We start from the raw sequence: 56,446 nt of genomic DNA, 5'->3' as shown, positions 1-56,446 counted from the left end.
TGAAGACGCTGCGGCGCGTCGGCGGAATGCCGATGCCGGCGAGGCGCGTCTGCGTATCGCGCGCGCTCAGGTAAGCGAGGAAGTCCTGCGCGAGCTTCGCGTGCGGCGCGTCCTTCGGAATGCCCATCTGCCAGATGCCGAGCATCGGCGCCGGGCCTGCGGTCTGCCCCGGCGGCGGCTGCAGCGCGATCTGCCCGACCACGCGCGACTGCTTCGGATCGTCGAGCGCCGGCACCCACGCCGGCCATACCTCGATCGACTGCGCGGCCGTGCCGCGCTGCAATGCATCGCGCACTTCGGCCGCGCCGTACACGTCGACGTCCTTCGGCGCAAACGCCTTCAGCGCGAGGAACGTCTTCAGTGCAGCCTGCGCTTCGCGCGAATCGATCGTCACGTTGCCGGCATGGTCGAACACGTCGCCGCCGTACGCCCACAGGATCGGCAGGAACCCCGTGACGACCGGGTTGCCTTTCGTGCCGCGGAACACGACGCCCGACACGCTCTTGTCCGCGCCACCGACGGTCTGTGCGATCTTCAGCACGTCGTCCCAGTTGCGCGGCGGCTGCAGCTTGTACTTCGCGAGCAGATCCTTGCGGTACGCGAACATCTCGACGTTGCCGACGATCGGCAGCGCGTACAGCGCACCGGCCGCATTGCGGCCGAGCGCGACGGCGGACGGCACGAGATCGGCGTCCGCAAGCGACGCGGGCAGCGGCTTCAGCCAGCCGTTGCCGATGAATTCGGGCGCCCACGTGTCGTCCATCATCACGAGGTCGTAGGCGCCCGTGCCTTCGCGCATCGACAGCTTGAGCTTCTGGTACAGGTTCGCGTTCGGCAGCTTGAGCAGTTCGATCTCGGTGCCCGGATGCAGCTTGTTGAAGCCGGCGACGGCGTCGGTCAGCCCTTTGCCGTAGATGTCGTCGCGGCCCGCGATGACGAGATCGGCGGCCACGGCGTGCATGGCGGCGAAGGACAGCGCAAGGGCGACGGACAGCGCGCGCAGGCGGCTCGGCAAGGTCATGAGGTCTCTCTCGTTCGGCGTGGTGGCGGGACGGCCAGGCGTTGCACACGTGTGCAACGCGGGGGACGCGGCTGGCTGCCTGATGCGAACGCCATTGTTCACGCCGATCGTTAAGAATTTATGGCACGCGTCGAATGCCGGTGCGCGGCATTTGCCGTCGTACCGCTCGCGCCGGCCGTATCGATCGTGCCGTGACGCGACGACGGCCCGGAGGTCAGCCAGGCACGCCATGCGCGCCCGGCCGGCCACCTCATGCCCGCAGCAGCAGCCGTCAGAAGTTCACGCGAATCCCGGCCAGCACCGCCAGTTGCCGGCTCGAATTGCTGTTCGCGAGCACCGGAATCTGCGCATAGTTCGCCGCGTTGCCGTTCGCGTCGGTGCCGAGCCCCGTGCCGCTCGCGATTTGCCCGATCGCGACCGCATACAACGCCGTGCGCTTCGACAGGCTGTAGTTCGTGCCGAGGTTGATCTGGTGGAACCGCGTCGTACCGCGCCCGTCCGTATGCGCGGCGTTGAAGATGTACGCGACGCCGCCTTGCAGCGCCGGCGTGAACATGTACGTGACGTTCAGCTCGCCGACGTCGAACGTGAACGCCTGCGTGCGCGGCTGCGCGGCGGTCGAGAAATAGCGGCTGTCGCCCAGGCGCGTATGCGTGTAGGTCAGCGCGACCGTCGCCGCGCCGAACGTGAGCGATCCACCCGCGCCGAACGCGCGCATCGAGCCGGCATCCTGCAGCAGGCAATACATCGCGCCCGGGTTGCCGCACGCGAAATCGCCGATATAGCCGCTCGCGCCGCCGAGCGCCGCGTCGAGCGGCTGATGCAGGTCGAGATAGCCGACCGAGAACGCCACCGGCGCACGGGTGTACGTCGCGGCCACCGCATAGCCGCGCTTCGCGGAAAAATCGCCGGCCTGCCCACCGAAGCTGAACGTGCCGCCGAACGTGAGCCCGTTGAAATCGGCGCTGGTGAATTTCACCGCGTTGTTGAAGTTGAATGCGGCATTCAGGTTGTCGAAGTCGCCGAGATGCGAGCCGTACGGCGTCGCCCAGTTGTTGCTCGACACGTACGCGCCGAGCATGTCGGTGTACGAGTCGTATTGCCGGCCGAGGCCGAGCGTGCCGATCCCGTCCTGGCGCAGCCCGACCCATGCCTGCCGGCTGAATGCGGTGCCGCCCTGCAGCGCCTGCCCGCTCGCCGACAGGAACTGCTGCTCGAGCGTAAATACCGCATCGAGGCCGCCGCCGAGCGGCTCGGCGCCCTGGAAGCCGAAGCGGGACGGCACGAGGTTGCCGCCGCCCATCTGCCACGCATGGCCGCCGCCCGTGCTGCCGTCGGCGCGCGTGAACTGCTGGTTGGTCGAATAGATGATGCCGGTGTCCACGGTGCCGTACAGCGTCACGCTCCCCGAGGTCTGCGCGTGCGCGTGCACGCAACCCAGCATGACCGCGGCCGCGGCCAGTCGTCGTCCGTTCTTCATGTCCCGCCCCTCCATGTTCATCGATTTGCACTGCGAACCGATGGTGTTGTCGATATGGGTGGCAGGACTTTATCCAGCGAAAATTCCGGACCCCTATCCCAAATCAGCAAACGGTGACGAGGACGGGCGACGCACGACGGCGCCGTCGCGGCAGGAGGACGTCACTCGGGCCGCAAGGTTTGCGACGGCAACTCGCCGAACAGGTCGCGATACTCGCGCGCGAAATAGCCGAGATGCGTGAAGCCCCAGCTCGCGGCGGCTTCGCCGACGCCGAGCTGCTGCACCGGCGTCGTGCGCAGCAGGCGACGCACCGCGTTCAGCCGGATCGTGCGCAGGTAGCCGACCGGCGTGACGTCCGCCACGCGCTGAAAGCTCGTTTGCAGCGTGCGGCGGCTGCAGCGCAGCGCGCGGCACAGTTCGAGCACGGTGACGGGTTCTTCGGGCCGCTCGCGCAGATGCTTCTCGCAGCGGCTCACGATATCGCTGTAGGTGGCGTGCGTGATGTCGCGGCGCTCGACGCCGATGCCCTGTTCGAGTGCATCGAGAAACATGCCGAGCATCGCGTCGCGAAACATCTTGCGGGTGGCCGCATATTCGAGGCAGCCCGGGTTGCGCTGGGCATCGTCGATCAGCGCCGACAGCCGCATGCCGAGCGCGACGCCCTGCGCATCGGACAGCCGCGTCACGTGCCGCAGCCTGCGCGCAGCAGCCGCACCGAATTCGGCTTCGCACAGCTCGTCGACCATGTCGGACGCCGCGCTGATCCCGACGAGCCCCATCCCTTCCGGCGTGTGGAATTCGAAATCCTCGCCGGCGCGCAGCGCGAGCAGCGCATAGCCGTCGACCGGCTGCCCCTGGAACGTACCCGCGAGCGGCACGGACAGCGGCACCGCGAGCGACGTGCGCCCGAGCGGCGCGAGCCCCGTTTGCGCGACACGCCGGTTGGTCGTCTCGCGGAAGAAGTGGAAATCGTCGTACAGCACCTGCGTGACGGTGCCCTTGAAGCGGCCCGGCGTCATCTGACGATAGACCTGATGCCAGCCCGCGATCGCGAGCCCGTGATCGTGCACGTCTTCGTGTGAGCGTGACTGGAACAGCATCGGCGTCTCCGGTAAAACCCTGGGGTGCTGGACGCGGCCGCCGGGTTCGCGCGGCACGCATCGCCATAGCTTACCCTCGCAAAATCCTGCGTAGTACGGTTTCGAACGCGAGACAGGCCGCCGATAGCGCCGCGGCCTGCTCGTCGATCAGCCTGACATAGCGGCGAAACGACGGCATCCGGTTCACGACCTCGCTGCCGCCGAACGGCACGATCGCGAGCGTCCAGCGGCCGTCGCGCGCGTCGATCGCGCAGTCGGTCAGGTGCAGCGGCCGCAGCGCGTCGGCCAGCGCCGGCTCGGCGATCAATGCGGCCAGCGTGTCGACGAAGCGCGGGTCGCATCCGGGCGCGGGCGCCGCCTCGATGCCGGTTCGACGCAGCCAGCCGGTCTGCCGCACGCGCGCGCTGCCCCGCGCGGCCGGGCCGTCGGCGGCCGCCGTCACCTTCACGCCGACCGTATGCATCAGGAACTGGCGCTCGACGCGCTCGTCGATGCTCACGCGCACGCCGTTCGACAGCCGCGCCGTGACACCACCGCCGGTATCGCGCACGGCCCGCAGATCGGCGAGCACGCGCGCGGCGATCGCGCCGGGGCGGTGACCGGGCGGCGGCGCATCGGGCGCCGCGCGCCACCGGGCAAGCACGGCCTTCACGGCGCGACGTGCTCGTTGCGCAGCACGTCCTCGACCGGCACCGGCTTGAACGGATGCCGGCGCTGCACGACGAGCGTCCAGAACAGCGCGTACAGCGCGGTGAGCCCCAGCATCGCGCCGAACGGCACGTAGATGTCGCGCGGGTTCATCCCGGGCGGCGTGATGTACCAGATCGCAAGCACGATACCGACGCTCGACACGATCTGCGGCAGCGGGAACAGCGGCGAACGGTACGGCCGCGGCAGGTCCGGGCGGCGGATACGCAGCATCACGACCGATGCGGTGACGAGCAGGTACGCGGTGCCCCACGCGCAGGTCGCGGCAAGCACGAGATGCAGGATGCTGTCGAGATTGCCGTTGATCAGCCACGCATGGAAGATCGGCACGACCGCCGACGCGACGATGCCGACTACCGGCGTCTTGAAACGCGGATGCAGGTACGCGAAGCAGCGCGGCAGCGCGCCGTCGATCGCCATCCCGTACAGAATGCGCGGCAGCCCGGCCATCAGCGTGTTGATCGTCGCGGCGCCCGCGCACAGGAACGCGATGCCGAACCACACGCGGCCGAATGGCCCGAGCACCTGCAGCGCGAAAGCGGGAATCGCGCCCGGCGTGTCGAGCAGGTGTGTGAGGCCGTCGGGGCTCACCGGCACGTTCGCGACCTGGCGGCGGATCGCCGCGCCGTACAGGAACATGCAGATCGCGACGCCGACGAGGCCGAGCGCCATCGCGCGCGGGATCGTGCGGCCCGGCGCCTTCATTTCCGGCGCGAGCGGCGTGACGAACTCGCAGCCGACGAACATGAACATCGCCATCCCGACCAGCGACAGCACGGCCGGGATCGACGTGCCGACGGCCGAGCCGCCGAACCAGCCGTCGAGATGCACGGCCGGCGCGGCCGCAAGCCCGAGGATCCCGAAGATCATCAGCGACAGCCACATGCCGGCCGTCAGCACGATCTCGAGCTTGCTGAATACCTTGATGCCGACGATGTTGGTGATCGCGAACGTGACCACGAGGCCGACGCCGACGAGCCATGAACTGTTGTGCTTCTCGAACGCGGCGTTCAGCGACTCGAAGTTCACGAGCGCCATGATGCCGCTCAGGATCGTCTCCGCCGTGCCGGCGAACACGTGCACGAGGAAATACGCGGAAATCGTGCCGGTGATCGCCCAGAAGCGGCCCAGCCCGCACGACAGGTAATCGTAAACCGAGCCGGCCGTCGGCAGCATCGCGGCGGCTTCGGAGAACGTGGTCGCCTGCGCCTGCATCATCACGAACGCAACGATCATCGCGACCGCGAACGCCCAGCCGCCCATCCCGAAGCCCGACGTCGCGGTGAGGATCACCGGGCTCGCCATGATGAGGCCGACGGCGCTCGCCAGCGCGGTCGGGAAACCGACCGCACCGGCCTTCAATGCGGCGCCGCCGCCCGCTTCAGCCGGCAAGCCGGCGGACGTATCGCCCGCGGCGCCGGTCATTCCCGACCATCCCGACATCGTTGTCTCCTTCGTTGGTTGGCCCGAGCCGGCGCTTCATCGGCGGCCGGGGCCGGATGCTCTGCGGTCGGCCCCGGGCGGTGCTTCAGCCCGACGAGACCCGGGGCCCTTGTCGATCACGGCGTGATCCGATGTCGAAAAAATACGCAGGCAAAATAATCCGGTCATAGCGCAAATCGGCAAACCCGCGATGGCGTTTACCCTCCGCCGCGGGTTTGCCTTCATGCGGTCACGCCGTCATGCGAACGGTACGGCCTCGAAGCCGGCCGCGAGCGCATCGACGATCCGGTCGAGCTGTTCGCGCTGGATCACGAGCGGCGGCGACAGGATGATCTTCGTGCCGACCGGACGCACCAGCACGCCGTTTTCGCGCGCGACTTCCGCGACCGCGTTCGCATAGCCCGACAACGGATCGATCGGCTCGCGCGTGTCCTTGTTCGCGACGAGATCGAGTGCGAGCATCAGCCCCTTGCCGCGCGCTTCGCCAACCGCCGCGAAGCGCTCCGCGAACGGCTGCAGCGCTTCGAGCAGGTACGCGCCCTGCTTCGCCGCGTTCGCCGGCAGGTCTTCCTTCACGACGATGTCGAGGCTCGCGATCGCGGCCGCGCATGCAACCGGGTGGCCGGCGTACGTGTAACCGTGCATGATCGCCCCGCCGAAATCGGCATTCGCGGCGAACGCATCCTCGATCCGCGCGTTCACGACCGTCGCGCCGAGCGGCACGTAGCCCGACGAAATCCCCTTCGCGAGACACATGATGTCCGGGCGCACCCCCCAGCCGCGGCTGCCGAACAGGCTGCCGCTGCGGCCGAAGCCCGTCACGACTTCGTCGGCGATCAGCAGCACGCCGTAGCGGTCGCACACCTCGCGCACCAGCGGCCAGTAATTGGCCGGCGGCACGATCACGCCGCCCGCACCCTGGATCGGCTCCGCGATGAACGCGGCGACGGTGTCCGGGCTCTGGAACTGGATCTCGCGCTCGAGCATTTCCGCGCAGATCCGGCCGAGTTCGTCCGGGTCCTGCGTGAACGGGTTGCGGTACGGCCACGGCGTCTCGACGTGGAAGCAGCCGGGCAGGTTCGGTTCGTAGTTGCGGCGGAACACCGTGTTGCCGTTCACCGACGCGCCGCCGAAATGCGTGCCGTGATAGCCCTGCTTCAGCGAGATGAACTTCGTGCGATCGGCCTGGCCGCGCACCTTCCAGTACTGGCGGGCGATCTTCAGCGCGGTCTCGATCGAATCGGAGCCGCCCGAGCTGTACAGCACGCGGCGCATCCCTTCCGGTTCGAGCATGTCGATCAGCTTCTTCGACAGCTCCTCGGCGCGCGGATGCGAAATACCGTCGAACAGCTGGAAGTATTCGAGCTCGTCGAGCTGACGCACGATCGCGTCCTTCACTTCCTGGCGGTTGTGGCCGACGTTCACGTTCCACAGGCCCGCGACGCCGTCGACGAGCTTGCGCCCCTCCTCGTCGAACACGTAGCAGCCGTCGCCGCGCACGATGCGGATCGGCTTGCGCTGTTTCATTTCGTTCGGGTGCAGCATCGGGTGCCAGAACTTCGCTTCGTTGTAGCTCATTGCAGTCTCCATGGTCGGATCGGTTGAATCGGTTCGTTCGGATTCGTTCGGGTTCGAGCGCCGCGCGTCAGTGCGCGATGCAGACGGATTTGGTTTCGGTGAAGCCTTCGATCGCGTACTGGCCGAATTCGCGGCCGATGCCCGATTGCTTGTAGCCGCCGAACGGCATCGACGGATCGAGCGGGATATGGCAGTTCACCCACACGGTGCCGGCCTCGATCTGCGGCACCAGGTTCATCACGCGTTTCAGGTCGTTGCTCCAGATGCTCGCGGCGAGGCCGTACGGCGACGCGTTCGCGAGGCGCACCGCGTCGGCCGCGTCGTCGAACGGCACGACGACGATCACCGGGCCGAATACCTCGTCGCGCACGATCGCGCTGTCCGGATGCGGATCGGCAATCACGGCCGGCTTCACGTAATAGCCGGGCAGATCGTCGGCCGGCGTGCCTCCCGCGAGGAACGTGAGGCCCGCGCGGCGCGCGCCTTCGATGTGCTCGACGACCTTGTCGCGATGGTGCGCGGAGACCAGCGGGTTGATCTGCGCGGTGGTGTCGAGGCCCGCGCCGAGCTTCATCGACCGCGCGACGCCCGCGAGGCCCTCCGCGAGCGGCGCGAACTTGCTGCGATGCACGTAGATGCGCGACGCGGCCGCGCATACCTGCCCCTGGTTGAAGAACGCGCCGGCGGCCACGCCGTCGAGCGCCTGCGCGACGTCGACGTCGTCGAGCATCACGATCGGGTTCTTGCCGCCGAGTTCGAGCGAGAAGCGCGTCATGTTCTGCACGGCCGCCGCGCCGACCAGCTTGCCGGTCGCGGTCGACCCCGTGAACGAGATCTTCGCGATCGACGGATGGCTCGCGAGCGCCGCACCGCAGACGCGTCCACCCGTGACCACGTTGAACACACCGGGCGGCACGCCGGCGTCGAGCGCGAGTTCGGCCAGGCGCAGCGCGGTGAGCGGCGTTTCCGGCGACGGCTTCAGCACGATCGTGCAGCCGGCCGCGAGCGCGGGAATCAGCTTCCACACCGCGATCATCAGCGGGAAATTCCACGGCACGATCGCGGCGACCACGCCCACGGGCTCCTTGCGCGTATAGGCCGTATAGCGTGCGCCGGGCGGGAACGGGATCGACACGTCGAGCGTCTGGCCGGTGATCTTGGTCGCCCAGCCGGCCATGTAGCGCACGTATTCGACGCTCGCGCCGACCTCGATCGCGCGCGACACGTGAATCGACTTGCCCTGGTTCAGCGTTTCGAGCTGCGCGAGCGTTTCGGCGTCGGCTTCGATCAGGTCTGCGAGTTTCAGCAGGATGCGTTCGCGGTCGGCCGGCCGCAGCCCGCTCCACACACGCGCGTCGAATGCGTGTTTCGCGCTGGCGACCGCGCGGTCGACGTCGTGTGCGTCCGCATCGGCGACGGTCGCGAGCCGCTCGCCCGTGGCCGGGTCGTACACGTCGAGCCGCGCGGCCGCGTGCGCGGGCTGCATTGCACCGTCGATGAAGAGGCCGAAATCGCGCGCGACGAAAGTGCGCACGGTGTCGCTGACGGCGACGAAGTTCGTGTTGCTCATGGGCGTCTCGTTGATGGTCGTGGCTGGGTCGCGTGCCGGTGCGGCACGCGGGCGTCGAACCACTGTATCGACGGGGAATCGCGCCCGGTGAGCGCAAATTGGCAGCGCGTGGGACGCCGGGAGGGGCGGGTTCGACCCCTGCGGCGACGCACGGGCGGAGCGAAGCCGTAACCCGGCTCGATATCGCCGCGGGCAGGGGCTGCCCGCGCGCGGAACGATTACAGGAACAGCGCCCCGACCAACTCGGTGCGGTTCGATACGCCGAGCTTGCGGTACATGCGCATCAGGTGTGTCTTGATCGTCGGTTGGCCGAGCGCGAGATCGCGTGCGATCTCCTTGTTCGAGCGGCCGTCGCGCACGAGCCGCGCGATCTGCTCCTCGCGGTAGGTCAGGCGTTCTTCGCAGCCGATCCGGTGGATGCCGCGCCGCGCCCGCAGCAGCGGACTCAACGCGGCTTCGGCGACCGGCTGCAGCCGCGCGAGCGCGTCGATCTCGCCCGGTGCGAACCGTCCGGCGGTGCCGTTGCCGTTCGCGCCGCCGATCCCGAAACGCAGCAACGAGAACGCACCTACCGTCCGGCCCGCGTCGCGCAGCCAGATCTCGACGACGTCGGCCACGTCGTGGCGCCGCAGGAAACGGGTCCAGTACGCGGATGCATCGCGCCGCTCGTCGGGCAGTTGGGACGCGAGCGTGACGACCGCGCGTTCGCCCGCCGCGCAGCGCGACGGATGGAGCGGATCGAGCATCCGGTAGCGGGCGACGTAGGTGCGATGCATCGATTCCGGCATCCCGAACAGCTCGAAATCGGCCGGCTCGCCGCTCCGGTCGAGCCGGTAGAACACGATCGCCGACGGGCTCGCGAATGCGTCGAACGCATCCACGCACGCGCGCAGCGCGCGTTGCCAGTCGGCGCGGGCGTGGTCGGCGGAAACGGACAAGATGGGCATGGGAAATCGGCCGGCAGGCGAACGCATCGAATCTCGACGGTCGGGCCAGCCTACCGGCGCCGAAAAGCGCCGGTGAGCACAAATCGGCAAATCGTCCCGGCCCGGCCGCGGCGGCCGGTTCAACCGGGACGATATCGGCGCGCGACGGTGCGCGCGCGCCGTTTCAGCGTGCGTTCGCGGCGAACGTGTCGCAGGCGCTCACCTCGCCCGACTCCATCCCGCGCCGCAGCCAGTACACGCGCTGCTCGCTGGTGCCGTGCGTGAAGCTTTCGGGCACGACGTAGCCCTGCCCTTGCTGCTGCAGCCGGTCGTCGCCGATCGCCGCGGCGGCCTTCAGCCCCTGCTCGAAATCGCCCGGCTCCATCAGCCGCTGGTTCGCGCGCTGCGCGTTGTTCGCCCACACGCCGGCAAAGCAGTCGGCCTGCAGCTCCATGCGCACCGACAGCGCATTCGCGCGCGCCTGGCTCGACCGCCGGCGCGCGGCGTCGACCTTGTCGGCGATGCCGAGCAGGTTCTGCACGTGATGGCCGACTTCGTGCGCGATCACATAGGCCTGCGCGAAATCGCCGCCCGCGCCGAAACGCTTGCGCAGCTCGTCGTAGAAACCGAGATCGATATACACGTTGCGGTCGCCCGGGCAGTAGAACGGCCCCATCGCGGTCTGGCCGGTGCCGCACGCGGTCGGCGTCGAGTTCGTGAACATCACGAGCTTCGGCGGTTCGTACTGCGCGTGCAGTTGCGTGTTGAACACGCCCGTCCACGTGCGTTCGATATTGCCGAGCACCTTGCGCGTGAACACCGCGCCGGGATCGTTGGCCGGTGCGCCCTGGTGCTGGGTCGGCGCGGGCTGCGCCTGCTGCTGGCGGCCCTGCAGCGCCGACGCGCCTTCGAGCACGACGCGCGGGTCGATGCCGAAGAAATACGATGCGGCGAGCGCAACCACGATCGTGCCGATGCCGATCGTCGCGCGCCCGCCGCCGAACCCGCCGGCGCCGCGTCGATCCTCGACGTTGACGCTTTCTCTTTCGTCGTCCAGCCTCATTGCCGGCCCCTCCCTGTTCTTTTGTCGATGGTCCGGCCGCGCCAGCGCGCAACCGGGCGATACGCCGTGGCGGCACGAGCCGTCGGCGGACGCGATACCTGTGCCGCGGACGCCCGCTCGCGCCGATTCCGCCTGCCGCCCGATTCGTACGACGGAACCGGCCGGCCGACGCGCCGCGCGCCACTGCGCGCGCACGCCCGCGCTATTTTGCCGGGCTTTCGCGGCTTATCGCAAAAATGTGGAGGATAGAGCGATTCGGCGGCGAACATCGTCAGCCTTTGCAAAATGCGCGACGGCCGCCGCGCCCGGCCGTCCGGACAGCCCGCATTCATCCTTTCGGCGGATACCGGGGCGCGCCCGCGCCGCATAAAGTGGCCGGACCGCCCCTTTTCCGGAGAACAACATGACGCAACCGCCCGCCCGCACGATCGCGATCACCGGCGCAGGCACCGGCATCGGCGCCGCGTGCGCGCGCCGCTTCGCCCATCGCGGCGACCGCGTCGTGCTGATCGGGCGCCGCCAGGCCCCCCTCGACGCGCTGGCTGCCGAAACGGGCGGCCTCGCGCTCGCGGGCGACGCCGCCGGCACCGCCGACTGGGCCGGCTTCCTGCCGCGCATCGCCGAGCGCTTCGGCCGCGTCGATGCGCTCGTCGCATGCGCAGGCGGCCACGGTGTCGGCCGTGCGGACGAAACCGACGACGCGCAGTGGCGCGACGCGATGCGCGCGAACCTCGACACCGCATTCGTCAGCGCGCGCGCGTGCCTGCCCGACCTGATCGCGCAGCGCGGCAATATCGTGCTGGTCGCGTCGATCGCGGCGCTCGCGGCCGGGCCGGGCGTATGCGGCTACACGGTCGGCAAGCACGCGCTGCTCGGGCTGGCGCGATCGCTCGCACGCGACTACGGCCCGCACGGCGTGCGGGCGAACGCCGTCTGCCCCGGTTGGGTCCGCACGCCGATGGCCGATGCGGAAATGGCACCGCTGATGGCCGCGCACGGCGATTCGCTCGACGAGGCGTACGCCCGCGTCAGCGCCGACGTGCCGCTGCGGCGCGCGGCCGAACCCGACGAGATCGCGGCCGTCTGCGCATTCCTGGCGTCGCCGGACGCATCGTTCGTGACCGGCGCGACGCTCGTCGCGGACGGGGGCGCGACGAGCGTCGACGTGCCGACGCTCGCGTTCGACCGGCTTTGACGCCACCGGAAGGCGTCGCACGCGCCGGCCCGCGCCCGAATCCATTAACATCGTCCGGATCCGCCGCCTGGCGCGGCACCGCCTCACCGTTCGGAATGCGATGAACATCCGGTTTCTGGAAACCTTCGTCTGGCTCGCGAAGCTAGAAAACTTCCGGCTCACGGCCGAGAAACTGCACACGACGCAGGCCGCCGTGTCGAGCCGCATCGCATCGCTCGAGGAGGCGTTCGACGTGCGCCTGTTCGACCGCAACACGCGCTCGGCCACGCTCACTCCCGCGGGCCGGCGCATGCTGGCCTACGCGGAGCGGATCGTGCGGCTCGACGGCGAAATGCGGCGCGACATCGACGCGGCGAGCGATGCGGGCCTGATCCGGATCGGCGTGATCGAATCGATCGTGCACAGCTGGTTCCCCGCGCTGATGGCGCAACTGCGCGAGCGCTATCCGCGCCTCGACGTCGAGATCACCAGCGACACGACGCTGCATCTGATCCGCCTGCTCAGCACCGACGGCGTCGACCTGATTCTGCAGACCGACCCGATGCCGGGGCCGGACTTCACGAACCTGCCGCTGTGCGAATTCCCGGTGCGCTGGGCCGCGAGCCCGCGCCTCGGGCTCGGCGGCCAGCCGCTCGACGTCGCGCGCTTGGCCGGGTTTCCGATCATCAGCTTCTCGCGCCACTCGGGGCCGCACGCGACGATCGAGCGGCTGTTCGCAGCCGTCGAACGGCCGGCCAGCATCAACTGCATCACGTCGGTCGCCGCGATGATCCGCCTCGTCGCGGACGGCTTCGGCGTGGCCGCGCTGCCGCCCGCGATCATCGGGCGCGAACTGCACGAAGGCACGCTCGAACTGCTCGACGTCGAGCCCGAGTTCCCGGCGCTGCCGCTCGTCGCGACGTACCGCAGCCAGGGGCTGCCGGTCGCCGCGCGCATCGCGGAACTCGCGAGCGAAGTCGCGCGCCCGACGGCGGCCGCCGCGAACCTCGCGAAGCCGGCCGCCCCCGATCGCGTCGACGCAGCGCCCACGCGCAAGGCAACCGGGACGAAGACGAACACGTCGGCGAAAACGAAGCGCACGGCGAAGGCCGCATCGCCTGCCACACCCGCCGCGAAACGCCGCCCGCGCCGCTCATAAGAAAACCTGTTCACCGCGAATTTGTTTTCTTGTTGGACGGGCGCGGCCCGCCTTCGGGACACTGAGGTTCCTGACACCCCGTCACGAGGCCCCCCGCGATGACCCGCCTTTCCCTTCCGCACGGCCAGCTTTGCGTCTGGACGGATATCGACCCCACGCACGAAGCCGATTTCAACGCGTGGTACGACCGCGAGCACATGCAGGAGCGTGTCGCGATTCCCGGCTTCACGCATGCGCGACGGTTTCGGGCGACCGACGGCGGCCCGCGCCGATACCTCGCGCTGTACGTGACGGACGCGCTCGACGTATTCCGCGGCGACGCGTACCGGCGCGCGTTCACGCAGCAGACCGCGTGGTCGCTGGCGAACTTCGAGCGCATGACGGGCACGCAGCGGCGCGTCGGCGAGCTGACGATCGAGGCCGGTGACGGCGAAGGCGCGCATCTCGCGCTGTTCGTGTTGCCGCCGGACCGCATCGACGTGCCGCACCTGCGCGAGCGCTTCGACGCCGCGCTGCACGAACCGGGCATCCACGCCGCGCGGCTCTTCCGCACGTCGCCGGACCTGTCCGCGCCGATCGGCGCCGCGGCGGCCGCCCGCCCGGCCGCCGATGCGCTCGTGCTGATCGAAGGCAGCAACGCGGCGGCCACGCGTCGCGTGGCGGCGACGCTCGCCGGGCACGACGACGTGCGCACCTTCGACCTGCTGTGGCGCGCCGCCGCGCCGCTGCCTGCCCGGCGACGCGACACCGAAGCCGACGCGGCCGCCGCTGCCGCCCTGCCTGCCTGAACGCTCGACGCCGACGCCCACGCCGGCCCCGCGCTTCATCCCGTCATCCGTCACGACCTGCCCGATACCATGAGCACTCTCGTCCAGCCCGCCGCCCACGCGCCCCGCCGTGTCCGCAACAGCCGACTCGCGACCGCGAGCATGATCGGCACGTCGCTCGAGTGGTACGACTTCACGATCTACAACACGCTCGCCGCGCTCGTTTTCAACCATCTGTTCTTTCCGTCGGTCGATCCGCTGGCCGGCACGATCCTCGCGTTCTCGACCTATGCGGTCGGCTACGTGTCGCGTCCGCTCGGCGGCTTCGTGTTCGGCAACCTCGGCGACCGCATCGGCCGCCGCGCGGTGCTGATGCTCACGCTCGTGCTGATGGGCGTGACGACCGCGCTGATGGGCGCGCTGCCGACCTACGCGCAGGCCGGCATCCTGAGCCCGATCCTGCTCGTCGCGCTGCGTTTCGTGCAGGGCGTCGCGCTCGGCGGCGAATGGGCCGGCGCGGTGCTGCTCTCGGTCGAGCACGGCGACCAGAAACGGCGCGGGCTGTCCGCCTCGTGGACGCAGATCGGCCCGTCGTTCGGCACGCTGCTCGGCACCGGCTGCATCGCGCTCGTCACGCTGTCCACCACGTCCGACACGTTCCTGTCGTGGGGCTGGCGCCTGCCGTTCGCGGCCAGCGCACTGCTGGTCGTGTTCGGATTCTGGCTGCGGCGCGGCGTCGACGAAACGCCGCAGTTCGAGCAGCTCGCCGAATCGCACGCGACCGCCGACGTGCCCGTCGCCGACGTGCTGAAGTACCACTGGAAGCGCCTGCTGATCGCGGGCGGCTCGCGGATCGGCTCGGACGTGCTGTATGCGCTGATCGTCGTGTTCACGCTGACCTACGTGACGACCGTGCTGCACCTGTCACGCCCCGTCGCGCTGACGGCCGTGATGATCGGCACGGCCTGCAACGCGCTCGCGGTGCCGTTCTTCGGTGCGCTGTCGGACCGCTTCGGCCGCCGGCCCGTGTATCTCGCCGGCGCGCTCGCCGGCATCGTGTGGGCGTTCGCGTTCTTCGCGCTGCTCGATTCGGCGCGCCCCGCGGCGATCGTCGCGGCCGTCGCGATCGGCCTCGTGATCCATGCAGTGATGTACGGCCCGCAAGGCGCGTTCGTGACCGAACAGTTCCCGACGCGCGTGCGTTATGCCGGCGCGTCGCTCGCGTACACGCTCGCCGGCATCGTCGGCGGCGGCTTCGCGCCGCTCGTGATCGCCACGTTGTTCCGGCAGACGGGCACGACGACGGCCGTGTCGCTGTACGTCGCCGCCGCGCTCGTCGTCACGTCGCTCGCACTCGTCGCCGCGCGCGAGACCGCGCACCGGCCGCTCGAGGATTGAGCGCAGCCGTCCCCCCCCCGATTCGTTCCTTCGCACTTCAAACGGATAGCCGCATGCCAACCCTGTCGTTCAACGTGATTTCTCCGCAAGGCACGCCAGCCGCCGTCGACGTCGACGTCGAACGCGTCGTGATCGCCGGCTGGGCCGGCCGCGACCCGGCCGCGATCCGCGCGCACATCGATGAACTCGCGGCGCTCGGCGTCGCACCGCCGTCGACCACGCCGTGCTTCTATCGCGTGTCGTCCGCGCTGCTCACGCAGGCGCCGTCGATCGGCGTGCTCGGCGCGCGCTCCGGCGGCGAAATCGAATGCGTGCTGGTCGACAGCCCGGCCGGCACGCTGGTCACGGTCGGCTCCGATCACACGGATCGCGAAGTCGAAGCGTACGGCGTCGCCGTGTCGAAGCAGGTGTGCGCGAAGCCGCTCGGCCGCGACGCGTGGCGTTATGCGGATGTCGCCGATCACTGGGATACGCTCGAGATGCGTTCGTGGCTGATTGCGCGCGATGGCGAACGGGTGGCGTACCAGCACGGCGCGGTCAGCGGCCTGCTCGCGCCCGACGTGCTGTGGCAGCGGTTCGACGATCGCCGCACGATGCCCGCACGCTGCGCGATGTACGGCGGCACGGTCGCCGTGCACGGCGCGATCGCGGCGATGGACGACGGCGACGCATTCGAGATGGAGTTGCACGATCCGGTGCTCGGACGCAGCTTGCGACACCGGTATGCAGTCGAGGTGTTGCCGGTCGTGGCGTAACGGCAAGCGGAACATCGCACGGAACACGGGCACGACGGTGTTCAGTCGTCGCGCCCGTTCCTACCTGTACGACTCGAAGCAATGGTAGTCCGGAAAGTTGAACTGCGAGTTGCCGCAGTACAGCACACCGGCCAGGTTCGCACACCCGCTCAGTGCGAACACGATTGCCCCCGCAACCGACATTTTCCATCCGCAATACCCCATCGCGCCCCCGTTCTCGCCTTATCGGTACTGACCGACATGATGCGCATCGGACGCACGCGGGTATGTGGAGAATTGTGGCCCCGTGCGTTCTCCGGTTCGCCGTGACGCGTTTCCGTGCACGGGCGCAGCCCGCCCTTGTTCACCCGAGACACCCGAGCCCCGCCAGCGTCGCCTCCACCGCGGTATCGAGCGGCGTCACCGGCTCGCGGCCGAGCACCGCGGTCACGCGCGCGTTGTCCATCCGGACCGGTTCGCGCCACAGGTAACGCATCTCGAGCAATTCGCGCAGCGTCGTGACGAACGGCGCGGCTACCCACACGAGCCACCACGGGAAATCGCGCAGCGCCGGCCGCATGCCGTGCCGCTGCGCGACGCGTTGCACGGCCTGCGCCATCTGCATGCCGTCTTCATCCCAATGCCCGCCCAGATGAAATCGCGCGAACGGCTCCAGCGTCTCGCGCCGCTCGATCAGCTCGACCATCACGCGGGCCACGTCCGGCACATACGACCACTGATGGCCGACGCCGCGGCTCGGCACGCGGATGGCCGCGACGGGCCGCCCGGGCTTGACCAACCCCTGGGAAAACCAGCTGTTGCCGAGCTGCGGCCCGAAGAAATCGCCGGCGCGCACGACGATTGCCCGCACGCCGCGCGTGCTGGCGTCCTGCAGCCGCCGCTCCAGCTCGACGCGGATCGCGCCCTTGCGGGTCGCCGGATGCTGCGGCGCATCTTCCCGCAGCACCGGAAACGCATCGGCGCCGAAGTTGTAGACCGTGCCCGGCAGCACGACGGTCGCCTGCGCGGCCCGGGCCGCCGCGATCGTGTTGTCGATCATCGGCAACACCTGCGTGGCCCAGTTCCGGTATCCGGGTGGGTTCACCGCATGCACGATCACCCTGCAACCGCGTGCGGCGCGCACCACCGCATCGCGATCCAGCGCGTCGCCGCGCACCCACGCGAGGCCGTCGCGCTCCACGGCCTCGGCAGCGAGCCCGCGCTTGAGCGCACGTACCTGCCAGCCCGCATCGCGCAACTGCCGCGCGACTTCCCCGCCGATTCCGCCGCTCGCGCCGAGCACGAGTGCCAGCCGTTGCGTCCCGCCTGCGTTCTTCGCCATTGCCGCTCCCCTTGAATGAAACCATCACGACACGCATTCTGGCGCGCAGCCGGCTATCAAGGAATTGCCTAACCAGACTGATCGGCTATACATTTATGCATGACCACCGATCTGAACTGGGAACGCTACCGCACCTTCCTCGCGGTGCTGACGGAAGGCTCGCTGTCCGGCGCGGCGCGCGCGCTCGGCATCACGCAGCCGACGGCCGGCCGCCATGTCGCGGCGCTCGAAGCGGCGTTCGGCCAGACGCTGTTCACGCGCTCGCCGTCTGGCCTGCTGCCGACCGAAGCCGCGCTCGCGCTGCGCGGCCATGCGGAGGCGCTGCGCAGCGCGGCGGCCGCGTTCGAGCGTGCGGCGGCCAGCCACGGCGCCGGCGTGCGCGGCATCGTGCGGATTTCGGCCAGCGACGTGATCGCCGTCGAGGTGCTGCCGCCGATGCTCGCGCAATTGCGGCGCGACCATCCGGGGCTCGTGATCGAACTGGTGCCGACCGACCGCATCCAGGACGTGCTGAAGCGCGAGGCCGATATCGCGGTCCGGATGGCGCCGCCCGCGCAGGATGCGCTCGTCGCGCGGCGCGTCGGCGAAATCGAGGTCGGGCTGTATGCGCGCGACGATTACCTGGCGCACCACGGCGCGCCCGCGACGATCGACGCGCTCGCGCATCATGCGCTGATCGGCTTCGATACGGTCACGCCGTTCATCCGCTCCGCGGGGCGCGGCATGCCGATGTGGAAGCGCGACGCGTTCGCGCTGCGCACCGACAGCAACCTCGCACAGCTTGCGATGATCCGCGCCGGCTACGGGATCGGCTTCTGCCAGACGGCGCTCGCGAAACGCGACGCGCGGCTCGTGCGCGTGCTGCCGAACGGGCCCGCGATGCGGCTGGAAACCTGGGTCGTGATGCACGAAGACCTGCGGACGAGCCCGCGCTGCCGGGCCGTGTTCGATGCACTGGCCAACGGGTTGCGTGCATATGCGGACGCGGACGATGAAGTCGCCGAGTAGAAAGCGGCGTGCGTGAATCGCGCGAGCCGCGTCATTCGTGGGTTTTCCCGGCGAACAGGATGTCGGCGATGCGCCGCCACGGATTGTCGGGCATGGCGTAGCAGCCCAACCCCTCTTCCGACGCCTCGGCCCAGTCGATCATCGCTTCCAGGTATTCGCCGATCGAACGGTTTTCCCAGCCGAGCGCCGCGTGGGCATACGGCGACAGCGGCGCATCGGCCTCGAGCTGCCGCTCCGTGCGCCAGTCATGGCAGAGCACCCGCAGGAAGTGGACCAGCGAGCGCTCGTCGACCACGCGCTCCAGCGCATGCTCCAGCTTCGCGGCCATCTGGTTCTTCAGTTCGTCGTCGTTCATGCCCGTAGCCCCCTGGCGCGCCCGTCGGTGACGCGCCGCCGCGCGACGCGCGGCATGGTGTTACATCAGCAGCTGACGCGACAGCACCTCGCGCGCCTGGGTGACGGTCTCGCGCTCGCCCGGCAACGGCGGCGTCAGCGAAAACACCGCGTCGGGCAAAGGCGGCAGCCGGTATTTCGTGCCGAGCCGCATCAGGCCGTCGCCGATCGCCGACGCGCACAGGCAGCCGACCCCGAGCCCCGCCGCGAGCATCGACTGCAAGCCCGCGACACCCGACGCGCTGTGCACGAGCACGTACGGCGTGTGCCGTTCGTCGAGCGAGCGCACCGCGACCTGATGCATCATGCAGTCGTCCGGCAGCAGCACCAGCGGCAGCGGTTCGGGCAACTGTTCGGCGAGCGCGGGCGACGCGACCCACGACAGCGGCTCGCGCCGCAGCACCCAGCGCGTGTCGGCCGACGCCGGCCGGAACGGCCCGCTCGACATGTTCATCACGACGCCGAGGTCGATCTGCCCGCGCGCGTGCGCCGCCTCGATATCCGCGCTCTTCATCGCGCTCACGTGCAGGCTCAACTGCGGGTAGCACTCGCGCAGCCGCGCCAGCATGCCCGCCACTTCATTCGTGCGGTAATAGTCGGTGATCGCGACGCGCAGTTCGCCCTTGATCGCCTGCCCGCGCAACTCGTCGAACGCCGCCTCGTTCAACGCGACGATGCGGCGCGCATGCTGCAGCAGCCGCGAGCCGGCCGGCGTCGGCTCGACGCCGCGCTTGCTGCGCACGAACAGCGGCACGCCGGCGCGCGATTCGAGCTTGCGCACCTGCTCGCTGACCGTCGATTGCGACAGGTGCAGCAACGGCGCGGCGGCGGTCAGGCTGCCGGCATCCGCGACCGCCGCGAAAGTGCGCAACTGATCCAGATCGAAACCGCGCATCGTCATTCCTCATCCATCGATTAACCCGATGGATGCTACCACTCTTTCCCGCTTTTCCGAACCATTGGCGATACCCAGAATAATGGGGCAACGGCCTGCCTGGGCCCATTACCCATCAGGCCCCTAATTTTTCGGATCCTTCATGACGAACAACACCCTTGCTTCCTGCGCGCCGGCCGGCGCGGCTGCCGCGACGCCACGCAGTCACCACGGCTGGGCGCTCGTGGTCTTGCTGGTCGGCGCCATTCTGCCGCCGCTCGACTACTTCATCGTGAACCTCGCGCTCCCGGCCATTCGCGACGGCATCGGCGCACGCCAGGCCGAGTTGCAACTCGTCGTATCGGCCTATGCGTGCGCGAACGCGGTCGTCCAGATCACCGGCGGGCGTCTCGGCGACCTGTACGGACGCAAACGCATGTTCATGATCGGCATGGCCGGCTTCGTGTTCGCGTCGACGCTGTGCGGGCTCGCCGGCAACGGCACGGTGCTCGTCGGCGGCCGCGTGCTGCAGGGCCTGTTCGCCGCGATCCTCGCGCCGCAGGTGCTCGCGACGATCCGCAGCGTGTTCAGCCCGCAGGAGCAGGTGCGCGTGATGGGCTTCTACGGGTTCGCGTTCGGCCTCGCGGCCGTGATCGGCCAACTCGGCGGCGGCGCACTGATCAGCCTGCATCCGTTCGGGCTCGGCTGGCGCGCGATCTTCCTCGTCAATCTGCCGATCGGCATCCTGGCGTTGATCGGCAGTTGGCGCTTCATCCCGGAAAACCGCGCGCCGCGCGGCCAGCGCATCGACGTGCCGGGCACGGTGCTGATGTCGCTGTTCCTGCTGATGCTCGTGTACCCGCTCACGCACGGTCGCGAAGCCGGCTGGCCGCTGTGGATGATCGTGTGCGGCGTCGGCGCGCTGCCGATGCTCGGCGCGCTGCTGACGGTCGAAGCGCGCCGGCTCGCGCGCGGCCACGATCCGCTGCTCGACGTGCGCCTGTTCCGCAACCCGGTCGTCGCGCTCGGGCTGCTGCTCGCGTTCCTGTTCTACATGCTGAGCGCGTTCTTCTTGAGCTACGGGATCTATCTGCAGGGCTGCCTGAACTGGTCGCCGCTCGCGTCCGGGTTCGCGATCCTGCCGCTCGGGCTCGGCTTCCTCGCGAGCCCGCTGCTGATGCCGCGCCTCGTCGCCCGCTTCGGCGGGTATCGCGTGCTCACGCTCGGCTTCGCGATGCTCGCGGCCGGCGTCGCGAGCGCCGCCGCGCTCGCCCGCGACGGCGCGCCGGGGCCCGGCTTCTATGCGGGCATCGCGGCGATCGGCATCGGGCAAGGGCTCGTGCTGCCGTCGGTCGTGCGGATCGTGCTCGCGGAAGTCGATGCGGCCCGCGCCGGTGTTGCGTCGGGAATGGTCAGCGCGATGCTGCAGATCGGCGCGGCGGTCGGCGCCGCGACGATCGGCGGCGTGTTCTTCGCGCGGCTCGACGTGCATCCGGCCGCGCTCGATTACGTGCAGGGGTTCAGGGCGTCGATGTTCACGCTGACGGTCGTGTTGCTGGTCTGCATTGCGCTGTCGATGGCGCTGGGGCCGCTGCATCGGCGGCTGCATGCGGATGCGTGACACGGAGCACGCGACGAAACGACATCGTCAGCCCGACGCGGACCGGACAACAGGCGCGAGACAGGTGCGGCGCGGCACCTCGCCGGCCTCCGGTTCATCGGTGAGGCTCGCGCTGCGCGTGCCGCGCCTCCCATTCGGCCAGCTCGACGCGATAGCGTGCGAGCGCTTCGTCATACAGGTCGAAGACGCACGGCGAGCAGCCGCTGTTGCAGCAGTCTTCCAGTTCGGGTTGCACGGGTGGGGTCGGACGGGGATCGTCGACGGACGAATCTCCGGAAACTTGGTTCGGCACGGCGTGTTCCGGTAATGTGGAGTGGTCAGTATAGGGCGATCCGGGCCGCCGCCGCGTTCGGCGGGCCGGGCGGATCGACGATGAACGCATCCGCCATGGCGCGATCGCCGGGTGCGGCACGCCGCTGCGGTCGCCTCATTCCGCCCCACAGGAGCTGCGCGATGGCCGAAGCCGTGAATCCACCGGAAGTCTGGGCGCCGTTCGGCGCGTTCTCGATGGCCGTGATCCAGGGCGACGGCCGGATCGTGCATCTGAAGGGACAGATCGCGCTCGACCGCGACGGGCATGTCGTCGGTGCCGGCGACATGCGCGCCCAGGTTCGCCAGACGCTCGAGAACATCCGCGACGTGCTGGCCGCACTGGGCGGGCAAATGCGCGACGTGATCTCGCTCGTCCATTACGCCGCCGACATCGACGCATTCATGCAGGCGGGCGACATCCGCAACGCCTACTTCGCCGAACCCTATCCGGTGACGACGACCGTCCAGGTCGAGCGGCTCTACCATCCCGACCTGCTGATCGAGATCGCGGCCATCGCCGAGATTCCGCTGGCGCGGTTTCGTCGTCCGCTGTCGCATGCGTGAAGAGCATCGGGCCCGCGTGAAAACGCGCGCCGGTCGAGGCTTTGCCGACCGGCGCGCGCTTGCTTGCACCCCGCTAGCCTACTTCGCGGGCGCGCCCGGCTTCAGCGCCGCCGGCTTGTCGGCCAGCGGCTGCCACGCGGCGCCGAGCGAATACCAGTCGACGCGGCGCGTGAGCGTCATGATGCCGGCGAGAATCGCGAACAGCAGCAGCGAACCGAGCATCAGCGCATTGTCCTCCGACAGCAGCAGCCCGTAGAGCGCCGCGTACAGCATCGCCAGCAGCGCGGTGAACGTCGCGCCGCGCTTCACGCTGTGCAGCACGAACGACAGGTAGAAGCCGAGCAGCCCGATGCATGCGCCGCTCGCCGCGAGATACGCATAGCCGAACGCAATGTGCTCGGACAGGCTCAGCAGCAGCAGGAAGAACAGCGCGAGCGACAGGCCGACCAGCGTGTACTGGATCGGGTGAATGCGCAGCCGCTTCACGAGCTCGTACATGAAGAAGCTCGCGAACGTGAGCATCACGAACAGCGCACCGTACTTCGTCGCGCGTTCGGCCTGCAGATAGACGTTCACGGGTTCGATCACCGATACCGACGCCATCTCGATCCCGCCGTCGCCGTTGCCGGACGCCACCTGCTCGCGCGCCTTCGTGTTGAACGACGTCACGTGCCAGTTACTGACGAAGCCGCGCGCATCGATCGTGCGCTCCGCCGGCAGGAATTCGCCGCCGAAGCTCGGATGCGGCCACGTCGATTTCAGCGAAAAGTCGTTCTGGTCGCCCACCGGCGCGAACGCGACCGATTCCGCGCCCGCGAGCGGCAGGCCGATGCTGAACGGCACGACCGTCGCCCCGGCATTTGCCTGCGCCAGCGCCGCGAGATCGACGTTCGCATGCACGCCCTGGCGCAGGCCGTCGAGGCGCGTACCCTGCTCCACGTCGATCCGCTTGCCGCCGATGCGCAGGTCGGGCTGCGCCTTCAGCCCGCGAAGGTCGCCAATGCCGAGCGCGACATAGGCGTCGTCGACCTTGAAGCTCACGTGGCCGTCGGCTTGCGGCAGCTTCTTCAGGTCCGGCAGCGGCAGCGTGCCCGTCATCCGGCTGTCGAGCCCGTACACGAGCGCCTTGTGAATGCCGCGATAGCGCACGCTGACCGACAGCGTGCCGTCGACCTTCAGCGTCTTCGGGAACACGAGCAGCCGCTTCGCCTCGCTTTTCAGGGTGGTTTTCGCCGTGCCGCCGGCGCGTACGTCTTCGCTCACGCGCGTGACTTCCGTGTAACGGACGACGAGCACCGGCCCCGTCACCGTCTGCGGCCCCGCGTAGCTCGCCCAGATGCTCTGCAGCGCGCTTTGCCGATAGTCGGCGCGTTCCCGCACGATGCTCTGGACCATCTGCAGCGGGATCAGGATCGCCAGCGCGAGAAGCGCGGTGATCATGGACTTGAACAACAGGACTCGATTCATTGCTGGCAGGTACCGGAGTGGAAGGTACGGTCAGCATGAGCGGCCCCGGTGAAGGGCGATTGAAGCCGGCGTGAAGTGAATGTGTGGCGGGTGTGAAGCGCGCGGTCAGCCCGCCGACGGCAACGTGAGCGTCGCGCATGCGCCGCCTTCCGCACGGTTCGCGAGCGCGACCTGGCCACGGTGCAGCATCGCGACTTCGCGCACGAAACACAGCCCGAGGCCCGTGCTGCGATCCTGCCCATCGGGGCGCGGCAGCGAATAGAAACGTTCGAACACGCGCGACAGCGCATAGTCGGGCACACCGGGGCCGTCGTCCGCAACGCGCACGACCGCGACGTGCGCCCTGCCCGCCGGCCGCCGCTCGAGCGCGATCCGGATCGTGCTGCCCTGCGGCGCGAAATCCAGCGCGTTGTCGAGCAGGTTGCCGAGCGCCTGCCGCAGCAGGAACGGATCGCCGTCGACGACCGCCGCACCGCCCCCGTCGGCCGCATCGTTCGCATCGATGTGCAGGCTCACGCCGCGCTGCCGCGCGCGCGGCTCGATATCGTCGACGAGCTGTTCGAGCACCGGCCGCAGCGCGACCGGCTCGTGCACCGACAGGCGCTGCTTCTGCTCGACCTCGGCCAGCGCGAGCAGCTTGCGGATCATCTGTTCGAGGCGGCCGGCCTGACGGCGGATGTTCTCGGTGAAACGCCGGCGGTTCGCGACCGGCATGTCTTCCTGCAGCAGCTCGGCCGCGCCGCTGATCGCGGCCAGCGGGCTTTTCATCTCGTGCGTGAGCGTATGGATGTAGGTTTCGACGTACTGCCGGTCTTCCAGCCGCTGATGCATGCTTTCCACCGCGCGTCCGAGCTCGGCCAGCTCGTTCGCGCCCTGCAGCGGCATCGACGCGCGCTCGCCGGCCGCGATCGCGCGCGCATAGCGCTGCAGGCGCCGCAACCCGAGCACCAGCCACCACGTGCACGCGGCGCCGATCAGGATCGCGCCGCCCATCAGCAACGCGCCGTACAGCATGATCTTGCGCTGGCTGCGCGCGATGAACGGCGCGACCGTCTGGTTCGGCTTCGCGATCGTCAGCACGCCGATGATCTCGCTGCCGCGCCGGATCGGCGCCGCCACGTGCATCACGGTGCTGCCGTCGTCGTTCGGATCGCTGCGCGTGCTGCGCGCGCCGTATTCGCCGCGCAGCGTCCGGTACACGTCGTTCCAGCGCGAATAGTCCTGCCCGACCGCGCTGCCGGCCGAGTCGTAGCGCACGATGCCGTGCGCGTCGGTGATGTAGAGACGGTAGCCGATCGCGTTCTTCTGGATGCCCCACACGTTCGCGCTGACCGGGCGCTCGTGCAGTTTCCCGAGCTGCCGCGCGAACGCGCCGTCGGCGATATGCCCGTTCGCCATGTCGTCGGCGGCCAGCGTCGCCAGCACCTGCGCGGTATCGACGAGCGTGTCCTCCATCGCTTCGCGCACGCCGGGCTTCACCTCCTGCACGAACACGCGCAGCGTGATCAGCGCGGCCAGACCGACGATCAGGAAAAAGCCGAAGAAGATGCGCAGGCCGATATGCATGGCGGTGCCGGTCGTTACGGTTGCAGCGAATAACCCATTCCGCGGTGCGTGCGGATCGGGTCGCGCTCGGGATCGATCGCACGCAGCTTCGCGCGCAGCGTCTTGATGTGCGTGTCGACCGTGCGATCGGTCGAATCGAGCGCCTCGCGCCACACGAGATCCATCAGTTGTTCGCGCGAATAGATGCGCCCCGGATGCCGGACCAGCAGCGCCAGCAGCCCGAATTCGTAGCGCGTGAGGTCCAGCGCGTGGCCGAGCCACGACACGCGCGCGCCGTCGGCGTCGAGCGCGAAGCCGGGGGCGACCGGTGCAGACGCGTCCGCCGGCGCGGATGCGGGCGCCGGTTCCGGCGTGGCCGCCCGATGGAAGCGGCGCAGGATCACGCGCACCCGCGCGGCCAGCTCGCGCGGCGAAAACGGCTTGACGACGTAATCGTCGGCGCCGATCTCGAGCCCGACGATGCGGTCGATCTCGTCGTGCCGCGCGGTCAGGAAAATCACCGGAATATCGGTGAACGTGCGCAGCCGCCGGCATACCTCGAAGCCGCTGAGGTCCGGCAGGCCGACGTCGAGCACCACGAGATCGACACGCGTGTCGCGCAGGCGGTCGAGCGCCGCCTGCCCGAGCGTGCAGTGGACGGTCCGCATGCCGTCGGTGCCGAGGGCGTAGACGATCGTGTCCGCGATCGCCTGTTCGTCTTCGACGATCAGGATGGTGGGCTGAGTCATGGTCTCGGGTTCGGGTCGCGCAATCCGGTGCGACATTGTACGCACGGCCGGCCCCGGCGAGCCCCTCCTCGGCGCGCTACGCGACGCGCCCGCTCACCGGAATCGACGCACCGGTGATCGCCTGCGCGTCGTCCGACAGCAGGAATCCGATCGTCGCCGCGAGCTGTTCCGGCCGCACCCAGCGCGAGAAGTCGGCGTCGGGCATGTCCTTGCGGTTCGGCGGCGTGTCGATGATGCTCGGCAGCAGCGCGTTCACGGTCACGCCGCGATCGAGCAGTTCCGCCGCCAGCGCCTCGGTGAGCCGCGCGACACCCGCCTTCGCGGCCGCATACGCGCCCATCCCCGCGCCGGCCTTGAATGCCGCGCCCGCGCCGATGTTGACGATGCGGCCGGCCCGGCTCGCCACCAGGTACGGCAGCGCGGCCTTCGACGCGTTCAGCGCCGTCTTCACGTTCAGTTCGTACATGCGGTCCCACGTGGCAGCATCGCCGTCGGCGATCGTCTGCCACGCGAATGCGCCGGCGATGTTCAGCAGCGCGTCGACCCGGCCGAATTCGCGGTTGACCGTTTCGAGCGCCTGCGCGGCGGCCTGCGGATCGACGAGATCGATGCCGCCGATGCGCAGCGCATCGGCCGGCACGCCGGGCAGCGCCTGCGCCGCCGGGGCCGCGCCGCGGCCGATCAGCGCGACGCGTGCGCCGCGCTCGCCGAGCCACGCGGCCGTCGCGACGCCCAGATGACCGAAGCCGCCGGTGATCGCGACTGCCTTGCCTTTCAGGTCGTGTTCCATCGATGTGTTCTCCTGGATCGAGGGTGATTGGATGAAATGCCGACAGCGTAGCGCCGTTCACGCGTTCGTGCGCACGGCGACGAGGGTGCGGAGATGCGGTTCGCCCGTCGTTTCGCCGTGATTGTCGGGCGCCGGCGCGGCGGCGGCATCGCGAGACGGATCCAGTCCATGCACCGCCGGCGAAGCCCGACGAGCGCGCTGCCGGACGGCCGGGCATAATGCGCGATGCCCGCCACGCGCGGCGCGCGGCACGGCTGCCGGGCCGCCCGGCCCGGCGGCCCGTGTCGCCGCCGACCCGCATCCCGAACCTCAACCCGTCAATCCCATGCAAGTACTCGTCATCGGAACCGGCAAGCTCGCCCACGAGCTGCTCGGCTCGCACAAGCTCGACCCGGCCACCTGCCGCGTGATGCCGTGGTCGGACGGCACGCGAACCGACGCCCGGTCGATCGTCGTCCATGCCGGCTCCGGCCGCGAACTCGCCGCGGCGATCGCGTTCTGCCAGGCCACCGCGTCGCCGCTCGTCGAGTTGTCGACCGGCTCCAACCTCGAAACCGGGACGTACGGCTTTCCGGTCGTGCTGTGTCCGAACACGAACATCCTGATGCTCAAGTTCATGAGCATGCTGGAAACCAGCGGCCACCTGTTTCGCGACTGCGCAATCAGCGTGACCGAGTCGCATCAGGCCGGCAAGACGTCCGTCCCCGGCACGGCCGTCGGTATCGCCCAGTCACTCGGCGTGCAGCCGGCAGCCATCCGCTCCGTGCGCGACCCGGCCGTGCAGCGCAGCGAATTCGGCATTCCCGACGATCAGCTCGGCCGCCATGCCGTTCACCGGATACGCATCGACGACGGCGCATGCAGCCTGCAGTTCGAATCGCGCGTATCCGGTGCGACGCCCTATGCGGACGGCGTATCGCGCATCGTCGAGGCCGTCCGGCAACACGATCTCGAGCAACGTCGCTATTCGATCGTCGAATTCATCCGCAACGGCTGGCTGTAGTCGCGGCGGCGGCCGGCACGGCCGCGCATCGCGCGGGCCGCACGCCGATGCCGGCACGGCCTCGCCACAACCGCCGCCCTCGCTGGCTCGCCGCTACCCGTCCCCCAGCACCGCCCCGCTCTCCGGCAAGGTCGCCCCGCCGTCCACGACGATCGTCTGCCCGGTGATGTACGCCGCGTCGGCCGATGCGAGAAACAGCATCGCGTTCGCGACGTCCTCCGGCTCGCCCATCCGTGCCAGCGGAATGTCGCGCGCGATTTGCGCCGCGACCGCCGCATCGCCGAGATTGCCGGCCGCCGGCGTGCGGATCATCCCCGGTTCGACGCCGTTGACCGTCACGTTGCGGCGCGCCAGCTCCAGTGCCGCCGCCCGAATGAAACCGTTCACGCCGGCCTTCGACGCCGCGTAATGCGCAAGCCCCGGATAGGCGACGCGCGGCCCCGTCACCGACGACGTGACGAGCAGCCGCCCGGCCCCCGCGCGCTCGAACGCCGGCAACGCGGCCTGCGCGAGCCAGAACAGCGCCGACAGGTTGACCGACAGCGTGCGGTCGAGCGTCGGTTCGTCGATCCGCGCGAACGGCATCAACGGAAAATACGCGGCATTGTGGAGGACGACATCGAGCCGGCCGCCGTCGCGCTCGACTGCCGCAACGAGCGCACCCAGCTCGTCCCGACTCGCGGCATCGACCCGATACGCGCGTGCGTCGCCGCCCGCGCTGACCAGCGCGTCGGCCTGCGCGCCTGCCGCGTCGCCATTCAGATCGGCGAGCGCGACGAACGCGTCGGATTCCGCGAAACGGCGGGCGATCGCCGCGCCGATTCCTTGCGCGGCGCCCGTGACGAGCACGACACGCCCGCTGAAGTCCGCACGCACGCGGCCGCTGCCCAGCATGGCAGTCATCGCTGCCCCTCGCCGCCGAGCGGGTGCACGGTTTCGTTCAGTACCTGCGCGTAAGCGCCGATCGGGAAATTCGACAGCGTGCCGAAATCGCCGCCCTGATAGCCGAAGATCTTGCCGTCGGTCTTGCACTGCGCGAGATCGATCAGCACGACGCCGAGCGTCGGCACCACCTTTTCGCGCCACACGAACAGATACAGCTCGTCCGCGATCCTGAAGTAATGACAGCGGTCGACGTCGGCCAGCCCGCCTTCGACGCCCTGCAGGCACTGCCACGCGTAGAAATTCTCGTTCAGGTAGATGTGCTCGTAGCATTCGGTCGGGCTGTAGCGGTACATCGTCCGCTTGCCGATCAGCTCGCGCGTGGGCGCATGCAGCGGCCCCGGCCGGGTGTGGCCGCCGAGCGTGCCGTGCCGGAATTGCGCATCGACGGCCGTCAGCGGCAGCCCGCGCGCGACGCGCGTAAACGCATCGATGCGCGTGTCGGCTTCCGTGGGCAGCGTACCGACGACCGACGTCCACACGCCGGTGTCGAGATCGATCACGAGGCTCACCGATGTCGCGCGTGCGGTGGCATCGATGTAGTCGACGAAGTACAGGCCGTCGCGCAGCCGCGTCACGCGGCACGGTGCGCGGCCGCCGGTATCGGTCGCCGCATCGCGCCATTGCAGTGCGCCCGGCTCGAACGTATGGACGCGCCACACGCCCGATGCGTCGCCGAGCGCCAGCGTCCGCCCGACGAGCGCGTCGACGGGTGCGAGGACGTTCGCTTCCGGCGCGAAGCCGTCCGCGAGCGCGCCCACCTGAATGAATACCGGATCCTGTCGTTCCACCTGCCGTCTCCCGCGCAGCTTCAGGCCCGGCGGGCCGTGTACGCTGCTCATGCGCACATGGTGCGGGCTGCGCGCGCCGCGCGGTATCCGCCAAAAGGATGAAGGGCGCGCGGCGCCGGAACGCGCTAAAGTGCACGTGATCCGCGCCGCGACCGGCGCGAGGAGCGCACATGCACCGTGTCATCCATTACCGACGCAGCGACGAAGGCATCGAGGCAATCAGCCTCGAATCCGATCGCGCGTTTCCGCGCCACGCGCACGACGAATTCGGGGTCGGCGTGATCGTCAGCGGTGCGCACCGGTCGTGGAGCGGCCGCGGGCAAGTCGACGCGCTGGCCGGCGACGCGATCATGGTCAACCCCGGCGAGATGCACGACGGCTTGCCGCTCGAGGCCGGCACCGGCCGGCGCTGGCGGATGCTGTACCTCGCCCCTGCGCTGGTCGCGGGCGTCGCGGCGGAAGAAGGCCTCGGCGGCGTCGAGCTCGCGCACCCGGCCGTGCGCGACGCGCGGCTCACGGCCGCGGTCGGCCGGCTGCATGCACGCATCGTCGCAGGCGAAACCCAGCCGCTGGCCCGCGACGAAGCGCTCGTGATGCTCGTCGCCGGTTTGCTCGCCCGGCACGCCAACCGCACGCTGCCGGCGGCGGGCGTCGCGCCGGCGGTCCGCGTCGCCCGCGAGCGGCTCGACGCAGCGCCGGGCGCACCCGTGTCGCTCGCCGAGCTGGCCGACCTGAGCGGCGTCAGCCGCTTCCAGCTGTTGCGCGGCTTCGCGCGCGAGCTCGGCATTACGCCACATGCATACCTGGTTCAGCAGCGCACGCGGCTCGCGCGTGCGCTGCTGGCCGGCGGCCTGCCGATCGCCGATGCCGCAGCCGAGGCCGGCTTCGCCGATCAGAGCCACCTGACGCGCGCGTTCGCGCGCCAGTTCGGGATCACGCCGGGGCGGTTCATGCAGGCGGGTTGAGCCACGCTGTCGCCCGCGCAGTTCGAGGCCGCCGGGCGCACTGCATTCGCAGGCGATTGCCGCGTCGACGGCAGCCGCGCCCCATTGCGCCCGTCCACATCGACGGCACACCGCATCGACACCTCTCCGTGCTGCAATTTCGTTCAAGACGCACCCTGCGCGGGACGCGACGATGCGGCACATGAAGACACGACTGATCGGCTATCTCTATCTCGCCGCCGCGATGGCCGGCGTCGGCAGCACCGTCGTCGCGAGCCGTCTCGCGGCCGGCGGCCTGCCGCCGTTCGCGGCCACCGCGCTGCGCTTCCTGATCGCGACCCCGCTGCTGTTCGCGCTGATGCACGCGCAGCGCTTGCGCTGGCCGCGCATTTGCGCACGCGACGCCGTGCTGCTCGTGATCCAGGCCGCGGCGGGCGGCGTCGGCTATACGGTGCTGCTGATCAGCGGCACGAAGCTGTCGTCGCCGCTCGATGCGGGCGTGATGCTCGGCACGCTGCCGGCCATGTCGACGCTGATCGCGGCCGTCGTGCTGCGCGAACGGCAGACGCCGCGCGACTGGCTGGCCGCCGCGCTCGCCACGGCCGGCGTGCTGTTCGTCACGTTCGCGCCGGGCCACGCGATGCCGTCGCTCCAGACGCTTGCCGGCGATGCGCTGGTGCTGGCGGCCGTCGCATGCGAAGCGGTCTTCATCTTGCTCAACCGGCGGCTCGCCGCGCCGTTGCCGCCGCTCGCGCTTTCCACCGCGATGTCGGGCCTCGGCTTCGTGCTCGCACTCGTGCCGGCCGCGTTCGAATGGCATGCGCTGGCGAGCAGTTGGACCGTCGGCGCCGTGTCGGCGATCGCGTACTACGCGTTGATTCCGACCGTGCTCGGCTACCTGTGCTGGTATGCGGGCTCGGCGCGCACGAGCGGCACCGAGGCGGCCCTGTTCACGGCGGTCGCGCCGGTTTCGGCCGTGCTGTTCGCGGTCGCGCTGTTCGGCGAAACGCTGACCGGCACGCGTGTCGCCGGCATCGCGCTCGTCGTCGCCGGCATGCTCGTCGGCGCGACGCGACGGCGCAGGCCGCCCGTCGAATCACGCGGGACGCTCGCAGCGCAGACCGCCACCGACTGACTCGCGTTCATCGCGCGTCCCGCGGAAACGGCGGCGGCCTCCTCCGCCGCATCGCCCGCCGATTCCCGCCTTTCCGCGACGTAACCGGCGCTGTAGGAATGTGTCCGCGCACCGCAAAACCGTTGCGCGCGACTGCGCAAGATGCAATATTCGCGTGGCCCGACCCTTTGACAACCCTCGAACGACAATCCCCACGCAATGAACAGGAAGGAAGCCAAAACAAGAATCGCGGTGCTGCTATCCGCGGGAACGAGGAAGGCCGACGCGCTGGCCGAACTGTCCGGACAGGGGCTCAAGGATCGCGTGCTCGCGCACCTGATCGCGTCGCGCCCGGATCCCGAACGCTGCCGCAAGAACAAGGTGCACATCCGGATCCTGATCGGCCTCGGCGTCGCCCAGTTGGTCATTAGCCTGATGCTTGCGTACTACTTCTTCGCGTCCGGCGCCGGCGGCGTGCTCGTCACCGTCTTCCTTGCGTTGACCGTGCCGCTGTCGTTGCTGTTCATCTGGGGATTTGCGACCCATCGTGTCGGCGCGTATCACGCGTTCATCCTGCTGTCGCTGCTGCAGATGCCGAAGACCGTTGCCGATCTCGGGCGCGATCCGGCGTCCGCGCTGCCGAGCCTCGCGATCACGGTCGTGCTCGTCGGTTACGTGTGGTTCGTCCGCAACCGGCTGTTCCCCGACTACGGCTGGTTCACGCCGCGCAAGGTCGAAGGCCGCTACGCGTTCGTGGAACGCGCCTGACGCCACCGACGTCGCGTCGGGCGCAAAAAAGGCGCCGGGCCTTCCCGCCATCGCGGAAAGGCCCGGCGCCTTCTGCATTCCGGAACCGATCGGCTTACTTCGCCTTTTCAGCCGAATCGCTGATCGCCTGGCCACCCTTCGAAATATCCTGGCCCATGCCTGCGACCGTGTTGCAACCGGCGAGCGCGGCGGTCACCACCAGCAGCATTGCAGCAATCGTACGCGTCATTCTCATTCTCCTTCGAATCAACAAGCCCGACCGGGCGAATCGTTTGTGGCGTGGCGCCCGGCACGCTGCCGGACACGGGGCCTGACCTGATTATACGGAGACGCGCGCCGGTGCGGCCTCGCCGAGTGTCCTGCGCGCCACACCCCGCGCGCTCGCAGATTTTTCTTGACTTCATCGCGGCACCAACTAATATACGCATCGCGTATATTTTCCACCAGGAGCCGCCGATGACCGTTCCCCAGCAAGCCTTCCTCCGCGACGCGATGCGCCGCCTCAACATGACCCGCGAGGCATTCGCGAATCGCATCGGCGTCAGCCGGCGCGCACTGGATACCTGGCTGCTTCCGGACGATTCGCAGGAATCGCGCGGCATGCCGGAGATCGTCGAGCGTTTCGTGTCGGAAATCGTCGAACGCTCGGCGCCCGACGGCGAGAACTATACGCAAAGCGTAGACAAACAAGGGCTCGCGAAGCAATTCCTGTTCGAAGGCAAGCCGCAATTGATCTCGGTCGACCAGTTCTCACGGGATTCGGTCGAGGCGCTGTTCCGCGTGGCCGATGTCATGCAGCCCATCGCGCGACGCCACAAGATTTCGCGGGTGCTCGAAGGCGCCGTGCTCGGCAACCTGTTCTTCGAAGCCAGCACGCGCACGCGCGTGTCGTTCGGCGCGGCCTTCTGCCGGCTCGGCGGCTCGGTGTGCGATACGACGGGCTTCACGTTCTCGTCGATGGCCAAGGGCGAATCGATCTACGACACGAGCCGCGTGATGGCCGGCTACGTCGACGCGCTCGTGATCCGCCATCCGGAAAAAGGCTCGGTGGCCGAATTCGCGCGTGCGACCAACCTGCCGGTGATCAACGGCGGCGACGGCCCCGGCGAGCACCCGAGCCAGGCGCTGCTCGACCTCTATACGATCCAGCGCGAGTTTTCGCGGCTCGGCAAGATCGTCGACGGCGCCCACATCGCGCTGGTCGGCGACCTGAAGTACGGCCGCACCGTGCACTCGCTCGTCAAGTTGCTCGCGCTGTACCGCGGGCTGAAGTTCACGCTCGTGTCGCCGCCGACGCTCGAAATGCCGGCGTACATCGTCGACCAGATCTCGACGAATGGCCATGTGGTCGAGCAGACGACCGACCTCGCGGCCGGCCTGCGCGGCGCGGATGTCGTCTATGCGACGCGGATCCAGAAGGAGCGCTTCACCGACGAGTCGTTCGAAGGCTACACGCCGGATTTCCAGATCAACCAGGCGCTCGTCGACTCGGTGTGCAAGCCCGACACGCTGATCATGCACCCGCTGCCGCGCGACAGCCGGCCGGGCGCGAACGACCTGTCGGTCGACCTGAACCGCGACCCGCGTCTCGCGATCTTCCGGCAGACCGACAACGGCATTCCGGTGCGAATGGCGATCTTCGCGGTATTGCTCGGCGTCGAGAATCTCGTCCAGCATTCGATGCGCGACGCGACGTGGCGCCCGCCGGCATACCTCGGGCCGGAGGATGCGGTGTTTCACGGAATCGACTGACGCCGCACCGGAGTGTCGTGCCCGCCTGCCATTGCCCGGGGCAGCGGGCACGCTTGCCCGATTCGACACGCGCCGCATTGCACGGCGCGTTTTTCATTTCGGCGCGATTTATGGAGGCTGCAACCGGACGCTGCCGCACCCACGGATCGATCGCTCGAAGCCCCGCCGCAGCGAACGGCGCGACGTCTCGCGTGGCGCCGTTCAGGCCGTTCGCGTGGGCTGATCGGTCGTTTCCCGCCGGCCAACCGCCGCCATCCCTCCGCAACATTCGTCAACCATTCCCTTACAAACGCTAACAAGAACGCTTCTCATTCAAACAAAAATTACATAGAATGCCGCCTGAAAACAAATCGTAATAATTCCCGGCGGCATGCACATTTCCGCAGTGCCGGGGCCACACCGCGAGGTCGAAGCGCACCATGAAGTCCCGTCCCGACGAGCTGAAGCTCGGTAAATTCACCACCCTGTGCAGCGTGCTCGCCGCGAGCCCCGCGTTTGCCGACGGCACGCCGCCCGCGGCGCCCGCCAGCACCGAAGGCCACCTCGCGCCGATCGAGATCCAGGGCAAGACCGAGCACAGCTACAAGGCCGACTTTTCCGCTTCCGCGAAATTCACCGCGCCGCTCGTCGACACGCCGAAATCCGTCACCGTGATCCCGCAGGAACTGATCCAGAGCAGCGGCGCGGCAACGCTGACCGAAGCGCTGCGCACGGTGCCGGGCATCACGTTCGGCGCCGGCGAAGGCGGCAACCCGCTCGGCGACCGTCCGTTCATCCGCGGCTACGACACGCAGGGCAGCATGTTCGTCGACGGCATGCGCGACACGGGCGCCACCACGCGCGAGATCTTCAACACCGAGCGCGTCGAGATCACCAAGGGTTCCGATGGCGCATACGGCGGCCGCGGCGGCGCCGGCGGCAGCATCAACCTGATCACGAAGGCCCCGCATCTCGGCACGACGGCCGCCGCGAGCGCGGGCCTCGGCACCGACCGCTATCGCCGCTTCACCGCCGACGGCAACTGGCAGTTCGCCGATCACGCCGCGTTCCGCCTGAATCTGATGAGCCACAACAACGACGTCGCCGGCCGCGACGCCGTCAACAACGAGCGCTGGGGTGTCGCGCCGTCGATCGCGTTCGGCCTCGGCACGCCGACGCGCGTGACCGCGAGCTACTACCACCTGCAGACGGACGACATGCCCGACGGCGGGATCCCGTACTTCTACACGACGTCGAACAAGCCCGCGAACGTCGGCACTATCTATCCGGCGCCGGTCGATCGCCACAACTTCTACGGCCTGGTCGACCGCGACTTCCGCAAGACCACGTCGGACATCAGCACGATCAAGATCGAGCACGACATCACGCCGAACCTCACGGTGCGCAACACCACGCGCTACACGGAATCGACGCAGGACTACATCTGGACGCAGCCGGACGACAGCCAGGGCAACGTGGTGAACGGCAAGGTCTGGCGCCGCAACAACAACCGCAACAGCTCGATCAACAGCCTCGCGAACCTGACCGAGCTGTTCGGCGAATTCCGTACGGGCCCGTTCAAGCACAGCTTCACGACGGGTATCGAGCTGTCGCGCGAATGGGGCAAGCGCGATTCGTACACGGTCGCGACCGACAAGGGCACGATCTGCCAGAAAGGCATCGGCGCGCCGTCGGGCTACAACTGCACGAGCCTCTGGTCGCCGAATCCGAACGACCCGTGGGCCGGTTCGATCACGCGCAACAACGACTACGCGCATGCGCGCACGACGACGAAGTCGATCTACGGCTTCGACACGATCGAGCTCACGCCGCGCTGGCAGGTGAACGCCGGCGTACGCGTCGACGACTACTCGACCCGCTTCACCGATACCAAGGCCAACGGCGGCAAGACCTATACGCGCGACGACACGCTGTTCAACTGGCAGGCCGGCCTCGTATTCAAGCCGGCGCGGAACGGCAGTATCTACGCGTCGTATGCGACGTCGTCGACGCCCGCCGGCATGCTGCTCGGCGAAGGCAGCGAAACGCAGTCGCTCACGCCGGGCCGCGGCGGCGTCGGGCCGAACGCCGACCAGATGGCGCCCGAGAAGAACCGCAGCATCGAGCTCGGCACGAAGTGGAACGTGCTGAACGACAAGCTGTCGCTGACGGCCGCGCTGTTCCAGATCGATACGACGAACGCACGCGTGACGCTGCCGAACAATCAGTACGCGATGGTCGGCAACAAGCGCGTGCAGGGCCTCGAGCTCGGCCTCGCCGGCCAGATCACGAAGCAGTGGCAGGTGTTCGGCGGCTATACGTACATGAAGAGCGCGCTGCGCGACAACGGCAAGGACGCCGCGAACAACGGCAACCGCTTCCCGAACACGCCGAAGCACAGCCTCACGATGTGGTCGAACTACGACGTCACGCCGCAGTTCACGGTCGGCGGCGGCGCGTTCTACATGTCGGAAGTGTTCGGCGATCCCGCGAACCTGCGCGCCGTGCCGTCGTACTGGCGCTTCGACGCGATGGCGCAGTACCGGATCAACAAGAAGCTCGACCTGCAACTGAACGTGAACAACCTGTTCAACCGCACCTACTTCGATCAGGCGTATCCGGCGCACTATGCGTCGATCGCCCCGGGCCGCTCGGCGTTCGTCACGCTGAACGCGCGCTACTGATCGATGCAAGCCGTATCGCTGAAGGCGCTCGCGTCGGTATCGCCGCGCGCGTTCGCCGACATCCTGGCCGGTCCGCCCGAGCGCGCCGCCGCGTGGGTCGCGGCAGCGGCCGACCACGGCATCGTCGACGCGCAGGCCGTCTACGGGCAATACCTGCTCGACGGGCACGGCGTCGCACGCGATCCGGCCGCCGCATTCAGCTGGTTCCGGCACGCGGCGCGAGCCGGCCACCCGATGGCGATGAACATGCTCGGGCGCTGCTACGAGTTCGGCTGGGGTACGGCCGCGTGCGCGCCGGTCGCCGTGTACTGGTACCGGCTCGCCGCACACGCGGGCCTCGACTGGGGCATGTACAACTACGCGACTGCCCTTGCGCTCGGCAACGGCGTCGACGAGAACCGCGCCGACGCACTCGACTGGTTCCGCCGCGCGGCCGCGCTCGGCCATGCGAAATCGATCAACCTGATCGGCGGCTTCTACGAAGACGGCTGGGTCGTACCCGTCGACACCGACGCCGCGTTCGACCACTATCGCCGCGCCGCCGTTGCCGGCGACTTCCGCGGCCAGTTCAACTATGCGCGGCTGCTCGCCGAGCGCGGGCGCGTCGACGAAGCGCTCGACTGGCTCGCGCGCGTGCCGGCCACCGCGACACCCGCGTTCATCGCGAAGATGCGTGCGTATCTCGTTTCGTCGCCGGTCGACGCTTTTCGGGCGGCGGCCGTGCAACTGGCGCCGCACGCAATGGAATCCGCACCATGATGCTTCATATCCCCGGCGTACTGACTCGAGCGCAAGTCGCGCAATGCCGCGATCTGCTCGATGCCGCCGAATGGGTCGACGGCAACGCGACGTCCGGCGCGCAGTCGGCGCTCGCGAAACGCAACCGGCAATTGCCGGAAGGCTCGCCGGCCGCGCGCGCGGTGGGCGACGCGATCCAGGACGCGCTCGCGCGCCATCCGCTGTTCTTTTCGGCGGCGCTGCCGCTCAAGGTGTTTCCGCCGCTGTTCAATCGCTATGAAGGCGGCGAAGCGTTCGGCACGCACGTGGACAACGCGATCCGGCTGCTGCGCGGCACGGATTTCCGCGTGCGCAGCGACCTGTCGGCGACGCTGTTTCTCGAGGAGCCCGAAGCGTACGACGGCGGTGAGCTGTGCGTGGAAGACACGTACGGCGTGCATCGCGCGAAGCTGCCGGCGGGCGATCTCGTGCTGTATCCGGCGTCGAGCCTGCATCACGTGACGCCGGTGACGCGAGGTGAACGCGTCGCGTCGTTCTTCTGGATCCAGAGCATGGTGCGCGACGATGGCGACCGCACGCTGCTGTTTCAGCTCGATACGCAGATTCAGGCGCTTTCCGCCGAAAAAGGGGCGAAGGATCCGGTGGTCATTTCATTGACCGGGATTTATCACAACCTGTTGAGGAAGTGGGCGGACGCGTAGCGCGAGCCGGTCACGCCCCGGCGCTTGCACCGTGTCGAAAAGCGGGTCTAAAATGACCATCGTCAAATGACCATGCTCATATCATGATGCCGCACGCTCCCGTATCGAAATCCGAATTCAAGGCTCGCGCACTCGAATACTTCCGGCTCGTCGAGGCGTCGGGCGAGAGCCTGATCGTCACCGACCACGGCAAACCGACGCTCGAGATCCGGCCGTATCGCTCGCGCGAAACTCAACCGTTGGACATATTGCGCGGTTCGGTCATGCGCTACGACAATCCTCTCGATCCGATTGCGGAAGATGATTGGGAGGCGTCGCGGTGATCGTGCTGGATACACATGCATTGGTGTGGTGGGTAGCGGGCGACCCGGCGCTCAGCAGGAAGGCGCGAAGCGCGATCGATCGTGCACGGAGCGAAGGCGCGCTCGCCGCATCCGCCATCTCCGCGTGGGAAATTGCGATGCTGGTGCGCAACGACCGCCTCGCACTGACGATGGATGTCGACGCATGGCTCGCCACCGTCGCGCAGATCGACGGCATGCGCTTCGTGCCGGTCGATGCCGACATCGCCGCGAAATCCACCGATCTACCCGGCACGTTCCACAAGGATCCGGCCGATCGCATGATCGTCGCGACCGCGCGGCGGCTCGGCGCGCCGCTCGTCACCCGCGACGAAAAAATCCGCGCGTACGCGCACGTCAAGACGCTCTGGTGAGCGTTGCCCGCCCGCGGGTCGAACCGCGGCGCACCTTCCGCCAGACTCCAGCATATTGGCGATTCGTCTGACCAAACGACCGCGGCCGCCCCTCTCGATATCGGTGCGTGGCCCGCAACCGTCCTCGTGCCATTGGCCCGCTACCGTGATACCGCTCTCCGATGCCGCCGTCCGGTCGATCGCCCTGCGGGAGTCGCACGAACGGTTCGTCGATCTCTCGTTCGGCGATCGTCATTGGGCCGTCATGCAGAACGAATCGCACGCAATTTACGCTCCTGTCGACGAAAGCATGCTCGACGTAGCGTCGCGATGACGGTTTTCCCGATCCGACACGCGTGACCCGGTAACATCCTCACTTGCCGATCCGCGTGTGCTCCCGCACAATCGCAGCACCTGCCTCACTCCCCTCGCGCCGATGTCCTATGCGTCACTCGCCACCGGCGTCCTGCTCGCCGGCGGCCTTGGTCAACGCTTCGACCCGAGCGGCCTGCACAGCAAGCTGCTCGCTCGGCTTCCCGACGGCACGCCGGTGGCGGTCGCCGCCGCCCGCCGTCTCGCGGCCGCCACCGCCGACGTGATCGCCGTCGTGCGTCCCGGCGCCGAAAAGCTTGCGATTTTGCTGAACGAAGCCGGCTGCCAGGTCGTTTATGCACCCGACGCGTTGCGCGGCATGGGCGCGAGCCTCGCGGCCGGCGTCCGCACCACGCCCGACGCGAGCGGCTGGCTCGTCGCGCTCGGCGACATGCCATGGATCGCGGCGTCCACTTACGAAACGGTCGCACGCGCGCTCGAAGCCGACCACGCGTCGATCGTCGCGCCCGCGCATCGCGGCGTGCGCGGCCATCCGGTCGGTTTCGCCGCGCACCATTTCGATGCGCTCGCCGCCCTCGACGGCGACACGGGCGCCCGCGCGCTGCTCGCCAGTGCACCGGTGACACTGCTCGACGTCGACGACCCCGGCATCCTGCGCGACGTCGATACACCCGCGGATTTGCGCTGACGTCGATTGCGCAGGCCCGCACGTTCCCGCACGAACCCCGCCGATCGGCGGATTTCCGCGACGATCGACCACCCGCCGCAAGAATCCCGCTGCAAACCCGCGCCCGATTGGCTATAACGGAGACGAGGCGCGTCCGCCGCGCCACCGCTGTCACGCACCGCGCGAGTTCTCCATGAGCGATCACACGACCCCGACGCCCGAGCCACCGGCCGACCCGAACCGCGATCCGGAAAACGATCCGTTCTCGTCGCCGCCCGGTCATCACGACAACCCGCAGCAGCCGGACGAACCGCCGAGCAAGGATCCGGTCTAGCGCGCCGGCCGCTTTGCGAACGCGACCCGCTCCTCGCGCGACTGCGGTCTAGCGTGCCGTATAGCCGCCGTCGATCGGCAGCGACACGCCGCTGATCATCGACGCCGCATCGCTCAGCAAAAACAGGATCGGTTCGACGACTTCGTCCGGCTCCGCGAATCGGCCGAGCGGAATCGCGGCCAGCATCGGCGCGCGCTTCTCCGGGTCGCTCCATGCGAACTGCGCCATCGGCGTGAGCGTGACGGTGGGGTTCACGCTGTTCACACGAATGCCGTGCGGCCCGAGCTCGATGCACAGCACGCGCGTGATCGCGTCCATCGCCGCCTTCGACGCGCAATAGCTCAGATGCGCGGGCAGGCCGACGAGCGCGGCCTGACTCGACACGTTGACGATGCTGCCCCGTGCATGCGCCGCGCCGCGTGCGTCGCGCTCAATCATCTTTCGGGCCACGGCCCGCGCGACGAGCGCCGCGCCGCGCGCATTGACGGCCATCACGCGATCGAAATGCGCGGCGCCGACATCGAGCGCCGGTTCGAGCGACGCGATCCCCGCGCAATTGACCAGGCCGTCGAACGCGTCGTATGCAGCGAGTGCGGCATCGATCGCGCGTTCGTCCTCGCCGACATCCATGCGCAACGTCTCGCACGCAATCTCGCCGGCGAGCATGTCGAGCGCGGCCATGTCGCGCCCCGCCGCGACGACGCGCGCGCCGACGTGCGCCAGCGCGACTGCGCACGCGCGGCCGATTCCGCTCGATGCGCCCGTGACGAGCACCGTTGACCCGCCGAAATCGAATCGTGTGTTCATGATGGTGTGCCCAGCCCGTGCATGATCGGCTTGAGTGCCGGATACAGCGCCGTGTACAGCGAAAAACGCGCGTCGTACGTTTTCGCGCGGTCGGCATCGGGCCGTGCGCGCTCGACGAGCGTGACCCAGCCGCCCTGCGCGTCGTCGCGCGACACGAGCCCTGCTCCGACACCCGCAAGCAGCGCAGCCCCCATCGCGGCTTCGACGTCCTGCTCGATCGTCCATACCGGGAAATCCGTCACGTCCGCGATGATCTGCATCCACAGCGCCGAATGCGCGGCGCCGCCGACGACGATCAATCGATCGTCCAGCGTCACCGCGCCACGGCGGCCGGCCTCGATGTTGTGGCGCAACGCGAACGCGACGCCTTCGAGCACCGCACGATAAAGATGCGCACGCGTATGCGCGAGACTCAGCCCGACGAACGCGCCGCTCGCCTTCGCATCCCACACCGGGCTGCGCTCGCCCATCAGATACGGCAGGAACAGCACGCCGTCGGCGCCGGCCGGCACACATTCGGCCGCCTCCTCGAGCAGCGCATGCGGATCGCCGTGCGGCAGCAGGCGCGCCGCATCGACTTCCGCATGGCAGAACTGATCGCGAAACCACGCCACCGACGCGCCGGCCGTGATCGCACCGCCGAACACGTACAGGTCGCGCTGCCCGTCGAACACGTGCGGCATGCTGACGAGGCCATGCCGCGCATCGACGTGCCGGTTCACGTAGCCCCAGCACATGCTGGTGCCGATCATCGCGACGTGCTGCCCGGCACGCGTCGCGCCGGCCGCGAAGGTCGCCACCGCCGCATCGACACCGCCCGCGACGACGGGCGTGCCGGCCGGCAGCCCGAGTTGCGCGGTCCATTGCGACAGCAGACCGCCGACGATGTCCGTCGAATCGACCAGCCGTTCCGGCATCATCGTCGCCGGAATGCCGAGCATGTCGAGCGCGTCGTCGGACCATTCACGGCGTGCGACGTCGTACACGCCGCCGATATTGCCGGCCGAACTGTGATCGACCGCCACTTCGCCGGTCAGCAGGTAGATCACGTACGCATTCGGCGGCAGGAAGTAGCGCACGTTCGCCCATACGTCCGGCCGCCGGTCGCGCAGCCACAGCATCTTGGTGAACCCGTAGTAGCTATCGACGCCGTTGCCGGTGATCACGCGCAGCCGCTCGACATTCACGTGCTCGTTGACCCAGTCGACTTCCGCGGTCGCGCGCCGGTCCATCCAGATCAGGCACGGATGCAACGGCCGCATGTCGATGTCGACCGGGATGCCCGAGCCGCCGTACAGGCTGCTCACGCACACCGCACGGATCGCATCGGCCGGCACGCCCTGCGCGCGCGCATCGCTCACGCAGCCGGCGATGCAGTCGAGCACCGCGTCGAACCACACCTGCGGCCACTGCTCGGCCCACAGCGGGCGCGGCGTATCGGGCTGGTAGCCGGCCGAGCGCCGCGCGACGATCGTGCCGTGCCGGTCGACCAGCAGCGCCTTGGTGCTCTGTGTGCCGATGTCGACGCCTATGACGTATTCCATGATGTCTCCGGTGAGGCGCGCGCCGGCCGTCAGCGGGCCGGCTTCAGCAGCACCTTGATCGATTCGGGCGATTTCGCGACGCGGATCGCATCGTCCCAGTCCTTGAGCGCGAAGCCGTGCGTGACGATGCCCTTCGACGTGACGAGCCCGCGTGCGAGCAGGTCGATCGCGACCGGATAGCAGTACGGCCCGAGATGCGCACCGCGCACGTCGAGCTCCTTGCGATCGCCGATGATCGACCAGTCGACGGTCGCATCCTCGCCGAACACGCTGAATTCGACGAAGCGGCCGAGCTTGCGGATCAGGTCGAGCCCCTGGTTCACGCCGACCGGCGCGCCGGTCGTCTCGATGTAGACGTCGCAACCGTAGCCGTCGGTAAGGGCGCGGACGATCTCGCGCGCATCGTCGCGCCGCGGGTTGATCGTCACGTCGGCGCCGTACTGCCGCGCGAGTTCGAGCCGTTCGTCGATCAGGTCGATCACGACGAGCTTCTTCGGCGTCTTCAGGTGCGCGACCTGCGTCATCATCAGCCCGAGCGGGCCCGCGCCCGCGATCACGACGACGTCGTCGAGCTGGACGTCGCCGCGGTTCACCGTATGGATCGCGCACGACAGCGGCTCGATGATCGCCGCATCCTCGAGCGATACGCCAAGCGGGATCTTGTGGACGATCGCGGTCGGCGGAATGCGCATGTACTCGGCCATTCCGCCGTCGGCGACTTCGCGCTGGAAGCCGAAGATGTTGTGCACCTCGCACATCCAGTACTGGCCCGACTTGCAATAGCGACACTTGCCGCACGGCACGATCTGCTCGGCGATCACGCGATCGCCCATCGCCACGCCGAAATGCTCGGCCGCGCCGTCGCCGAGCGCTTCGACATGGCCGAAGAATTCGTGGCCGGGGATCACCGGCGCCTTCACCCACGGGCTCGGTCCGCCCCAGAACATCTTGGCGCCGGTATAGCACTTGCAGTCGCTCGCGCAGATGCCGCAAGCGGCGATGCGGATCACGAGCTCGTTCGTCCCGGGGTGCGGCTTCGCGACCTGTTCGACGCGATAGTCCTCGGGGCCGTGGCAGACGACCGCGGTCATGCGCGGCTGGGCTTCGGGTGTCGTCATGAGTTGTCTCTTTTCCAATTGATTGGATAACCGATGGATCGATCGTTACCGCGATCGCTCGCGGCTGATGTAGATCGCGAGCAGGATGATTCCGCCCTTGATCACGTTCTGCACGTACGGGTTCACGCCGATCATGTTGAGCCCGTTGTTGAGCACGCCGAGCAGCAGCGCCCCGACGAGCGTGCCGAGGATCGCGCCGCGCCCGCCGGAGATCGACGTGCCGCCCATCACGACGGCCGCGATCGCGTCGAGCTCGAAGCCCACGCCGGCGTTCGGCTGCCCGCTCATCAGACGCCCGGTCAGCACGATCGCGGCGAGCGCCGACGTGACGCCGGCCAGCGTGTAGACGATCAGCTTCACGCGCGCGACCCGCACGCCGGTGAGCCGCGTCGCCTGCTCGTTGCCGCCGATCGCGTACACGTAGCGGCCGAACGGCATCCGGTCGAGCAACAGCCACGCGATCGCATAGACCGCCAGCATGATCAGCACCGGCGCCTGGATGCCGAGCACCTTGCCGCTGCCGAAGAACGCGACCCAGTCGGGCAGCCCGTCGATCGGATAGCCGCCCGTGTAGATCAGCGCGAGGCCGCGCGCGATGCCCATCGTCGCGAGCGTGACGATGATCGGCGGCATCCCCGCGAACGCGACGAACACGCCGTTCAGGAAGCCGAAGCCCAGGCCGACCGCGATGCCGATCGCCAGCGCGGCGGCCGCGTTGACGCCAGCGACCATCAGCCCGGCCGCGAGCGTGCCGGACAGCGCCATCACCGAGCCGACCGACAGGTCGATGCCGCCCGTCAGGATCACGCAGGTCATGCCGACCGCGATGATCGCGTTGATCGAGACCTGGCGCAGCACGTTTTCGAGGTTCGCGGCGGACAGGAAGCTCGGGCTCGCGACCATCATCGCGATGCACACGACGACGAGGCCCACGAGCGGATAGAACAGCGTCGAGCGGCGCAACCGGGCCCACATCGCGCGGGGCGGCGGCGCATCGGCGGCCGTGGCCGCGAGCGTCGTGGAAGGCGTGGAAGAGGAATCAGGCAGGTTCATGGGTCGCTCCTCGCGTGCCGGCCGTGGCATAGGTCATGACCGTGTCGGGATCGATCTCGTCGCCGGCGAGCGTCGCCTCGATGCGGCCCTGCCGGAACACGGCGACGCGATCGCACATGCCGACGATTTCCGGCAATTCGGACGAGATCATGATGATGGCGTAGCCGCGCGCGGTGAGTTCGCGCATCAGCCCGTAGATTTCGGCTTTCGCGCCGACGTCGATACCGCGCGTCGGCTCGTCGAAGATCAGCACCGACGTGTGATGGTTCAGCCAGCGCGCGATCACGACCTTCTGCTGATTGCCGCCGGACAGCGTCGCGACCTCGGTGTGGATCGACGGCGCCTTCACGCCGACGCGCCGCATCACGTCGTGCGTCGTACGCGCCTCGCCGCGCCGGTCGATCAGCCAGCGCATCGACCGGTACTTGCCGAGATTGTTCAGCGAGATGTTGTCGCGAATCGAAAACGACGTGACGAGCCCTTCCGTCTTGCGGCTTTCCGGCAGGAGGCCGATGCCCGCGCGCAGTGCGTCGGCCGGATCGGCGAGCTTCGCCGCCGCGCCGCGTACGCGCAGTTCCTTGCGATGCGCGCGTGTCGCGCCGATCACCGCGAGCGCGGTTTCCGTGCGGCCCGAGCCGACCAGCCCCGCGAAGCCGAGGATCTCGCCGGCGCGAAGCGCGAAGCTGTTCACCGGGCCGTCGCGCTCGATCTGCAGCGCATGGACGTCGAGCACGACCGGCGCGTCGGCCGGCAGCACCGGCTTCGGCGGAAAGCTGCTTTCGATCCGGCGGCCGACCATCATCCGCACCAGTTGCTCGACATCGGTGCGCGCGACGTCGGTCGTCGCGACGTACTGGCCGTCGCGCAGCACCGTGATGCGGTCGCACACCGCGAAAATTTCGTCGAGGTGATGCGAGATGAAGATCATCGCGACGCCCTGCCGCTTCAGCTCGCGCATGATCGCGAACAGGTGCTCGGCCTCGGCCGGCGTGAGCGTCGCGGTCGGTTCGTCGAGGATCAGAATGCGCGCGTCGAGCGACAGCGCCTTGCCGATCTCGACGAACTGCTGCTGCGCGACCGACAGCGCGCGGATCGGCGCATCGAGATCGATCGCCACGCCGAGCCGCGCGAAGATGGCCGCCGCCGCCGCGCGCATCCGCTTGCGATCGCGCGCCCCCCAGCGCGTGCGCAACTCGCGGCCGAGGAACAGGTTGTCGACGGCATCGAGGTGCGGAATCAGGCTGAATTCCTGGAACACGATGCCGACGCCGGCCGCGACCGCGTCGTGATAGTCCGCGAAATGGCGCGCGGCGCCGTCGATCTCGATCGTGCCGGCATCCGGCTGGTGGATGCCGCACAGGATCTTCATCAGCGTCGATTTTCCGGCGCCGTTCTCGCCGAGCAGCGCATGGATCTCGCCGCGCGCGATCTCCAGATCGATGTCGGACAGCGCCTTCACACCGGGAAAGCTTTTCGTGATGTGACCGAGCCTGAGTATCGTATCCATCGGCTTCTCCGTGCGAAGGGCGTCGTTCACCAGCTGAAACCCTTCGCGTTGCCGCGATCGACGACCTTCACGTCGACAGGAATCGCCTTCGGCACCGTCGCGCCCCACTTGCGCGCGATCGCGATGCCGAGCGCGATGCGCACCTGGTCGGCCGGGAACTGCGCAGTCGTCTCGACGAACTTCGAGTTCGGCTTCTGGATCGCGGCGATCGCCTCGGGCGCGCCATCGACGCTCGTCAGCTTGATGTCCTTGCCGGACCCCTCGATCGCGGCGAGCGCGCCCATCGAGCCGCCGTCGTTCACGCTGAAGATGCCCTTCAGGTTCGGATGCGCGGAAATCATGTTTTCGGTGACCGACAGCGCGGTCGCGCGCTCCTGCTTGCCGTTCTGCGTGTCGACGAGTTTCACGTTCGGGAATTTCGCGAGCCCGGCCTTGCAGCCGCGCACGCGCTCGAGAATCGGCACGACCGGAATGCCGTCGAGGATCGCGACCTCGCCGCTGCCGCCGATCGCCTTCGCGAGGTATTCGCACGACATCACGCCCGCATCGTAATTCTTCGAACCGACGAACGAATCGACCGGGCCGTTCGCGTTCGCATCGACGGCCACGACCACCGCGCCCGCCTTCTTCGCTTGCGCGATCGCCGACTGGATGCCGGTCGAATCGGTCGGGTTCACGAGCAGGATGTCGATCTTCTTCTGCAGCATGTCCTCGACGTCGCTCACCTGCTTGCTGACGTCGTGATGCGCGTCGGTAACGACGACCTGCGCGCCGATCGACGCGGCCGCGTCGTTCAGCGCCTTCTGCATCGTCACGAAATACGGGTTGTTCAGCTCCTGGAACGTCATGCCGATCCGCAGTGGCGCCGCGTGGGCGGCGGCGGGCAGCAGGGCCGCGACGGCGAGCGCGGCAACGGCCGCCAGGCGGGCGGTGCGACGGGAGGATGAAGCGGGCGATGCGTGCGTCATGACGGTGTCTCCTGAATTGTGTGCGGCTTTTTCGTGGATGAATGCGCCCCTCGCGACGTGAGCGACGCGATCGGCTGGGTAAAACGACGGAGCAAACTCGGGCGGGCGGCGGCCCGGCGATCATCCGGGCTGCGGCGCGAGCTCGGGTGCGCCGGGCGTCAGCACGCGCGGCGGCAGCGGGTTACCGGTGGGCGCCGCATGCAGCGCCAGCTCGCGGCTGCGCGCGTTCAGGCGCTGCAGCGCGCGGAATTCGGACGGCGCCATCCCCTTCACCGCGCGGAACTGGCGGTTGAAGTTCGACACGTTGTTGAAGCCGGCCTGGAAACAGACGTCGGTGATGCTCGCGTCGTCGGCGAGCAGCATCTGGCATGCGGATTCGATCCGCAGGCGATTCACGTACTGGACGAACGGCATGCCCGTGTGGCGATGGAACGCGCGCGAGAACGCGCTGACGCTCTGCCCGGTCAATTGCGCGAGATCGGATTCGCGCAGCTCGGATGCGAGGTTCTTGCCGATATACGACAGCGCGTGACTGAGCCGCGTCGGCGTGACGTCGGTCTGGTCGTATGCGGGGCTCGCGAGCAGCGTGCGCTCGGCCGCGCCGCACAGCCGCTCGAGGATCGTCATGAACAGCGCGATGCGGTGCATGCCGCGCGCGGTCAGCAACGCGTCGAACAGCGGGGCGATCGCGGCGCTCGTCGCCGCGTCGAAGCCGACCCCGCGCCGCGCATCGTCGAGCAGCGTCTGCGCGTCGCGGCATTCGGGAAACGCGTCCATGCAGCGGCGCACGAAAGACGGATCGAACTGGATCACGAGATTGCGCCGCTCGACGGTTTCGCCTTCGGCCATGTCGCTGACCCAGTTGTGCGGCAGGTTCGGGCCGAGCAGCACGAGATGGCCGGGGCCGAACGAGCCGATGTGATCGCCGACGAAATACTTGCCGTGCGTCGCGACGATCAGGTGCAGCTCGAATTCGGGATGGAAATGCCAGCGGATCGTGCGATACGGATAGCCGTGCGACCAGACCTTGAACGACTCGTCGCGTCGCACTTCGACCACTTCGAGATCGGGGTGCATCATGTTGGCGTCTCCATTCCCATGTATCGCTGGCCGGCCTGTTCGGCTCGTTCGCGCGTCCGCCGGCGGTTTCGCGCGGCGATGCGGACCGGTCGCATGGGAAGCAATGTAGGTCGATCGAGCGCGCGGCTCCACCAACTTTACGCCTGATTTCCGATACTTTTTTGCGCGATCCGGCCGTAAACGGCGCCGGACGGCAAATTTGTTGCGGCGCGGAATCGCGCGGACGGCCGCCCGCGCTGGCAGAGCCTGCGGTTGCCACCGTCGAGCACGTGAACCTGTCGGCTGACACGGACTCCCTACAAATATCGCGAAAGAAAGACTGTTGTGAGCGAAAGCACGGTCGCGTGATTGATAGGCATTGTCAGGTTAGCGGCGTATGTTCCTAAGGAAGTAAGAGTGGTCTGCTGTTTCGTGAGCATCTATGAAGCTCTGGTTGGTCCGGTCGGCGACAAGATGACAGGCAGGGCGCGCTATATGCACCAGCTAGTAGCGAACATCTACGATCACGCTGTCCGTGTAGGTACCGACTGGCGGTGTCGCCTGATCCGTATAGATTCGGGCCACATACGGAAACTGCCGGGTCGACTGACCGTCGGCCGCACCAGCGCTGTTCGCTCGGTTGGTTGCTTGCCCCCAAACTGTGCTGCCGCCCCCGCTATAGAGATCGTACTGCAACCGGCTCGTGCCGCTCGCCATCTGTCTCCGTCCGTTGGCCGCCACGTTGCTGCCCGAGCTCAGGCCAACCGTGTAGATCATCCCCTTCGTGCAGATGAACGACAGGCTGCCGCTGACCGGCGCGAAGGTCGACACGGTCGGCGCGCTGCCGAAATTGATGTCCGGCGCGATGATCGTACAGTCGTTCGTCACGGTCACCGTCACCGGCACGGTAACGGTCGTGGAGCCATTGTTCCAGCCGATGCAGACGATGACGCCAATCCCGTTGCAGACATGCCAGCTCCAGTTGATCGTCAACGTATCGGTATAGGTACCGGCTGCGACGTTGCTGCCGATCGACGTGCGCATGTACAGCGGCCTCGGCGCCGACGAGCCGCCGCCGAGGCCGATGATGCTCAGGAACTGCGTGCTCGCCCAGTTGTACGTGTTGCCGAAATCGAGTTGGGTCGAGTAATCCTTGTCCGCGAATAGCATGTAGGGAATCGCGTCGCCCGTCGGACCGACCAGCTTGCCGCTGTTCGCCGACGTGATCGTGCCGTTGATCTGGTTGCCGATCACCAACAATGCGACCAGTGCGCCTCCACACGAGATGCCCGCGTTGCCGGACGACGTCGATTGGGTCTGGTTCATGATATTGAACGACGTGACCGTACCGAACGCCCCCGGCAGCGGACTCCCGGCAGTACAGTCGGCATGGGCTTGCAGCGGGCCGAGCAGCGCAAGTGTTGCCGTCAGCACGATGCGGTACAGCAGTTTGCATATGATGTCCATTCTGTTGGTCCTGTTGTCAATCCCCGCAGGCGAGCGGCCCCACCCGGTGCATACCATTCGTGTCCATGTCGACATTGAAGTGCGCGTCGCAATGGCTGCCGTCTGGCTTCAGTACGCTCAGGTGATTGGACGCGGCGAGCCCTTCGAAATAGGTCTCACCGTTCCAACCTACGAGCGCCACCTGGCCGCTCTCACGATGTTCGGCGCGCGATCCGACCGTGATCGGTTTGCCCGTGACGTCGACGAGCCGGATACTCGCCGACACGACGCGTTCGACCGGAAACGAGACCAACGCACCCGCGCGCTGCCGTACCGCGACACGACGCTCCACCGTCGGCACGCGCATATTGGCTGGCAGGCCGAGCGGATCGATCTCGTACTTGCCTGCGTAGAACGACGGCGACCACGGCACCAGCAGGTGACCGCGCGCGTCCGTCGTGCCGATCAACTGGTTCTCGTAGCGCACCGGGATACCTTGCTGGCCTTGCGTGTCGATCAGCACGAACGCATCGTCGACGCGATTGGCGGGCAGTAGCGCGCCGTCCATCACGACCACCGAACCCTGCAGCTCGCCCCAGCGCGTATAGCCACCCTGGCGCGAGCCGTAGCCGTATGCGCCACCCTGCACCTGGAAGTAGCGGTTCCGCCAAGTCAGGTCGCCCTGCTGGTAATGCGATGCACCGCCGGCATAGGCGAGATTCCAGCCCAGCCCGCCGTCGCTCGGCACGCTGCGGCTGTATTGCGCGCGCTCGGTCCAGTTGCCGTCGCCGTCGCGCGTCGCGCCCGTCGTTACCACACCGCGGCCGCCAATCGGCACGATCAGCTGCATCTGCGCCGCGACGCCGCGATCGCCGATCGTCTTGTTGAGCGACGCATAGAGCGTCGCGCGACCGAACAGCGACCGCGTGTACGACAGGTTCGCGATCCGCGTGCGCAAACCGTCGCCGCCGCGCACGTCGAAGTAGCCACCGCCGAGCGTGCCGCCGAGGGCGCCGAGACTCAGCGCGCCGGTCGCCTGCGTGCTGCTGCGGACCAGCCGATAGCCGATGTTCGACGGCAGGTCGTAGACCGACAGGTCGCGGAACCCGCCAGCGCGCTGGATGCGCTGCAGCGCGACGCTGAAGCGCTGCGACGTATAGCTGTAGCCGAACGCGTACTGCTGCCCCGACGAACCGTCGAGGCTGCTCTGCGTCGCGGCCGCGTTGAGCACGCCGAACATGCCGACGCCAAGATCGAAGCCGAGCCCGCCGAGCGCGAGCCGCTCGCCGCCTTCCGCATGCCCTTCGACGGTCAGGTAGTCGGTCAGACCGTAGCGCGCGGTGCCCGACGCCGCGAACTTGCCGTACGAGAACGAGCTGATCCCGTAGTTGCGGCGCATCGCGCCCATCGACAGCGCGTAGTCGACCAGCCCCTTCTGCAGCAGCGTGTTGGCGACGTAGAACGGGATCGTGGTCGCGACCTGACGGCCGAGCGCGTCTGTCGTCACCACCGTCGCCTCGCCGGCGCCGTTGATGAACGGCACGTTGTCGAGCGCGAACGGCCCCGGGTTCACCTGCCCGCTCGCCGTCTTGCTGCCGTTGACGAACAGGTCGACCGCGGTCGGCACCGCCGCCTGTCCGGCAAACTGTGGCAGCGGATAGGTGACGATGTCCGGCCGCACCGCGAAGTCGCGCGCCACCGACACGCCGCCAAGCCGCACAGCGCTGGTCCACGACAGCGCGCCCGTGATCACGTCGCCCGCCGAATACGTGATCATCCGATCCTGGTCGGAGTAGCTCCAGGTGGTGTCGTAGCGCAGATAGCGGTTGTCGCCCGCTGCGCCCGCGCCGCTTCCGTACGACTTGCGATACACGCCGGTGTTGACCACCGTGCCCCATCGATCGAACAGGCGTTGTTCGGTCCAGGCCGATGTATAGCTCGGCCCGCGGGTCGGCGAACTGGTGTAGACGTCGTAGTTGAACAGCATCCCGAAACTGACCGCGGCCGGCGTCCGGTCATAGAGCCGTGCGGACCCGACCGTCTGCTTTGGTAGCCAGTCGGGCGGCACGGTCAGCGTGAGTCGCTGCTCGGCGCTGTCGTATTCGACCTCGACGCCTTCCAGCTTCGCGAGATCGACCATTCGCTCCGGCTCAGCGCCAGTGCGCACGGACACCTTCGCGAGATCGCCGGCGCGCACGTAGTACGTGCCATTCTGGCAGCGCACCGGCACGATCTGCCCCGTGGGTAGCGCATTGACAACCAACTCCAGATATAAGGTGCCGCTGCGCATCGAGCGACTGGGTACCTGCAACCCACTGTCGAAATTGTCTGCCAGTACCTTCGCGCCGCTCGCCTGCACCGAACCAGTCGTCGCGCACGCGAAACCGACCACCCACGCAACGCTGCGCAAATCCAGCGTGCCTTCACCCTTCATTCGAATCCACCGCTTCAAGACCGCCCCCATATCGTTGATGAGACCGCTTGTCTTCAGTGGTGCGGGTTCATTTGGGTGCGTCGATCCCATCCGGCTCGATCGCGACGCCGGTCTTGCCGTTGACGGTCGCGATCAGCTTCGGCGGAGCCGCCGCCGGCCAGGATGCGAGCTTCATGTCTTCCGGCAGCGCCCAACGTATTTGCGCGCCGGGCAGCACATAGCCGAGCAGGCCACGCGCGAGGTCCGTGCGTTCTCCAGCTGTGTCGAACAACACCTGTGTGATGCGGGCGTGAACCCGGCCGTGATTCGTCATCACCAGCCAGCAACGCTTGCCGCCGTCGCACGCGAGATGCCAGCTCAGGAAAGGCTGCGCAATCGTGAGCGGATCGCGCTTGTGGTCTGGGTCTTCCTTGGTCCAGATGCCCTTCCCGTAGACGAACAGCGGGATCGAGTAATGCATCTGGAACTTCACACCAAGATGGGTCTGGCCCGGTTGTGACGCGTTGTCGTCCGGCTGCGGGATTTCGTCAATCAATACGCGATACGCGTCCTCGGTGCCCGGCGCGCTTTCCGCGAGACGGGTCAGCCGAATCAGCTGGCGCTTCCCGGGCGGCACGGTGGCCATCGGCGGGCTACCGACGACGCGATTCTGGTCCTCGGTGTAGACATCTCCGCCACTTTCCTCGCGCCAACCAAGCACGCGCACCTGAAGCGTCACTGGCCTCGTGTCACGGTTCTCGAGCCACAATGCGGCCGCCCGCTGATCGCTCTCAATCACCGGATCGATCGGCCAAATCATCACGGAGGCCGCCGCCTGCGCAGTCCCGCCGCCCGCAAGCGCCAACGCGGCGAGCGCGCAACGCACCATGCACCGTATCACCTGCCCCACACCAAGATTGACGATCGCATCATTCATCATGCATTCCTAATTGATTCAGTAACTCAGCGTGATCTGTGCGACATCGGTGTACGTGCCGGCTCGCACGGCCCCACCCGGCAGCGTCAGCACGCCGTAGATCGGCAGGGTCGCCGTGCCCGAAACCGGAATCGAGATTGCCTGCCCGACGCCAATCACCTTCGTATGGGCTACGTCTCCGTAGAGCTGGTAAGCGATTTGTGCGCCGCCGGGGCCTTGCAGGTTACGCTGCACATTGCCCGCGCTCGGATGAGTGCCGCCGTCGACCGTCATCTTCAGCGTCGAGCCGGGCGAACACTCGATTTGCAGCGCGCTGCCACTCGTTGACGCACTCACGTTGCCGGTGGCGACGGCCGGGTGCGCGCCAAAATCGAGCGTGCCGAAATTCAGTCCGGAACTCGTACCGCCGGCGACGCCGCAGCCCGTGACGATCTGTGCGCTGACGACGAAGGTCTTCGTCGTCGGCAACGCCGTATCGGCCACGCTCGCTGCCGGCAGAACGACCACGCCAAACATGAGCACCACACCTTTTGTGGTCCACATAGCGATAGGAAGAAATGGAAGGAGGCGCCCCCACGGCTTTCCCGCGAAAGCCGTGGGGCGAAATCGGATGGCAGAGCGAGGCTTACCAGACGAGCGTGACGTTTAGCACGTCCGTGTAGGTGCCTGCGGCCAGCGCGCCGTGGCTCGTCTTGTTCGCGATGCCGTAGATTGGCAGTTCGAATGCAGTGCCCGGCGTCGGCACGGTCACCGCTTGCGGGTTGCCCGCGTCGTACCGCTTCGCGTGTGCCGAATCGGCATAGATCTCATACGGCACGTATGCCGAGCCGTTCGCCAGCGCGCGCGTCCCAGCGCCGATTCCGGTGCCCTTGCCCGCATTCTGGCCTCCGTCGACCGTTACCTGTACCGACGTTACATCCGGCGAGCAGGTCACTTGGGGCGTCGTCGAACCGCCGCCGGTCGCCTGCGAATTCAGCGAACCGGTGAAGCCGCTCGGCTGCGTGCCGAAATCGAGGATCCCGAAGTTCGTCGCGCCGTTCGAGCCCGAGCCCGCGTCGATTGCGCAACCAGTGGTCAAGACCAGTTTCGAATTCACCGTTCCCGTAAGCTGGCTCGTCTGAGCTTGAGCGGCAGTGCTAGCCCACGCCACAGCGATAGCCGCGCAAAGTTTCCAATGAGCATTCATATCGTTTCCTTTTTTGAGTGAAAGAACCGCTACCGCGATATTCGCCCAGCTATACCAGTCGATCGTACGTCTGCATGCCAATCCAACCACTGTCGACCGAAGCCAGGAAACCTCGACGGTTCGAACTGCGCGCAACGCGTACTGGCAGCGAAAACGTTGCAGGCCGCTGTAGCCGTCGATGCTCCTGTCTTGCAAGTTGACGATAACGGGTCTACCTCCGTCGATAGTGCAAAGAGGTGGTTGGCATGACGTCAAAGATGCCAACCAGTACTACGCAGTCGTCGACAGCCGCCTATGATCGAGGAGGCGTAGCCGAAATCACAGCATGGCGAACGCACGCGTCGCTGTGCGGCGCTATTTCATGTCGATACGGATCTCGACGCGCCTATTCTGTGCACGGCCCTCCGCCGATGCATTTGAGGCTACTGGATCGGATGCACCGCGCCCTTCGGAAACGAACGACTGCGCGCTCAACCCGTTGTCGCGCAGATAGTTCGCAACCGTGCGCGCACGTGCATTCGACAGTGCGAGATTGTGCGAAGCGCCACCAGTGGAATCGGTGAAACCGGTGAGCGTCACACGTCGAAATTGCGTTCCGCTGTTGGTCTTAATGAAGCTGTCGAGCGCAGCGCGAGCATGTGGCGTCAGTTGCGAACTGTCGGTGTCGAAGTGCGCATCGCCCTGCAACAGCACCTGACTCTGCGGAGCAGGTTGCGGTGCGGGCGCAGGCTGCGCGACCGGCTGCGGCTTGCCGCACATGAACGTGATCTCGCGTGGATCCTTCTTCGGCGCATCTCCGACTACGCGGTCAATCATCTCGAGCGCTGTGACGCCCTGGTCCTGGCAGAATTTCTCTGCTGCACGCGCGCATGCCTCGGCGCTGCCGAGTAGCCCATCGCAGTCCACACGGAACAGACGGTCCGGCTTGCCCGGCACGGATACCGCTCGAATGTCGTAGGTCAAGCCCGAATGAGTCGTACAGGCGCCAAGCGCCAGTGCGATAGCGCCGATCAACGTCGCGCGCATAAACAGTGATGTTTTGATCATGATGAAACATCAGCTTGAAGACTGATGCAGAAAATATTGGTCAGTGAAATGGTCATTGAGGTATCGCGCAGGGCGGGGCTTACGCCCCGCCCGTCTCGTGGATCACCACTGATACGAAGCACCCACGCCAACAGCGTTGCCACCACTCGACAAGCCCACGCCGGCCTTCAATTTCAGGTTCTGCGTGATCCGAGCTTCGCCGCCAAACGCCACCGCCTGATAGCCCTTGTAGGTCGCGCCACCGATACCGAACGACAGCGTCTTGCCCAGATCGACGCCCGGAATCATAGTCAGCGCGGTGGCTGCGGCGATACCCGAGTAAGCGTCGCGCGACATATCGTTGATCTGGCCTTGCAGACCGCCAACTGCGCGATCGAGTTGACCCTTGGTCGCTGCGTCGGACGCGTTGATGCCGTCCCTGATGTTGACCAGACGACGGTTGCCGCTGTCGGTCCCATTACCGAACGAAACGGTCCCGGCTTCTGTCGCCACTGAACCCTGACCCACTGCGACCGAGTTGCCTGCACCGGCTACAACACGAGAACCCTGGCCGATTGCGGTCGACCCTGCCCCCGCTGCCATCGAACCTTGGCCATTCGCGGTCGAGTTCGCCCCCGAGGCCGTCGAGCCTTGACCCGTGGTCGTCGAGTTGGTGCCCGTTGCATGCGAGCCTTGGCCTGCTGCCGTCGAGTTTTCACCCGATGCCGTCGCGCCCTGGCCGTTCGCGGTCGAGCTCGGACCCGATGCCGTCGAGCCTTGGCCCGTGGTCGTCGAATTGGCACCCGTCGCGTTCGAGCCTTGGCCTGCTGCCGTCGAGTTATCACCCGAGGCCGTCGAGCCTTGACCCACTGTCGTCGAGTTCTCACCCGAGGCCGTCGCGCCCTGGCCATTCGCGGTCGAGCTCGAGCCCGATGCCGTCGAGCCTTGACCCGTGGTCGTCGAATTGGCACCCGTCGCGTTCGAGCCTTGGCCTGCTGCCGTCGAGTTATCACCCGATGCCGTCGCGCCCTGGCCGTTCGCGGTCGAGCTCGGACCCGATGCCGTCGAGCCTTGACCCGTGGTCGTCGAATTGGTACCCGTCGCATTCGAGCCTTGGCCCACTGCCGTCGAATTCTCATTCGATGCCGTCGC

General features: G+C 67.9%; 54 protein-coding genes and 1 pseudogene (1 of these 55 cut by a window edge). 20 read left to right on the top strand and 35 right to left on the bottom strand.

The window, feature by feature from the left end; all coding sequences use genetic code 11:
• The 9 genes from WT24_RS16365 to WT24_RS16325 all read right to left on the bottom strand — a co-directional run.
• Positions 1-1,021: the 5' portion of an ABC transporter substrate-binding protein gene (locus tag WT24_RS16365; protein WP_059823113.1), read on the bottom strand. 218 nt of this gene lie to the left of the window's left edge; only the first 1,021 of its 1,239 coding nucleotides appear in the window; the start codon lies at positions 1,019-1,021; the stop codon falls past the left edge of the window.
• A 271-nt stretch (positions 1,022-1,292) separates the two neighbouring features.
• Entirely contained in the window at positions 1,293-2,501 is a 1,209-nt protein-coding gene (locus WT24_RS16360) for a porin (protein ID WP_060034853.1), read from the bottom strand.
• Between the two features lie 161 nt (positions 2,502-2,662).
• Positions 2,663-3,601: a helix-turn-helix domain-containing protein gene (locus WT24_RS16355; RefSeq protein WP_034204494.1), complete on the bottom strand. Its 939-nt coding sequence runs from the start codon at positions 3,599-3,601 to the stop codon at positions 2,663-2,665.
• A gap of 70 nt (positions 3,602-3,671) precedes the next feature.
• Positions 3,672-4,253 carry a DUF3156 family protein gene (locus tag WT24_RS16350; RefSeq protein ID WP_060034851.1) on the bottom strand — a complete coding sequence of 194 codons (582 nt, stop codon included), beginning with the start codon at positions 4,251-4,253 and terminating at the stop codon, positions 3,672-3,674.
• Entirely contained in the window at positions 4,250-5,752 is a 1,503-nt protein-coding gene (locus WT24_RS16345; protein ID WP_059502712.1) for an APC family permease, read from the bottom strand. Before WT24_RS16345 ends, WT24_RS16350 begins: the two co-directional genes overlap by 4 nt.
• A 237-nt stretch (positions 5,753-5,989) precedes the next feature.
• On the bottom strand, positions 5,990-7,330 hold the full coding sequence (locus WT24_RS16340) for an aspartate aminotransferase family protein (protein WP_059502710.1): 1,341 nt from the start codon (positions 7,328-7,330) through the stop codon (positions 5,990-5,992).
• A 67-nt stretch (positions 7,331-7,397) separates the two neighbouring features.
• Positions 7,398-8,900: an aldehyde dehydrogenase family protein gene (locus tag WT24_RS16335; protein WP_060034848.1), complete on the bottom strand. Its 1,503-nt coding sequence runs from the start codon at positions 8,898-8,900 to the stop codon at positions 7,398-7,400.
• Between the two features lie 218 nt (positions 8,901-9,118).
• Complete coding sequence (locus WT24_RS16330) at positions 9,119-9,847, bottom strand: LuxR C-terminal-related transcriptional regulator (protein ID WP_060034845.1); 729 nt, start codon at positions 9,845-9,847, stop codon at positions 9,119-9,121.
• 163 nt (positions 9,848-10,010) lie between these two features.
• Positions 10,011-10,889 (bottom strand): neutral zinc metallopeptidase, encoded by an 879-nt coding sequence (locus tag WT24_RS16325; protein WP_059502704.1) that lies wholly within the window; start codon positions 10,887-10,889, stop codon positions 10,011-10,013.
• Positions 10,890-11,292: 403 nt separating this feature from the next.
• Here WT24_RS16325 and WT24_RS16320 point away from each other — a divergent pair, with 403 nt between their 5' ends.
• From WT24_RS16320 to WT24_RS16300, 5 genes are all read left to right on the top strand, one after another.
• Entirely contained in the window at positions 11,293-12,084 is a 792-nt protein-coding gene (locus tag WT24_RS16320) for an SDR family NAD(P)-dependent oxidoreductase (protein ID WP_060034843.1), read from the top strand.
• Positions 12,085-12,184: 100 nt separating this feature from the next.
• Positions 12,185-13,222: a LysR family transcriptional regulator gene (locus tag WT24_RS16315; RefSeq protein ID WP_060034840.1), complete on the top strand. Its 1,038-nt coding sequence runs from the start codon at positions 12,185-12,187 to the stop codon at positions 13,220-13,222.
• A 98-nt stretch (positions 13,223-13,320) separates the two neighbouring features.
• Entirely contained in the window at positions 13,321-14,010 is a 690-nt protein-coding gene (locus WT24_RS16310) for a DUF4286 family protein (protein WP_060034837.1), read from the top strand.
• A gap of 69 nt (positions 14,011-14,079) precedes the next feature.
• Entirely contained in the window at positions 14,080-15,387 is a 1,308-nt protein-coding gene (locus WT24_RS16305) for an MFS transporter (RefSeq protein WP_373557238.1), read from the top strand.
• Between the two features lie 53 nt (positions 15,388-15,440).
• A complete protein-coding gene (locus tag WT24_RS16300; RefSeq protein WP_060034829.1) occupies positions 15,441-16,142 on the top strand; it encodes a DUF2848 domain-containing protein in 702 nt (233 codons plus the stop codon).
• Between the two features lie 343 nt (positions 16,143-16,485).
• Here WT24_RS16300 and WT24_RS16295 read toward each other — a convergent pair whose 3' ends face one another.
• Complete coding sequence (locus WT24_RS16295; RefSeq protein ID WP_060034826.1) at positions 16,486-17,463, bottom strand: NAD-dependent epimerase/dehydratase family protein; 978 nt, start codon at positions 17,461-17,463, stop codon at positions 16,486-16,488.
• 99 nt (positions 17,464-17,562) lie between these two features.
• On the opposite strand from WT24_RS16295, the gene WT24_RS16290 reads away from it, so the two are divergent.
• Positions 17,563-18,471, top strand: a complete 909-nt coding sequence (locus WT24_RS16290; protein ID WP_060034823.1) for a LysR family transcriptional regulator — start codon at positions 17,563-17,565, stop codon at positions 18,469-18,471.
• 31 nt (positions 18,472-18,502) lie between these two features.
• Here the strand turns inward: WT24_RS16290 and WT24_RS16285 are convergent, their stop codons facing one another.
• Entirely contained in the window at positions 18,503-18,826 is a 324-nt protein-coding gene (locus WT24_RS16285) for a hypothetical protein (RefSeq protein WP_059502692.1), read from the bottom strand.
• Between the two features lie 60 nt (positions 18,827-18,886).
• The gene (locus WT24_RS16280; RefSeq protein ID WP_059502813.1) at positions 18,887-19,759 is read right to left on the bottom strand and encodes a LysR family transcriptional regulator; all 873 of its coding nucleotides are present in this window, start codon (positions 19,757-19,759) and stop codon (positions 18,887-18,889) included.
• Positions 19,760-19,901: 142 nt separating this feature from the next.
• Here WT24_RS16280 and WT24_RS16275 point away from each other — a divergent pair, with 142 nt between their 5' ends.
• Entirely contained in the window at positions 19,902-21,359 is a 1,458-nt protein-coding gene (locus WT24_RS16275; protein WP_060034820.1) for an MFS transporter, read from the top strand.
• A 94-nt stretch (positions 21,360-21,453) separates the two neighbouring features.
• Here WT24_RS16275 and WT24_RS16270 read toward each other — a convergent pair whose 3' ends face one another.
• Positions 21,454-21,651 carry an oxidoreductase-like domain-containing protein gene (locus WT24_RS16270; protein WP_059502687.1) on the bottom strand — a complete coding sequence of 66 codons (198 nt, stop codon included), beginning with the start codon at positions 21,649-21,651 and terminating at the stop codon, positions 21,454-21,456.
• Positions 21,652-21,812: 161 nt separating this feature from the next.
• On the opposite strand from WT24_RS16270, the gene WT24_RS16265 reads away from it, so the two are divergent.
• On the top strand, positions 21,813-22,235 hold the full coding sequence (locus tag WT24_RS16265) for a RidA family protein (RefSeq protein WP_060034817.1): 423 nt from the start codon (positions 21,813-21,815) through the stop codon (positions 22,233-22,235).
• A gap of 78 nt (positions 22,236-22,313) precedes the next feature.
• Here the strand turns inward: WT24_RS16265 and creD are convergent, their stop codons facing one another.
• From creD to WT24_RS16245, 4 genes are all read right to left on the bottom strand, one after another.
• A complete protein-coding gene (gene creD, locus WT24_RS16260; RefSeq protein WP_060034814.1) occupies positions 22,314-23,702 on the bottom strand; it encodes a cell envelope integrity protein CreD in 1,389 nt (462 codons plus the stop codon).
• 105 nt (positions 23,703-23,807) lie between these two features.
• Complete coding sequence (creC, locus tag WT24_RS16255; protein ID WP_059789132.1) at positions 23,808-25,268, bottom strand: two-component system sensor histidine kinase CreC; 1,461 nt, start codon at positions 25,266-25,268, stop codon at positions 23,808-23,810.
• 14 nt (positions 25,269-25,282) lie between these two features.
• Positions 25,283-25,996 carry a two-component system response regulator CreB gene (gene creB / locus WT24_RS16250; RefSeq protein ID WP_060034810.1) on the bottom strand — a complete coding sequence of 238 codons (714 nt, stop codon included), beginning with the start codon at positions 25,994-25,996 and terminating at the stop codon, positions 25,283-25,285.
• 76 nt (positions 25,997-26,072) lie between these two features.
• Positions 26,073-26,786 (bottom strand): SDR family NAD(P)-dependent oxidoreductase, encoded by a 714-nt coding sequence (locus WT24_RS16245; protein ID WP_059502678.1) that lies wholly within the window; start codon positions 26,784-26,786, stop codon positions 26,073-26,075.
• A gap of 325 nt (positions 26,787-27,111) precedes the next feature.
• On the opposite strand from WT24_RS16245, the gene WT24_RS16240 reads away from it, so the two are divergent.
• On the top strand, positions 27,112-27,789 hold the full coding sequence (locus WT24_RS16240) for a dihydrodipicolinate reductase C-terminal domain-containing protein (RefSeq protein ID WP_060034807.1): 678 nt from the start codon (positions 27,112-27,114) through the stop codon (positions 27,787-27,789).
• 93 nt (positions 27,790-27,882) lie between these two features.
• Here the strand turns inward: WT24_RS16240 and WT24_RS16235 are convergent, their stop codons facing one another.
• Together WT24_RS16235 and WT24_RS16230 are read right to left on the bottom strand one after the other, a co-directional pair.
• On the bottom strand, positions 27,883-28,692 hold the full coding sequence (locus tag WT24_RS16235; protein WP_060034804.1) for an SDR family oxidoreductase: 810 nt from the start codon (positions 28,690-28,692) through the stop codon (positions 27,883-27,885).
• Positions 28,689-29,522 carry a molybdenum cofactor biosynthesis F family protein gene (locus tag WT24_RS16230; protein WP_060034884.1) on the bottom strand — a complete coding sequence of 278 codons (834 nt, stop codon included), beginning with the start codon at positions 29,520-29,522 and terminating at the stop codon, positions 28,689-28,691. The genes WT24_RS16235 and WT24_RS16230 overlap by 4 nt, the downstream gene beginning before the upstream one ends.
• A 170-nt stretch (positions 29,523-29,692) precedes the next feature.
• Between WT24_RS16230 and WT24_RS16225 the strand changes: the two genes are divergently transcribed.
• The 3 genes from WT24_RS16225 (at position 29,693) to WT24_RS16215 (ending at position 32,348) form a co-directional block, all read left to right on the top strand.
• Positions 29,693-30,487, top strand: a complete 795-nt coding sequence (locus tag WT24_RS16225) for an AraC family transcriptional regulator (protein ID WP_060034801.1) — start codon at positions 29,693-29,695, stop codon at positions 30,485-30,487.
• A gap of 181 nt (positions 30,488-30,668) precedes the next feature.
• Positions 30,669-31,601: a DMT family transporter gene (locus WT24_RS16220; RefSeq protein ID WP_060034887.1), complete on the top strand. Its 933-nt coding sequence runs from the start codon at positions 30,669-30,671 to the stop codon at positions 31,599-31,601.
• A gap of 198 nt (positions 31,602-31,799) precedes the next feature.
• On the top strand, positions 31,800-32,348 hold the full coding sequence (locus tag WT24_RS16215; protein WP_059502670.1) for a hypothetical protein: 549 nt from the start codon (positions 31,800-31,802) through the stop codon (positions 32,346-32,348).
• A 94-nt stretch (positions 32,349-32,442) separates the two neighbouring features.
• Here the strand turns inward: WT24_RS16215 and WT24_RS16210 are convergent, their stop codons facing one another.
• The gene (locus WT24_RS16210) at positions 32,443-32,577 is read right to left on the bottom strand and encodes an entericidin A/B family lipoprotein (protein ID WP_034204471.1); all 135 of its coding nucleotides are present in this window, start codon (positions 32,575-32,577) and stop codon (positions 32,443-32,445) included.
• A gap of 227 nt (positions 32,578-32,804) precedes the next feature.
• On the opposite strand from WT24_RS16210, the gene WT24_RS16205 reads away from it, so the two are divergent.
• Positions 32,805-34,100 carry an aspartate carbamoyltransferase gene (locus tag WT24_RS16205; protein ID WP_059502668.1) on the top strand — a complete coding sequence of 432 codons (1,296 nt, stop codon included), beginning with the start codon at positions 32,805-32,807 and terminating at the stop codon, positions 34,098-34,100.
• Between the two features lie 133 nt (positions 34,101-34,233).
• Here WT24_RS16205 and WT24_RS35805 read toward each other — a convergent pair.
• Positions 34,234-34,323, bottom strand: a pseudogene (locus WT24_RS35805) (VapC toxin family PIN domain ribonuclease); the annotation flags it as partial.
• A gap of 196 nt (positions 34,324-34,519) precedes the next feature.
• Here WT24_RS35805 and WT24_RS16200 point away from each other — a divergent pair.
• The 7 genes from WT24_RS16200 (at position 34,520) to WT24_RS34910 (ending at position 40,230) form a co-directional block, all read left to right on the top strand.
• Positions 34,520-36,763, top strand: a complete 2,244-nt coding sequence (locus tag WT24_RS16200; protein ID WP_060034798.1) for a TonB-dependent siderophore receptor — start codon at positions 34,520-34,522, stop codon at positions 36,761-36,763.
• Between the two features lie 3 nt (positions 36,764-36,766).
• The gene (locus WT24_RS16195) at positions 36,767-37,522 is read left to right on the top strand and encodes a tetratricopeptide repeat protein (protein WP_060034796.1); all 756 of its coding nucleotides are present in this window, start codon (positions 36,767-36,769) and stop codon (positions 37,520-37,522) included.
• Entirely contained in the window at positions 37,519-38,202 is a 684-nt protein-coding gene (locus WT24_RS16190) for a Fe2+-dependent dioxygenase (protein WP_059789135.1), read from the top strand. Before WT24_RS16195 ends, WT24_RS16190 begins: the two co-directional genes overlap by 4 nt.
• A gap of 83 nt (positions 38,203-38,285) precedes the next feature.
• On the top strand, positions 38,286-38,525 hold the full coding sequence (locus WT24_RS16185; RefSeq protein WP_034204466.1) for a type II toxin-antitoxin system Phd/YefM family antitoxin: 240 nt from the start codon (positions 38,286-38,288) through the stop codon (positions 38,523-38,525).
• Positions 38,522-38,917 carry a type II toxin-antitoxin system VapC family toxin gene (locus tag WT24_RS16180; protein ID WP_034206140.1) on the top strand — a complete coding sequence of 132 codons (396 nt, stop codon included), beginning with the start codon at positions 38,522-38,524 and terminating at the stop codon, positions 38,915-38,917. Before WT24_RS16185 ends, WT24_RS16180 begins: the two co-directional genes overlap by 4 nt.
• A gap of 415 nt (positions 38,918-39,332) precedes the next feature.
• Positions 39,333-39,917 carry an NTP transferase domain-containing protein gene (locus tag WT24_RS16170; RefSeq protein ID WP_059793321.1) on the top strand — a complete coding sequence of 195 codons (585 nt, stop codon included), beginning with the start codon at positions 39,333-39,335 and terminating at the stop codon, positions 39,915-39,917.
• Between the two features lie 172 nt (positions 39,918-40,089).
• Positions 40,090-40,230, top strand: a complete 141-nt coding sequence (locus tag WT24_RS34910) for a hypothetical protein (RefSeq protein ID WP_175888605.1) — start codon at positions 40,090-40,092, stop codon at positions 40,228-40,230.
• A 48-nt stretch (positions 40,231-40,278) separates the two neighbouring features.
• On the opposite strand, the gene WT24_RS16165 is transcribed toward WT24_RS34910, so the two are convergent.
• The 14 genes from WT24_RS16165 to WT24_RS32945 all read right to left on the bottom strand — a co-directional run.
• Positions 40,279-41,037 (bottom strand): SDR family oxidoreductase, encoded by a 759-nt coding sequence (locus tag WT24_RS16165; protein ID WP_060034794.1) that lies wholly within the window; start codon positions 41,035-41,037, stop codon positions 40,279-40,281.
• The gene (locus WT24_RS16160) at positions 41,034-42,581 is read right to left on the bottom strand and encodes an FGGY-family carbohydrate kinase (RefSeq protein ID WP_060034791.1); all 1,548 of its coding nucleotides are present in this window, start codon (positions 42,579-42,581) and stop codon (positions 41,034-41,036) included. Before WT24_RS16160 ends, WT24_RS16165 begins: the two co-directional genes overlap by 4 nt.
• Positions 42,582-42,610: 29 nt before the next feature.
• Entirely contained in the window at positions 42,611-43,699 is a 1,089-nt protein-coding gene (locus WT24_RS16155) for an alcohol dehydrogenase catalytic domain-containing protein (protein WP_060034788.1), read from the bottom strand.
• Positions 43,700-43,744: 45 nt separating this feature from the next.
• Positions 43,745-44,752 (bottom strand): ABC transporter permease, encoded by a 1,008-nt coding sequence (locus WT24_RS16150; RefSeq protein ID WP_060034786.1) that lies wholly within the window; start codon positions 44,750-44,752, stop codon positions 43,745-43,747.
• Complete coding sequence (locus WT24_RS16145; RefSeq protein ID WP_060034782.1) at positions 44,739-46,259, bottom strand: sugar ABC transporter ATP-binding protein; 1,521 nt, start codon at positions 46,257-46,259, stop codon at positions 44,739-44,741. Before WT24_RS16145 ends, WT24_RS16150 begins: the two co-directional genes overlap by 14 nt.
• A gap of 26 nt (positions 46,260-46,285) precedes the next feature.
• On the bottom strand, positions 46,286-47,227 hold the full coding sequence (locus WT24_RS16140) for a substrate-binding domain-containing protein (RefSeq protein ID WP_060034780.1): 942 nt from the start codon (positions 47,225-47,227) through the stop codon (positions 46,286-46,288).
• 120 nt (positions 47,228-47,347) lie between these two features.
• Entirely contained in the window at positions 47,348-48,307 is a 960-nt protein-coding gene (locus tag WT24_RS16135; RefSeq protein ID WP_059793330.1) for an AraC family transcriptional regulator, read from the bottom strand.
• Positions 48,308-48,790: 483 nt separating this feature from the next.
• On the bottom strand, positions 48,791-49,753 hold the full coding sequence (locus tag WT24_RS16130; protein ID WP_060034777.1) for a spore coat U domain-containing protein: 963 nt from the start codon (positions 49,751-49,753) through the stop codon (positions 48,791-48,793).
• A gap of 16 nt (positions 49,754-49,769) precedes the next feature.
• Positions 49,770-52,022: a fimbria/pilus outer membrane usher protein gene (locus WT24_RS16125; RefSeq protein WP_306453352.1), complete on the bottom strand. Its 2,253-nt coding sequence runs from the start codon at positions 52,020-52,022 to the stop codon at positions 49,770-49,772.
• 211 nt (positions 52,023-52,233) lie between these two features.
• Positions 52,234-53,082 carry a molecular chaperone gene (locus tag WT24_RS16120; protein WP_082742198.1) on the bottom strand — a complete coding sequence of 283 codons (849 nt, stop codon included), beginning with the start codon at positions 53,080-53,082 and terminating at the stop codon, positions 52,234-52,236.
• A gap of 18 nt (positions 53,083-53,100) precedes the next feature.
• A complete protein-coding gene (locus tag WT24_RS16115) occupies positions 53,101-53,625 on the bottom strand; it encodes a spore coat U domain-containing protein (protein WP_060034771.1) in 525 nt (174 codons plus the stop codon).
• A gap of 82 nt (positions 53,626-53,707) precedes the next feature.
• Positions 53,708-54,268, bottom strand: coding sequence for a spore coat U domain-containing protein (locus tag WT24_RS16110; RefSeq protein WP_060034768.1), 561 nt, complete (start codon positions 54,266-54,268; stop codon positions 53,708-53,710).
• 354 nt (positions 54,269-54,622) lie between these two features.
• Complete coding sequence (locus WT24_RS16105) at positions 54,623-55,315, bottom strand: OmpA family protein (RefSeq protein WP_060034766.1); 693 nt, start codon at positions 55,313-55,315, stop codon at positions 54,623-54,625.
• 102 nt (positions 55,316-55,417) lie between these two features.
• Positions 55,418-56,446 (bottom strand): YadA family autotransporter adhesin (locus WT24_RS32945; protein ID WP_179949359.1); only part of this gene is annotated, 1,029 nt, incomplete at its 5' end.

This window comes from Burkholderia sp. MSMB1078WGS (genome assembly GCF_001528895.1).
Taxonomy (GTDB): Bacteria; Pseudomonadota; Gammaproteobacteria; order Burkholderiales; family Burkholderiaceae; genus Burkholderia.
The sequence above is the reverse complement of the archived record's forward strand: the minus strand, read 5'-3'. Positions and strand labels throughout refer to the sequence as shown.

Coding starts and splice junctions, on each gene's coding strand:
- WT24_RS16355 (WP_034204494.1), bottom strand. CDS start 3,601: ATGCTGTTCCAGTCACGCTCACACGAAGACGTGCACGATCACGGGCTC.
- creD (WP_060034814.1), bottom strand. CDS start 23,702: ATGAATCGAGTCCTGTTGTTCAAGTCCATGATCACCGCGCTTCTCGCG.
- WT24_RS16245 (WP_059502678.1), bottom strand. CDS start 26,786: ATGGAACACGACCTGAAAGGCAAGGCAGTCGCGATCACCGGCGGCTTC.
- WT24_RS16140 (WP_060034780.1), bottom strand. CDS start 47,227: ATGACGCACGCATCGCCCGCTTCATCCTCCCGTCGCACCGCCCGCCTG.
- WT24_RS16170 (WP_059793321.1), top strand. CDS start 39,333: ATGTCCTATGCGTCACTCGCCACCGGCGTCCTGCTCGCCGGCGGCCTT.
- WT24_RS16295 (WP_060034826.1), bottom strand. CDS start 17,463: ATGGCGAAGAACGCAGGCGGGACGCAACGGCTGGCACTCGTGCTCGGC.
- WT24_RS16190 (WP_059789135.1), top strand. CDS start 37,519: ATGATGCTTCATATCCCCGGCGTACTGACTCGAGCGCAAGTCGCGCAA.
- WT24_RS16135 (WP_059793330.1), bottom strand. CDS start 48,307: ATGATGCACCCCGATCTCGAAGTGGTCGAAGTGCGACGCGACGAGTCG.
- WT24_RS16235 (WP_060034804.1), bottom strand. CDS start 28,692: ATGACTGCCATGCTGGGCAGCGGCCGCGTGCGTGCGGACTTCAGCGGG.
- WT24_RS16115 (WP_060034771.1), bottom strand. CDS start 53,625: ATGTGGACCACAAAAGGTGTGGTGCTCATGTTTGGCGTGGTCGTTCTG.
- creB (WP_060034810.1), bottom strand. CDS start 25,996: ATGACTCAGCCCACCATCCTGATCGTCGAAGACGAACAGGCGATCGCG.
- WT24_RS16210 (WP_034204471.1), bottom strand. CDS start 32,577: ATGACGCGTACGATTGCTGCAATGCTGCTGGTGGTGACCGCCGCGCTC.
- WT24_RS16330 (WP_060034845.1), bottom strand. CDS start 9,847: ATGCCCATCTTGTCCGTTTCCGCCGACCACGCCCGCGCCGACTGGCAA.
- WT24_RS16300 (WP_060034829.1), top strand. CDS start 15,441: ATGCCAACCCTGTCGTTCAACGTGATTTCTCCGCAAGGCACGCCAGCC.
- WT24_RS16320 (WP_060034843.1), top strand. CDS start 11,293: ATGACGCAACCGCCCGCCCGCACGATCGCGATCACCGGCGCAGGCACC.
- WT24_RS16240 (WP_060034807.1), top strand. CDS start 27,112: ATGCAAGTACTCGTCATCGGAACCGGCAAGCTCGCCCACGAGCTGCTC.
- WT24_RS16120 (WP_082742198.1), bottom strand. CDS start 53,082: ATGAATGATGCGATCGTCAATCTTGGTGTGGGGCAGGTGATACGGTGC.
- WT24_RS16160 (WP_060034791.1), bottom strand. CDS start 42,581: ATGGAATACGTCATAGGCGTCGACATCGGCACACAGAGCACCAAGGCG.
- WT24_RS16340 (WP_059502710.1), bottom strand. CDS start 7,330: ATGAGCTACAACGAAGCGAAGTTCTGGCACCCGATGCTGCACCCGAAC.
- WT24_RS16110 (WP_060034768.1), bottom strand. CDS start 54,268: ATGAATGCTCATTGGAAACTTTGCGCGGCTATCGCTGTGGCGTGGGCT.
- WT24_RS16205 (WP_059502668.1), top strand. CDS start 32,805: ATGACCGTTCCCCAGCAAGCCTTCCTCCGCGACGCGATGCGCCGCCTC.
- creC (WP_059789132.1), bottom strand. CDS start 25,268: ATGCATATCGGCCTGCGCATCTTCTTCGGCTTTTTCCTGATCGTCGGT.
- WT24_RS16225 (WP_060034801.1), top strand. CDS start 29,693: ATGCACCGTGTCATCCATTACCGACGCAGCGACGAAGGCATCGAGGCA.
- WT24_RS16275 (WP_060034820.1), top strand. CDS start 19,902: ATGACGAACAACACCCTTGCTTCCTGCGCGCCGGCCGGCGCGGCTGCC.
- WT24_RS16290 (WP_060034823.1), top strand. CDS start 17,563: ATGACCACCGATCTGAACTGGGAACGCTACCGCACCTTCCTCGCGGTG.
- WT24_RS16315 (WP_060034840.1), top strand. CDS start 12,185: ATGAACATCCGGTTTCTGGAAACCTTCGTCTGGCTCGCGAAGCTAGAA.
- WT24_RS34910 (WP_175888605.1), top strand. CDS start 40,090: ATGAGCGATCACACGACCCCGACGCCCGAGCCACCGGCCGACCCGAAC.
- WT24_RS16220 (WP_060034887.1), top strand. CDS start 30,669: ATGAAGACACGACTGATCGGCTATCTCTATCTCGCCGCCGCGATGGCC.
- WT24_RS16310 (WP_060034837.1), top strand. CDS start 13,321: ATGACCCGCCTTTCCCTTCCGCACGGCCAGCTTTGCGTCTGGACGGAT.
- WT24_RS16305 (WP_373557238.1), top strand. CDS start 14,080: ATGAGCACTCTCGTCCAGCCCGCCGCCCACGCGCCCCGCCGTGTCCGC.
- WT24_RS16125 (WP_306453352.1), bottom strand. CDS start 52,022: ATGCGCAGCGGCACCTTATATCTGGAGTTGGTTGTCAATGCGCTACCC.
- WT24_RS16280 (WP_059502813.1), bottom strand. CDS start 19,759: ATGCGCGGTTTCGATCTGGATCAGTTGCGCACTTTCGCGGCGGTCGCG.
- WT24_RS16195 (WP_060034796.1), top strand. CDS start 36,767: ATGCAAGCCGTATCGCTGAAGGCGCTCGCGTCGGTATCGCCGCGCGCG.
- WT24_RS16360 (WP_060034853.1), bottom strand. CDS start 2,501: ATGAAGAACGGACGACGACTGGCCGCGGCCGCGGTCATGCTGGGTTGC.
- WT24_RS16185 (WP_034204466.1), top strand. CDS start 38,286: ATGATGCCGCACGCTCCCGTATCGAAATCCGAATTCAAGGCTCGCGCA.
- WT24_RS16155 (WP_060034788.1), bottom strand. CDS start 43,699: ATGACGACACCCGAAGCCCAGCCGCGCATGACCGCGGTCGTCTGCCAC.
- WT24_RS16335 (WP_060034848.1), bottom strand. CDS start 8,900: ATGAGCAACACGAACTTCGTCGCCGTCAGCGACACCGTGCGCACTTTC.
- WT24_RS16105 (WP_060034766.1), bottom strand. CDS start 55,315: ATGATCAAAACATCACTGTTTATGCGCGCGACGTTGATCGGCGCTATC.
- WT24_RS16145 (WP_060034782.1), bottom strand. CDS start 46,259: ATGGATACGATACTCAGGCTCGGTCACATCACGAAAAGCTTTCCCGGT.
- WT24_RS16285 (WP_059502692.1), bottom strand. CDS start 18,826: ATGAACGACGACGAACTGAAGAACCAGATGGCCGCGAAGCTGGAGCAT.
- WT24_RS16345 (WP_059502712.1), bottom strand. CDS start 5,752: ATGTCGGGATGGTCGGGAATGACCGGCGCCGCGGGCGATACGTCCGCC.
- WT24_RS16165 (WP_060034794.1), bottom strand. CDS start 41,037: ATGAACACACGATTCGATTTCGGCGGGTCAACGGTGCTCGTCACGGGC.
- WT24_RS16325 (WP_059502704.1), bottom strand. CDS start 10,889: ATGAGGCTGGACGACGAAAGAGAAAGCGTCAACGTCGAGGATCGACGC.
- WT24_RS16265 (WP_060034817.1), top strand. CDS start 21,813: ATGGCCGAAGCCGTGAATCCACCGGAAGTCTGGGCGCCGTTCGGCGCG.
- WT24_RS16130 (WP_060034777.1), bottom strand. CDS start 49,753: ATGGACATCATATGCAAACTGCTGTACCGCATCGTGCTGACGGCAACA.
- WT24_RS16215 (WP_059502670.1), top strand. CDS start 31,800: ATGAACAGGAAGGAAGCCAAAACAAGAATCGCGGTGCTGCTATCCGCG.
- WT24_RS16200 (WP_060034798.1), top strand. CDS start 34,520: ATGAAGTCCCGTCCCGACGAGCTGAAGCTCGGTAAATTCACCACCCTG.
- WT24_RS16150 (WP_060034786.1), bottom strand. CDS start 44,752: ATGAACCTGCCTGATTCCTCTTCCACGCCTTCCACGACGCTCGCGGCC.